The sequence below is a fragment of the Amycolatopsis sp. NPDC054798 genome (assembly GCF_053611505.1).
This window is the reverse complement of the sequence record NZ_JBSHAM010000028.1, coordinates 16684-74354: the sequence shown is the minus strand read 5'-3', so window position 1 is coordinate 74354 and position 57671 is coordinate 16684. Positions and strand designations below refer to the sequence as shown.

The 57671-nt window shown below is 69.5% G+C and carries 46 protein-coding genes and 1 pseudogene (1 of these 47 running past the window's edge); 18 read left to right on the top strand and 29 right to left on the bottom strand.

Features of this window, described 5'->3' with window-relative positions:
* The 4 genes from ACWGIC_RS19245 to ACWGIC_RS19230 all read left to right on the top strand — a co-directional run.
* A protein-coding gene (locus tag ACWGIC_RS19245) for a methyltransferase (RefSeq protein WP_452077294.1) crosses the window boundary here: on the top strand, positions 1 to 1009 show its 3' portion. 92 nt of this gene lie to the left of the window's left edge; the window shows 1009 of its 1101 coding nt (coding positions 93-1101); its start codon lies off the left edge, out of view; it ends in the stop codon at positions 1007 to 1009.
* Between the two features lie 63 nt (positions 1010 to 1072).
* Complete coding sequence (locus ACWGIC_RS19240) at positions 1073 to 2341, top strand: sensor histidine kinase (RefSeq protein ID WP_452077293.1); 1269 nt, start codon at positions 1073 to 1075, stop codon at positions 2339 to 2341.
* A 225-nt stretch (positions 2342 to 2566) separates the two neighbouring features.
* Positions 2567 to 2941 (top strand): helix-turn-helix domain-containing protein, encoded by a 375-nt coding sequence (locus ACWGIC_RS19235; RefSeq protein WP_452077292.1) that lies wholly within the window; start codon positions 2567 to 2569, stop codon positions 2939 to 2941.
* 110 nt (positions 2942 to 3051) lie between these two features.
* Positions 3052 to 4998, top strand: coding sequence for an NB-ARC domain-containing protein (locus ACWGIC_RS19230; RefSeq protein ID WP_452077291.1), 1947 nt, complete (start codon positions 3052 to 3054; stop codon positions 4996 to 4998).
* Positions 4999 to 5219: 221 nt separating this feature from the next.
* On the opposite strand, the gene ACWGIC_RS19225 is transcribed toward ACWGIC_RS19230, so the two are convergent.
* On the bottom strand, positions 5220 to 6434 hold the full coding sequence (locus ACWGIC_RS19225) for a hypothetical protein (protein ID WP_452077290.1): 1215 nt from the start codon (positions 6432 to 6434) through the stop codon (positions 5220 to 5222).
* A gap of 193 nt (positions 6435 to 6627) precedes the next feature.
* On the opposite strand from ACWGIC_RS19225, the gene ACWGIC_RS19220 reads away from it, so the two are divergent.
* A complete protein-coding gene (locus ACWGIC_RS19220) occupies positions 6628 to 9624 on the top strand; it encodes an AfsR/SARP family transcriptional regulator (RefSeq protein WP_452077289.1) in 2997 nt (998 codons plus the stop codon).
* Between the two features lie 311 nt (positions 9625 to 9935).
* On the opposite strand, the gene ACWGIC_RS19215 is transcribed toward ACWGIC_RS19220, so the two are convergent.
* The 5 genes from ACWGIC_RS19215 to ACWGIC_RS19195 are packed head-to-tail and all read right to left on the bottom strand — an operon-like array spanning position 9936 to position 13007.
* Complete coding sequence (locus ACWGIC_RS19215; protein WP_452077288.1) at positions 9936 to 10133, bottom strand: ferredoxin; 198 nt, start codon at positions 10131 to 10133, stop codon at positions 9936 to 9938.
* The gene (locus ACWGIC_RS19210) at positions 10130 to 11245 is read right to left on the bottom strand and encodes an NADH-ubiquinone oxidoreductase-F iron-sulfur binding region domain-containing protein (protein ID WP_452077287.1); all 1116 of its coding nucleotides are present in this window, start codon (positions 11243 to 11245) and stop codon (positions 10130 to 10132) included. Before ACWGIC_RS19210 ends, ACWGIC_RS19215 begins: the two co-directional genes overlap by 4 nt.
* 3 nt (positions 11246 to 11248) lie before the next feature.
* Positions 11249 to 11812 (bottom strand): ferric reductase-like transmembrane domain-containing protein, encoded by a 564-nt coding sequence (locus ACWGIC_RS19205; protein WP_452077286.1) that lies wholly within the window; start codon positions 11810 to 11812, stop codon positions 11249 to 11251.
* Complete coding sequence (locus tag ACWGIC_RS19200; RefSeq protein WP_452077285.1) at positions 11809 to 12735, bottom strand: FAD:protein FMN transferase; 927 nt, start codon at positions 12733 to 12735, stop codon at positions 11809 to 11811. Before ACWGIC_RS19200 ends, ACWGIC_RS19205 begins: the two co-directional genes overlap by 4 nt.
* Positions 12732 to 13007 (bottom strand): hypothetical protein, encoded by a 276-nt coding sequence (locus ACWGIC_RS19195; RefSeq protein WP_452077284.1) that lies wholly within the window; start codon positions 13005 to 13007, stop codon positions 12732 to 12734. The genes ACWGIC_RS19200 and ACWGIC_RS19195 overlap by 4 nt, the downstream gene beginning before the upstream one ends.
* A gap of 103 nt (positions 13008 to 13110) precedes the next feature.
* On the opposite strand from ACWGIC_RS19195, the gene ACWGIC_RS19190 reads away from it, so the two are divergent.
* The 4 genes from ACWGIC_RS19190 (at position 13111) to ACWGIC_RS19175 (ending at position 17969) form a co-directional block, all read left to right on the top strand.
* Positions 13111 to 14199 (top strand): glycosyltransferase, encoded by a 1089-nt coding sequence (locus ACWGIC_RS19190; RefSeq protein ID WP_452077283.1) that lies wholly within the window; start codon positions 13111 to 13113, stop codon positions 14197 to 14199.
* Between the two features lie 105 nt (positions 14200 to 14304).
* Complete coding sequence (locus tag ACWGIC_RS19185; protein ID WP_452077282.1) at positions 14305 to 14706, top strand: hypothetical protein; 402 nt, start codon at positions 14305 to 14307, stop codon at positions 14704 to 14706.
* Positions 14707 to 14799: 93 nt separating this feature from the next.
* Positions 14800 to 16248: an argininosuccinate synthase gene (gene argG / locus ACWGIC_RS19180; protein WP_452077281.1), complete on the top strand. Its 1449-nt coding sequence runs from the start codon at positions 14800 to 14802 to the stop codon at positions 16246 to 16248.
* Between the two features lie 119 nt (positions 16249 to 16367).
* Complete coding sequence (locus ACWGIC_RS19175; RefSeq protein ID WP_452077280.1) at positions 16368 to 17969, top strand: DUF885 domain-containing protein; 1602 nt, start codon at positions 16368 to 16370, stop codon at positions 17967 to 17969.
* Here the strand turns inward: ACWGIC_RS19175 and ACWGIC_RS19170 are convergent.
* On the bottom strand, positions 17966 to 18418 hold the full coding sequence (locus tag ACWGIC_RS19170) for a Fur family transcriptional regulator (RefSeq protein ID WP_452077279.1): 453 nt from the start codon (positions 18416 to 18418) through the stop codon (positions 17966 to 17968). The two genes, ACWGIC_RS19175 and ACWGIC_RS19170, sit on opposite strands and share 4 nt — an antisense overlap.
* Before the next feature lie 118 nt (positions 18419 to 18536).
* Here ACWGIC_RS19170 and ACWGIC_RS19165 point away from each other — a divergent pair, with 118 nt between their 5' ends.
* Complete coding sequence (locus ACWGIC_RS19165) at positions 18537 to 18935, top strand: Fur family transcriptional regulator (protein WP_452077278.1); 399 nt, start codon at positions 18537 to 18539, stop codon at positions 18933 to 18935.
* Positions 18936 to 18938: 3 nt separating this feature from the next.
* Here ACWGIC_RS19165 and ACWGIC_RS19160 read toward each other — a convergent pair whose 3' ends face one another.
* Positions 18939 to 19778 (bottom strand): SDR family oxidoreductase, encoded by an 840-nt coding sequence (locus ACWGIC_RS19160; RefSeq protein ID WP_452077277.1) that lies wholly within the window; start codon positions 19776 to 19778, stop codon positions 18939 to 18941.
* Positions 19779 to 19860: 82 nt separating this feature from the next.
* Here ACWGIC_RS19160 and ACWGIC_RS19155 point away from each other — a divergent pair, with 82 nt between their 5' ends.
* The 3 genes from ACWGIC_RS19155 to ACWGIC_RS19145 all read left to right on the top strand — a co-directional run bounded on the left by ACWGIC_RS19155 (position 19861) and on the right by ACWGIC_RS19145 (position 21764).
* On the top strand, positions 19861 to 20223 hold the full coding sequence (locus ACWGIC_RS19155; RefSeq protein ID WP_452077276.1) for a winged helix-turn-helix transcriptional regulator: 363 nt from the start codon (positions 19861 to 19863) through the stop codon (positions 20221 to 20223).
* Positions 20224 to 20302: 79 nt separating this feature from the next.
* Positions 20303 to 21169 (top strand): alpha/beta fold hydrolase, encoded by an 867-nt coding sequence (locus ACWGIC_RS19150; protein WP_452077275.1) that lies wholly within the window; start codon positions 20303 to 20305, stop codon positions 21167 to 21169.
* Between the two features lie 4 nt (positions 21170 to 21173).
* Positions 21174 to 21764: a TetR/AcrR family transcriptional regulator gene (locus tag ACWGIC_RS19145; protein ID WP_452077274.1), complete on the top strand. Its 591-nt coding sequence runs from the start codon at positions 21174 to 21176 to the stop codon at positions 21762 to 21764.
* Here ACWGIC_RS19145 and ACWGIC_RS19140 read toward each other — a convergent pair.
* Positions 21761 to 22426, bottom strand: a complete 666-nt coding sequence (locus tag ACWGIC_RS19140; protein ID WP_452077273.1) for a YdcF family protein — start codon at positions 22424 to 22426, stop codon at positions 21761 to 21763. The genes ACWGIC_RS19145 and ACWGIC_RS19140 overlap by 4 nt on opposite strands.
* A 1339-nt stretch (positions 22427 to 23765) precedes the next feature.
* Between ACWGIC_RS19140 and ACWGIC_RS19135 the strand changes: the two genes are divergently transcribed.
* Positions 23766 to 24479, top strand: a complete 714-nt coding sequence (locus tag ACWGIC_RS19135; RefSeq protein ID WP_452077272.1) for a PD-(D/E)XK nuclease domain-containing protein — start codon at positions 23766 to 23768, stop codon at positions 24477 to 24479.
* Between the two features lie 111 nt (positions 24480 to 24590).
* On the opposite strand, the gene ACWGIC_RS19130 is transcribed toward ACWGIC_RS19135, so the two are convergent.
* Both ACWGIC_RS19130 and ACWGIC_RS19125 read right to left on the bottom strand, forming a co-directional pair.
* Complete coding sequence (locus ACWGIC_RS19130) at positions 24591 to 24740, bottom strand: hypothetical protein (RefSeq protein ID WP_452077315.1); 150 nt, start codon at positions 24738 to 24740, stop codon at positions 24591 to 24593.
* 7 nt (positions 24741 to 24747) lie between these two features.
* Positions 24748 to 25059, bottom strand: a complete 312-nt coding sequence (locus tag ACWGIC_RS19125) for an aldehyde dehydrogenase family protein (protein ID WP_452077271.1) — start codon at positions 25057 to 25059, stop codon at positions 24748 to 24750.
* Between the two features lie 213 nt (positions 25060 to 25272).
* Here ACWGIC_RS19125 and ACWGIC_RS19120 point away from each other — a divergent pair, with 213 nt between their 5' ends.
* Entirely contained in the window at positions 25273 to 25788 is a 516-nt protein-coding gene (locus ACWGIC_RS19120; protein ID WP_452077270.1) for a lytic polysaccharide monooxygenase auxiliary activity family 9 protein, read from the top strand.
* 92 nt (positions 25789 to 25880) lie between these two features.
* On the opposite strand, the gene ACWGIC_RS19115 is transcribed toward ACWGIC_RS19120, so the two are convergent.
* The 5 genes from ACWGIC_RS19115 to ACWGIC_RS19095 all read right to left on the bottom strand — a co-directional run bounded on the left by ACWGIC_RS19115 (position 25881) and on the right by ACWGIC_RS19095 (position 34100).
* Positions 25881 to 26096 (bottom strand): hypothetical protein, encoded by a 216-nt coding sequence (locus tag ACWGIC_RS19115; protein WP_452077269.1) that lies wholly within the window; start codon positions 26094 to 26096, stop codon positions 25881 to 25883.
* A 198-nt stretch (positions 26097 to 26294) separates the two neighbouring features.
* Entirely contained in the window at positions 26295 to 26537 is a 243-nt protein-coding gene (locus tag ACWGIC_RS19110; protein ID WP_452077268.1) for a PLD nuclease N-terminal domain-containing protein, read from the bottom strand.
* A gap of 130 nt (positions 26538 to 26667) precedes the next feature.
* On the bottom strand, positions 26668 to 27789 hold the full coding sequence (locus ACWGIC_RS19105) for an FAD-dependent oxidoreductase (RefSeq protein WP_452077267.1): 1122 nt from the start codon (positions 27787 to 27789) through the stop codon (positions 26668 to 26670).
* A gap of 1562 nt (positions 27790 to 29351) precedes the next feature.
* A complete protein-coding gene (locus ACWGIC_RS19100) occupies positions 29352 to 32702 on the bottom strand; it encodes a TM0106 family RecB-like putative nuclease (protein WP_452077266.1) in 3351 nt (1116 codons plus the stop codon).
* 438 nt (positions 32703 to 33140) lie between these two features.
* The gene (locus tag ACWGIC_RS19095; protein ID WP_452077314.1) at positions 33141 to 34100 is read right to left on the bottom strand and encodes an alpha/beta hydrolase; all 960 of its coding nucleotides are present in this window, start codon (positions 34098 to 34100) and stop codon (positions 33141 to 33143) included.
* 319 nt (positions 34101 to 34419) lie between these two features.
* On the opposite strand from ACWGIC_RS19095, the gene ACWGIC_RS19090 reads away from it, so the two are divergent.
* Complete coding sequence (locus tag ACWGIC_RS19090; RefSeq protein WP_452077265.1) at positions 34420 to 34959, top strand: GNAT family N-acetyltransferase; 540 nt, start codon at positions 34420 to 34422, stop codon at positions 34957 to 34959.
* 377 nt (positions 34960 to 35336) lie between these two features.
* Here ACWGIC_RS19090 and ACWGIC_RS19085 read toward each other — a convergent pair whose 3' ends face one another.
* The 7 genes from ACWGIC_RS19085 to ACWGIC_RS19055 form a co-directional block, all read right to left on the bottom strand.
* Positions 35337 to 36557, bottom strand: a complete 1221-nt coding sequence (locus tag ACWGIC_RS19085) for an RNA polymerase sigma factor (protein WP_452077313.1) — start codon at positions 36555 to 36557, stop codon at positions 35337 to 35339.
* A 2-nt stretch (positions 36558 to 36559) separates the two neighbouring features.
* Positions 36560 to 36889: a YciI family protein gene (locus ACWGIC_RS19080; protein WP_452077264.1), complete on the bottom strand. Its 330-nt coding sequence runs from the start codon at positions 36887 to 36889 to the stop codon at positions 36560 to 36562.
* Positions 36890 to 36917: 28 nt separating this feature from the next.
* Positions 36918 to 37538: a dihydrofolate reductase family protein gene (locus ACWGIC_RS19075; RefSeq protein WP_452077263.1), complete on the bottom strand. Its 621-nt coding sequence runs from the start codon at positions 37536 to 37538 to the stop codon at positions 36918 to 36920.
* Positions 37539 to 37654: 116 nt separating this feature from the next.
* Complete coding sequence (locus ACWGIC_RS19070) at positions 37655 to 38494, bottom strand: phosphotransferase (RefSeq protein ID WP_452077262.1); 840 nt, start codon at positions 38492 to 38494, stop codon at positions 37655 to 37657.
* Positions 38495 to 38514: 20 nt separating this feature from the next.
* Positions 38515 to 39423 (bottom strand): ribonuclease Z, encoded by a 909-nt coding sequence (locus tag ACWGIC_RS19065; RefSeq protein WP_452077261.1) that lies wholly within the window; start codon positions 39421 to 39423, stop codon positions 38515 to 38517.
* Between the two features lie 147 nt (positions 39424 to 39570).
* Positions 39571 to 40536 (bottom strand): NAD-dependent epimerase/dehydratase family protein, encoded by a 966-nt coding sequence (locus ACWGIC_RS19060; RefSeq protein WP_452077260.1) that lies wholly within the window; start codon positions 40534 to 40536, stop codon positions 39571 to 39573.
* Complete coding sequence (locus ACWGIC_RS19055; RefSeq protein WP_452077259.1) at positions 40533 to 41459, bottom strand: ScbA/BarX family gamma-butyrolactone biosynthesis protein; 927 nt, start codon at positions 41457 to 41459, stop codon at positions 40533 to 40535. The genes ACWGIC_RS19060 and ACWGIC_RS19055 overlap by 4 nt, the downstream gene beginning before the upstream one ends.
* 222 nt (positions 41460 to 41681) lie before the next feature.
* On the opposite strand from ACWGIC_RS19055, the gene ACWGIC_RS19050 reads away from it, so the two are divergent.
* Complete coding sequence (locus ACWGIC_RS19050; RefSeq protein ID WP_452077258.1) at positions 41682 to 42305, top strand: ScbR family autoregulator-binding transcription factor; 624 nt, start codon at positions 41682 to 41684, stop codon at positions 42303 to 42305.
* 496 nt (positions 42306 to 42801) lie between these two features.
* Here the strand turns inward: ACWGIC_RS19050 and ACWGIC_RS19045 are convergent, their stop codons facing one another.
* Entirely contained in the window at positions 42802 to 43419 is a 618-nt protein-coding gene (locus ACWGIC_RS19045) for a ScbR family autoregulator-binding transcription factor (RefSeq protein ID WP_452077257.1), read from the bottom strand.
* A gap of 273 nt (positions 43420 to 43692) precedes the next feature.
* On the opposite strand from ACWGIC_RS19045, the gene ACWGIC_RS19040 reads away from it, so the two are divergent.
* Complete coding sequence (locus ACWGIC_RS19040) at positions 43693 to 44460, top strand: AfsR/SARP family transcriptional regulator (protein WP_452077256.1); 768 nt, start codon at positions 43693 to 43695, stop codon at positions 44458 to 44460.
* A 131-nt stretch (positions 44461 to 44591) separates the two neighbouring features.
* Here ACWGIC_RS19040 and ACWGIC_RS19035 read toward each other — a convergent pair whose 3' ends face one another.
* The 5 genes and pseudogenes from ACWGIC_RS19035 to ACWGIC_RS19015 all read right to left on the bottom strand — a co-directional run.
* Positions 44592 to 45164, bottom strand: coding sequence for a hypothetical protein (locus tag ACWGIC_RS19035; protein WP_452077255.1), 573 nt, complete (start codon positions 45162 to 45164; stop codon positions 44592 to 44594).
* Positions 45165 to 45314: 150 nt separating this feature from the next.
* Positions 45315 to 46142, bottom strand: a complete 828-nt coding sequence (locus ACWGIC_RS19030) for an ABC transporter permease (protein WP_452077254.1) — start codon at positions 46140 to 46142, stop codon at positions 45315 to 45317.
* A complete protein-coding gene (locus ACWGIC_RS19025; RefSeq protein ID WP_452077253.1) occupies positions 46142 to 47065 on the bottom strand; it encodes an ATP-binding cassette domain-containing protein in 924 nt (307 codons plus the stop codon). The genes ACWGIC_RS19030 and ACWGIC_RS19025 overlap by 1 nt, the downstream gene beginning before the upstream one ends.
* A 104-nt stretch (positions 47066 to 47169) precedes the next feature.
* Positions 47170 to 57480, bottom strand: coding sequence for an SDR family NAD(P)-dependent oxidoreductase (locus tag ACWGIC_RS19020; protein ID WP_452077312.1), 10311 nt, complete (start codon positions 57478 to 57480; stop codon positions 47170 to 47172).
* Positions 57454 to 57546, bottom strand: a pseudogene (locus ACWGIC_RS19015) (polyketide synthase docking domain-containing protein); the annotation flags it as partial. The gene ACWGIC_RS19020 and the pseudogene ACWGIC_RS19015, both read right to left, overlap by 27 nt.
* Between the last annotated feature and the right edge of the window lie 125 nt (positions 57547 to 57671).

The following is a 57671-nucleotide window of genomic DNA, read 5'->3' as shown; positions in this document are numbered from 1 at the left end:
CGTCGACGACCGGCTGACCGCGGCGGCGGCGCTGCGCTTCGCCCGCGCTGGCACCGGAATGCTGTGGCGCGGCGACTTTCCCAACGCACGACAGCTCGTGCGCGCGATGGACCGGCGGCTGCCGCAGCGCTCGGGGTCCTTCGCGCAGATGCGTTCCGCACGCTCGAAACGCGCGGCACTGCTGGGGAAAGTCCTGGTCGCAGTGGAGGAAGACCATTCACTGCACCTCCGCCGGGCCCCCGACATCCACGCTGCCTGCGAGCACGCGTTCGGCGGTTTGCCCGGCACAGTGCTTTCGCTGCGTGAGCTGCTCGGCGCCCTCAGCGCTTATCAATGGCATCAGAAAGGCATCCACATCAACGCTTTAGCCGCTCGGATTTATCCGGCGTACAGCGTGTTCACGCCGACACGGAGCGAATACCTCGATCTTGTCGCGCAGGAACCTTTGCCGGGCAAGGGTTCCCCGGTCGCTTTCGATCTCGGCACCGGCACCGGCGTGCTCGCCGCCATCCTCGCCCGGCGCGGAGCCGCGAAAGTGCTGGCCACCGACCTGAATCCGCGCGCGGTGCGCTGCGCGCGGGACAACCTGAGGCGGCTCGGGCTGTCCGGGAAGGTCCGTGTCCTCGAAGCCGATCTCTGGCCCTCCGAACGGCGTGCCGACCTGGTCGTCTGCAATCCGCCCTGGCTGCCGGGAAAACCGTCCTCGGCGCTGGAACTCGGGATCTACGACGCCTCGTCCGCCATGCTGAACCGCTTCCTGGACGGCCTGCGCGACCATCTGACGCCGCACGGCGAAGGCTGGCTGATCCTGTCCGACCTCGCCGAACACCTCGGCCTGCGCACCCGGGCCGACCTGCTCGCCCGGATCTCCGCCGCCGGACTGGAGGTCGCCGGACGGCGCGAAACCACGCCAAGGCACCGGCGCGCCACGGACAGTGCCGATCCGCTGCACGACCAGCGCTCGCGGGAGCGGACGATCCTGTGGCGGCTAACCATGTCCAGAGCGTGACCCGGCGTTTCCACACTGGACTACACCAATCGAATATCCTCGCCGAAGACACGGGGAGGGACGATGCCCGGACCGGGTTTTGCCGTACCACGCCGGGAATTCGTGCGGACGCTGCTGCACCGCGGCAGCCCGCCGGAGCGGCCGGACTCCGGCGAGGACCTCGCCGCGGTCAGCGACGCGACGCTGGCGCGTGCCGCGCGGTACTGGGTGGTCGTGCCGGTCGCCTACCGGATCGCCGCGTTCGTCAAGGTGTTCATCGGCTTCGCCGCGGCCAACGGCAGCGCCGGACTGTTTCCGGTGCTGCCCGCGGCCGCGCTGGGCGTCGCCGCGAACGCCGGGTTCCTGTGGTGGCTGCTGCGTTCGGGCGGCCTGCCCGCCCGGCGCACGCGGCGGGTGCTCACCGCGGACCTCTGCGCCGGGTTCGCGCTGAACCTGGCGGTCGCGGTGCTCGCGCCGGACGCGGTGCAGCCGTTCGCGATCGACGTCACCTGGACGTGGCTGGTCGGCTCGGTCGCGATGTGGGCCGGGACGTCCGGGCTGCCCGCGGCGCTGCTGCTGCTCGCCGCGGCCGTCCCGGTGCGCGTCCTGCTGACCGTGGCGGGCGGGCTGCGGCCGGACAATCCGCTCGCGCTCAACCGGTCGCTCGGCTGCCTGGTCGCGCTGGCCGTGGCGATCGTGGTGGCGTGCGGGATACTGGTGCTGCTGGGCGTCGGCACCCGGTTCGCGCTCGACATCGGCCTGCGCCGCGGCCAGGAAGCCGAACGCAAGCGCACCCAGCGGCTGCTGCACGACAGTGTGCTGCAGACGCTGGAGGCGCTCGCGATCTCCCCGTCCGACGACGCCGACCACGCCGCCGAACGGCTCGCCCAATTGCGTTCGGTCGCGCACGCCGAGGCGGCCGAACTCCGCCGGAGCATCACCGAGCCGATCGAACCGCGCAACGGACGCGGTTTCGTGGTCGAACTGGCCGACGTCGCCGCCGAAATGGCCCGCGAGGGCCTGCGCACCCAGCTGGTGGCCGCCGACTTCGCCGACGACGACCGCCTTTCCGCCGACCGGCGCACCGCGATGTGCGAGGCGGTGCGGGAAGCGCTGCGCAACACGGTGAAACACGCCGGGACGAGCCGGGTCGTGCTCCGGGTGGAGGAACGCGACGGCGGGACCGCGGTCGTCGCCAGGGACCAGGGCCGCGGCTTCGACGTGCGCGAACGCGGCCCGGGGTTCGGCATCCGGCAGTCGATCGAAGCGCGGCTGGCGGAGGTGGGCGGCCGGGGGCAGGTGGAATCGACGCCGGGGCACGGCACCCGGGTGACACTGTGGGTGCCGCACTGATCCACCGGGCAGCGGATTCTTCTCTCGACTGGATGAATTGATACGTTTTCAGGATATTTACACCTGCCTGAGTAATTAATTCAACGCGCCTGGCGCACACTTGTGTTACCAGTTGCGGACAAACAATGTCCGAGCATGCGCCCCGTTCGTAGGTTCACAGTCCGGCTCCGCGAGGCTGATAATGGAGGGTCGAGCACGTCAAATCCCAGCAGTGGGAGCGCTTGCATGGACACGCCTGACGAGGCGCGAACACATCGGGCCGAGCGGAATCGCCGGATGCTCGAATCCTGGCGGGCCGGCGCGTCGATCACCGAGATCGCCCGGGAACACGGGCTGTCGCTCAGCTGGACCGGACGGCTGCTGCGGCAGGAAGGCGCGGTTCTGCCGGAAATCCGGCAAGGCGTGCGCCGTGAACTCGACGTGCCGAGAATAGTCCGCGAGTACGAATCCGGCTCGACTATCCAGAGCATCGCGGACGCGCATCAGGCGTCCTATGGAACCATCCGCCGCTTGCTGCTGCGGGAAAAAGTCACTATCCGCCCGCACGGCGGGCAGAACGCACTCGAACGGCGCAAGTCCGGCGAGAGCCCGCGGCATTGATCACCCGTAGAGGGTGGGTGATTCCGGACTCGTTCCGTTCCTTTTGACGCCCAGAGCCGGTAAGGAGGAATAATCGGGGGTGTGGAATGAGTGAAACGCGGCCAGGAGCAGTGACGTCCCACAGACCAGTGCGGGCGCCGGTCCAGCTTCCGCCCGCGCCGCCCGTGCTGCTCGGCCGCACCGCGGAACTCGCCCGGCTGGACGAAATCCGGCTCCGCTCCGACCCGGCCCCGTCGGTCGTCGTGCTCACCGGTGTCGGCGGCATCGGCAAAACGGCACTCGCCCTGCACTGGCTGCACACCCACCGCGCCCGCTTCCCGGACGGCATCCTCTGCGCCAGATTTTCCGCCGAGGGAACCGAAACCGCGGAATCCGCGAGCGGCGTCCTGCACGGTTTCCTCGCCGCGCTGGGCGTTCCGGCCGACGACATTCCCGCTGCGCTCGCCCAGCGGGCCGCCGAATTCCGTGCGGTGACGGCAGATCGCCGGTTCGCCGTGCTGCTCGACGACGTCGTGCACAGCGCCGACGCCCGCGCCGTGCTGCCGTCCAGCGCGAGCGCGTTCGTGCTCGTCACCAGCCGGTCCCAGCTGACCAGCCTCGCGCTGGACGGCGCGGAAATCCTTCCGCTGGAACCGCTTCCGGACAAACCGGCCCGCGAAGTGCTCGTCCGCCGTTCCGGGCAGCGGCAGATCAGCCAAGAGGACGCGGAAAATCTGCTGACCGCGTGCGCCGGCCTCCCGCTGGCGCTCACCATCACCGGAGCGAGACTGCGCGTCCGGCCGCGCCGCAACCCGCATCAGGAAGCCCGCCGCGGACGCACCCGGCGCTTCGGCGCTTTCACCGACCTGGCAACGGTTTTCGACGCCTCCTACGCCGCCCTCGACGATTCGGCGGCCCGGCTCTACCGCACGTGCGGCATCCTGCCCGGCCCGCACCACCCCGTCGACGCGCTCGCGGACACCCTGCAGAGTTCGCCCGCCCATCTGGACGACGCCGTCGACGAACTGATCGAAGCCAACCTCCTTCACGAACTGGAGGACGAAACCGTGGCACAGCACGATGTCGTCCGCCACGACGCCCGCGTGCGCGCGGAACGCCAAGACGCCGAAGCGGACCGGAACTATCTCGTCCACCGGTACACCCGCTGGTACCGCGACCAGACCGTCACCGCGAGCGCGCTCATCCACCCGTTCCGGCCGACCTTCGCGGCAGAAACCGTTGCGGCGACAGGATCTTTCGCCGACCGCGACCACGCGGTGAACTGGTGGCGCCGGGACCGGCCGGTGATCAACGCCGTCGCGAAAGCCGCCTCGGCGCACGGCTGGGACGAGGAACTGTGGCAGCTCGCCGAGGCGTCGTGGGGATTTTTCCTGCACCACCGGGATTACGACCAGTTCTTGGAGCTGTGCACGGCGGGGATCGAGGCGGCCCGGCGATGCGATCAGCCGTTGGTGGAAGCCCGCTTGCACAGCCAAGTCGGCTACGTCTACGACCGATTGAAACAGTTCGAGAAAGCTGCCGTCCACCATACCGCGGCACTCGAGATCGGCGACCGGGAAAACCATGGCCCGACGCAGGCCACGGCACTGTCGCGAATGGCCCGGGACGCCCGGGGCCGCGGCGACCTCGAAGGAGCGCTGGCACTGTACGAGCGCAGTGCGGAGAAACACGCCGAAATCGGGCTTCCGCGCGGGGTCGGCATGGCCCGGCGCCGCCGCGGCGAACTGCTGATCAAACTGGGCCGGGAGGACGAAGCGGTACGGGAGCTGACCGAAGCCGCCGCCATCATGGCCGAGGCGGACGACGCCGGCCAGCACGCGCGCGCGGCCATCCCGCTCGCCGCGATCCACGCCCGGCGGGGCGATTACGCCCGGGCGCGTGCCGAACTCCTGCACGCGCTCGAAGGCGTCGAACGCCTCCAGTCACCGCATTTCCAGGCCGAGGTCCTCACCGCGCTCGCCGATCTCGAACGCGGCCACGGCGATGAGGCAAGCGCCCAGCGCCATCTCGACGCGGCCCGCCGCCTCAGCGGGGACTCCGCCGAGCCGCCGCACTGACCACACGGCCCCGCCGGGCCAGCACACCGCCGCGGCGATCGCGCCCGGCCACTCCGCTCTCAGTTCGTCGGCCTCGCACCTCGCGACGGCTCGCGTGCTGCGCCGGACCACGACGTCGGCACTGGCTGAGCACCGAGATCCGGCCCGGTCCACGTCGGCGACCAGCACCGGCACCGCGCGACCTCCGGGCAGCGCGAGCGCGACCCGGACGACCCCGGTGCTCACGCGTCCCACCCAGCCAGCGGCCGGGGCACCGCCGGCGACGGCGGGTACGCCAGGGCAGGCGGTTCGGGCAACTCCAGCAGCTGGTACATCGCCGACCGCAAAATCCCCGCCGAACAGTCGATCCTCGAGCTGACGACCGGCAGCACCTCCGCGGCGAGCCGCGGGGCCGCGGCGATCGCGGCTTCCTCCTGCTCCTCGAACGGCTGCTCCTCGTCCAACGGTTTCGTCCGCGCCCGCACGATGTCCGCGACGCTTCCGGCCCGCGCTTGCCCGTCCGGCAGCGCGGCGAGCGTCACCGGCCTCCCCATCGCCGCCGCGTAGCCCGTGGTCGAGCCGTGGTCGCCGATCACCCAGTCAGCCGCAATCATGGTCGCCTGCCATCCCTGTTCGGGCGGGATCACGCGCAGCCCCCGGCACCCGCCTAGCCAGGCGGTGACCTGCCGCCGTCCGTGCACCGCCCAGATGTTCGGATGCAGCACGGCCGCCACCGCGTAACAGTCTTTCGGCAGCGCGTTCACGAGCACTTCGTACATCTTCGGGACACGGCCGAACGCCGAGTCAGTGAACCAGGTCGAGCTGAGCACCACCAGCCGCCGCGAGCCGACGCCCAGAGCTCGCCGGTATCGCTCCCGCCGTCCGCCCGCCGCGCGCAGCACGTCCAAACACAGGTCACCGGCCACGACTGCCGAGGGCACCGCCTCCGGGCACCGCTCCCGCAGCACGTCGACTTCCGATTCGGTCGCGAGGCCGAGCACCGCCGGAAGCACCCGCCCGCGGAAGGTGATCAGCTCCCGGTCCAGTCCAGTCGTCTCGACCGTCGCCCCTCCCGCCTTGCGGCTGAACCGGCGCGGCCGAGCGCCTCCGATTCCGTGCCCGATCAGCAGCAGCGGCCCGCGCACCTGGTCGAGATGCCGATGACTGGCCGCCAAGACGAGATCGAACCGGTGCGCCACCGCCTGCTCCCAAGGCAGCAACAGCCCGTCCTGCGCCCCCACGTACTCCTCGACCCCCGCCCACCGATCGGTGCTGTGCGGCACGGTGAACATCACCTGCACCCGAAGATCCCGTTCGAGCAGCGAGATCAGCTCGACCAGCCGCGTCCCCGCCGTCACCGTCGGAACGACCGCCAGCACGGTGCGGCAGCCCGGCCGCGTCACCCGCGAAGCGGCGTCGAGACCGATCGGGCCGCGGACCCATACGTCGTGCGCCATCCTCATCCCCTCCGTCCAGAACCAAGCCGACGAGCCGAGGCTGCGGCGCGGTCCTGACCGGACGCTTCCCGCCGCCGGACACAAAGCGGACCGAAACCGGACAAGACAATTCCCCGGATGATCGTTGTCCCGAACCGGTCGCCGATTCACCGGATAGATGCGAAACTGGGCAATCGACGAGGGAGGACGTCGAATGGACTTCGCCTACGGAATTCTCGGGCAGACTGCGGTGCGGATGCACGGGAAGATGAATGAGCAGTGGGGCCGGCGGCAAACCCGGAATATTCTCGCGATCCTGCTCACCCGGCCGGGCCAGCGCTTTTCCCAGGACACCCTCATCTCGTGGCTCTGGGACGACGATCTGCCGGGCAACCCGCAAGAAGCCCTGCACAAGGCGGTTCACCGGCTGCGCGAAGCCCTTCCCGAAGCGGACGTGCCCGCCTCGGTCGCCCGGTCCGGCGACGGCTATCTGGCCGATCTCGACGAGGGATTGGTGGACGTCTCCGTTTTCCGGGAAATAATGCGAAATGCGCACGCCGCGGCCCGTTCCGGCGATCATGAAACGGCGTACGAATCAGCTGTTTCCGCGCTTTCCTTGTGGCGCGACGAGCCGCTGGCGGAGCTGCGCACCGAACGCGCGGGCAATTGGCGCGAGGACAAAGTCAAATCCATGTTGCTTCCCGCGCGAGAATTCCTGACGAGCCAGTTGCTGACGCTCGACCGTGCCGACGAGGCCGCGGGCTGGCTGCAGGAACTGGCCCCCGAGCACGCCTCCCGGCTGGCCTTCGTGAAGCTCCAGCTCCAGGTCTACTACGCGCTCGGGCAGTCCCAACAGGCCATGACCTACTACCTCGACGCGCACCGGCGATTCCGCGACGCCGCCGACGACACCGCTGCGGCCGTGCTGCGTGCCTTCCACGCCGAGGTCCAGGACCGCTACGAGAACCCGCCCGCGCCGCCCGCCGTCACGCCGGTGCGCCGGACCGCGCCGCCGTCCCATCCGCTCCCCCGCGATCTGCGCGGGTTCATCAGCCGCGCCGGCGCGATGGAAACGCTGGACCAGTGGCTCCGGCCCGGCTCGCCGGCCCGGGCACCCGCTGTCGTGCTCAGCGGCCCGCCCGGAATCGGCAAGACGAGCCTCGCGGTCCACTGGGCGCACCGGGCCGCGGACTGGTTCCCGGACGGGACGATCTACCTCGACCTGCACGGTTTCGGCCCCGCCCCGCGCCTTGAGCCGTCCGACATCGTCGACCGGCTGCTCCAGGAACTCGGCTATCCCGTCGACCACGTCGTGGACGCGACGGCCCGCGCCGCGGTGCTGCGCAAGCAGGTGGCCGGCCGTTCCGTCCTGGTCATCCTCGACGACGCGGAGAACTCCGAGCACGTCGACCGGCTGCTGGACGTCCTGTCCGAATGCGCGGTGATCGTCACCTCGCGCCGCAGGCTCGGCGCGCTGACCCGGCGGCACGAACTCTCCGCCCTCAGCCTCGACCGCCTCGACGACCGCGATTCGCTGGACCTGTTCGTCCGGCGCCTGCGCGGCCGCGGCGAGCGGGAACCCGACGCGGCCCGCCGGATCGCGCACCTCTGCGACGGCCTGCCGCTCGCGCTCACGCTCATCGCCGAGAGCGCCGTGCGCCGCCCGGGGCTGAGCCTCAGCACCATGCTCGACCAGTTGCGCGACCCGGAAATGCTCTTGAGCATCGGCGACGACGGCGACGACCAAAGCCTGCGCGCCGCGTTTTCCTCGTCGTACCAGATGCTCGAACCGCCGAGCCAGGCCGTTTTCCGGCTCTTCGGCCACCACCCCGGCGCGGAGATCCACGTCGACACCCTGCTGTCCGCGGCCGGCCGGCCCGCCGCGGAAACCCGGCGGGCACTGGAAACCCTGGTCGCCTTGCACTTGATCGACCAGCCCGGCGACACGGACCGGTACCGGATCGTCTCGATCTTCCACCGCTACGCGCAGACGCTGAGCACTCAGGACTACGACCCGCAACCGTTGCGCCGCTTGCTGTCGCACTACTGTTGCACCGCGGACAACGCGCACCGGATGGCGCACCCGCACCGCGACCGACCGCCGCGGCTCGCCCCGGAACCGGGAATCTGCCCGACGCGGTTCGAGACCTCGGCCGCCGCCCATCGCTGGTTCCTCCGCGAACGCACCAACCTCACCGCGCTGGCGGCGATCGCCGAGAAACATCGGCTCTTCGACTACGCCTGCACCCTTCCGCATCTCATGCACGACACCTTCGTCGTCTACGGCTTCTACGACGAGATGATCACCGGCCTGGCCGTCGCCGCCCGGGCCGCGCGAGCGAACAAGGACTCTCACGCGGAAGGGTCGACCCTCAACGATCTGGGGGAACTGCATCTCACGCTCAGCAACCACAAAGCGGCCGAGGACGCGCTGGCCCGGGCCCTCGAACTGGCCATCGACGACGAGTCTCCGATAGCGAAGCTCACGATCAACGTCAACCGCGCCCGCCTGCACCGGGCCACCGGCCGCCACGCGGAAGCGATCGCGCTCCTCCGCCGCTGCATCACGCACGCGCAACGCAACGGCGACCGGGTCCGCGAGGCGAAGGCGGAACAGTATCTGGGCGAAACGCTCGCCGAACTCGACCAGTACGAAAAGGCGCTGCCGCACTACCACCGCGCCCTGCACCTGCGAACGCTCACCGGCGACGCGTCCGGCCAAGCAGCCACCTACATCACGCTGGCCGAACTCCATCTCGGCCAGGAGGAATTCGCCGTCGCGCACCGGCATTGCCAACTGGCGCAGGCCCAGATCGCCGGCGATCTCACCGCCGGGATGCGGCTGCGCACCGTGCAGGCCCGGCTCGCCGCGGCCGAACGGGACGACCGGGCCGCGCTGAGGTTGTCGCAGGAAGCGGTCGAGCTGGCCGCGCGGGCGCACAACGCGACGGGACAGGCCCGGGCACTGGAAGCGTTCGCCGAGATCCTTTACTCGCGGGGAAATCGCGAGGACGCCGTCGACGCCTGGACTCGCGCCGCCGCCTTCTACCGGGGCCGCGGCCGGGACGCCAAGGCCGACCGCGTCGAGGAGCGGCTGGCGGCGGCCCGGGACCCGCACCCGATTCCGCAGGCCAGGGACGGCGAGACCGACCAGGAAAGCACCGTGGCCATGCCTGCGCCCCGGCGTTCCGTAATCCGCCAGAGCCGATAAGCGGGGGCGCCGAAACAGTTCACCCGTCCTTGCGGCAGGATCATCACACCGAGGTTGCCTGCAATTGCCGACACCCACTCTGGGTAGACCCCCGGAGGTGTGTCCGCAGAAAAATCCTGGCGGCCTGGTCGCAACTGATATCCACGTTGCGAAACATGAAAAGCGTACATGATCCTCGCAAGGAGTTCCGTTGGCTTCGTTCGCATCAACACTGCTTGCCCTCGCGCCCTTGGCCGCGCTGGCAATAGGAGCCATCCAGGATTGGTGGCGTTGCTGAATAGCCACTGAATCCGGCGTTGGCGTTGCCGTTTCTACGTTTTTCGTAGCCGCAACGCCAACGCCGGACAGGCCGCAGCCGCCTTTCGAGCCTCGGCCAGCAGCGATTCGGGCACCGTTTCCCCGCGTACCAACGGGTAACCCCATTCGTCCACAGTGATCAGTTCCGGCAGGACGTCCGCACACAAACCGTGTGCCCGGCAGGCGATCGGGTCGACCCTCAACTGGTTCATGCCGCACCCGCCGTGATCCGGCACGAGCCAGCCGTCAGATGAGCCCGAAAGTCGGCCGCAAAAACACGCAGCGCGCTCGCAGCGAGGCGAACCGCTCCGTCCGGATGAGCGCACGCGCCCCGTCCACTGAGGAGCGGAAGACGGCGCGCCAGGCGACCGGTCGCGTCCCGACCGGCCAGCAAGTCGGTGAAATCCGCAGCGATGGCGGGAAGTCCGAACATGCACGGTCCACATTGGCGGGCCGATTCAGCGGCCAGCCGGGAAAGAATATTCCGGGTCACCTCGATACCGCAGTTCGGTTCGGGAAGCAGATGCACCGAAGACAGCCCCGGTTCCCGCCCCAGGGGCAGAGGGTCGGCCAGGGAGCGCGGCATCCAGGTTCCGCCATACCCGCCGATCAGAACCGCTTGCGCGGCAATGGATCCGCCAGCGCGGGCGAGGATTCCGGAAATCGGGGTATCGGCCGGGACTTCCAGCACACCGGGGCGAGCGACCGCTCCGGTGACGGTGACCAGGTCAGTGTGGACAGAGCGATAGCGGTCCGCACCGATTCGGGCGACAAGCGCGAACCGGGCCAAGGTCTCGACATTCTGGACTAGTGTCGGACGACCGCGCAGGCCGCGTTCGGCCGGGCGCGGGAATTTTCCGGTCGGGCGGACGTCGCCAGTGCCCAGGAAATGCACCAGCGCGGTTTCCTCGCTGGCGACGTAGCGGGGCTGGACCGCGACCAGCTTCACCGGCACCGGGTCGCGGCGTTCCGCCAAAGCGGCCAGTACACTCCGATTCCCTTCGTGCAGGCAGAGGAAAGCCTCGGTGGCGCCGACTGCGCGAGCCGCGACCTGGATTCCGTCCAGCACCAGGTGCGGCGCAAGCTCCAGCAGAGCACGATCCTTACTGCTGAAGGGATCGCTCTCGCAACCATTGGCAACCACAATGGACCGTCCAGGTGCGACAGAGCGCAGCTTTGCCGCGGCAGGGAAGCCACCTCCGCCTCGACCGCGGATACCGGCGGCGTCGATTTCGTGGATCACTGCGTTGCGATCCAGGTTGCCGGGAAGACCACCGTGGACGGACAGATGGGCGGAAAGGTTGTTCCGGTGCAAGGGAAGCACGTGTCACCTCCGAAGTGGCGAGAGGCGACGCGCCTCGGTGTCGGGACTGGTACTGCCGAACCGCACGCTCGCCGCGGCCAGCACGGCGACCAGGCACGCGATGTCGAGCGCGATCAGCAACGGACGTGCGCTGTCGGACGCGAGGAGGCCGACACTGTGCGCGAGCGCGACCGGCCAGCACAAGTAGGCGAGCCAGTGCACCGCGCGCCACAGCTGCGGCGGAATGCGGGTCCGCAGCAGGCTCGTCACGACGATGGCGAGCAGCAAATCCACCGCTACCGCACCGATTCCGATCCAGAACGGCTCGTAGCCCGAGACGAACGGGACGACGGCAGCGAGCCAGCCGAGGTCCACATAGCCGTCGACGATCGCGAAGATGATGTGTGCGCCCAAGAAAACGAGGCTGGTCAGGGCGAGGTTCCGGTGCAGGTCCGCGAGGGCGATGCGCGGCCACCGCCGGGTCGCGAACCGTCCGGAGTTGAGGAATCCGAGCACCACGACGGCCGTCGAGAACACCAGCGAGACGATTCCGGTGGCACGGCTGAAGTACCAGAGCGCGGAACTCACGATGCACGCTCCCGGCGGTCCCCCGGCCAGCCCGCTGTAGTCCGAATCGCGCCGCGCGAACTCACCAGCCGCGCGGGCAATCTCCGCGCCCCCAGCCATTCCAATGCCGCCACGCCGAGCACCACGGAAGCCGTGCTGGCCGTGTTGGCGTCCACACAGGACTTCGCCGCCACGGACACCGTCCGCCAGCACGGATCCGCCGATTCGCCCGTCCGCGGATCGACAATGTGGTGCACCACGCGACCGCCGCGCCGCCAGGTCCGCCTGGCGACCCCCGACGTCGCCAGGCCGCCGCTGGTGAGCGTGATCGTCGTACCGGCGTGGGCGACCGCGTCGCTGTGGTCGTCGCCGATCGCCACTTGCCAGCCGCCTGCCGGAGCCGGACCCGCGACAGCGAGGTCGCCTCCGAGGTTCACCAGCACGCCGCAGCCGTAGCGGCGGGCAATCTCAGCGGAAGTCTGGTCCGCCGCAAAGGCTTTCGCGGTCGCGCCGAGATCCAGCGTGACGCCGCGCGGCAGCACGACAATGCGCCGGGCCGGTTCGAACAACACCCAATGCGAGCCCGGCGCGGGAACTGGCGTCGCTGCGGGCCCGTCGGTGATCTGGGCGAAGTCCCGGTCGTAGCCGAGCGCCGCCAGCGACCCGCCGACCGTCGGATCGACCAGACCGCCGCTCAGCCACGAAGCCCGCAACGCCGCCGACAGCGCGTCGGCCAGCAGCGGGCTCACCTCCACTTCCCGGCCCGCGGCCCGGTGGAGTGCCGAAATCTCCGAATCAGTCCGGAATCGGCTGCATGCCCGATCCAGTTCGGCGAGCCGCGTCCGCAGCAGCGCGGTCGCCGGACCGAGCGCGGTCTCCTCGGTGACGAGCACCCGCGCGGTCGTGCCGAGCGCCGGGAACGCCGCCGAATACGGCCCGGTCACGACGCGCCCGATCCGGTGTGCGCGTGCCCGGTGCCGGATCCGGGCTCCTGCGCGGGCGCCTGCAGCTGGTCCTGAGTGCTCGTTCCAGTACCGGTGGAGGCGGTGCTGTCACCGGTCGAAGTGGTCCCTCTGGCCGACCCAGCCGCGGTCAGTCCGTAGCCGATGCCTCCGGCCGCCGCGACTCCGAGCACTGCCGCGACCGCCGTGACGAACGCGGTCCGATGCCGGACGCGTGCCCGTTCTTCTTGCCGTTTCCTGATGTCCGGGTCCATGCCGGGGTCCTCTCCGGTGGTGGGAACACCCAGTCTCAGCCGCGTTTCTATGAGTCCGCTGGGAGCGACCTGTCAGTTTGCTTCCAGTCACTACACTCCGCGCATGAGCACGGTCCTCGCGTGGGCGACGCTGGCGGTGTGGGCCGGGCTCGCGTTCTGCCACGGCTGGTTCTGGCGCACCGAGCAACGCCTGCCCAAGTTGGTCCGTCCGGACGTCTGGCCGTCCGTCGCCATCGTGGTGCCCGCCCGCGACGAGGCCGAACTGCTTCCGGAAACCCTGCCCACCCTGCTCCGCCAGACCTATCCAGGCGACGCGCGAGTCATCCTCGTAGACGACGGCAGCACCGACGACACCGCGGAAGTTGCCCGCTCGCTGACTGTCCCGAATGGACTCCCGCTCGCTGTCACGAGCCCCGGCGAACCACCGGACGGCTGGACTGGCAAGCTCTGGGCCGTAGCGCACGGCGTCCGCGAAGCCGGAGACGTCGACTTCCTCCTCTTGACCGACGCTGACATCTCACACGGCCCCGATTCGCTGGAAACCCTCGTCGCCGCTTCCACCAGCGGACGGGACCTGGTATCTCAAATGGCCGTTCTGCGCACCGCAACGTTCTGGGAACGGCTGATCGTGCCCGCGTTCGTGTACTTCTTCGCGATGCTCTACCCCTTCTGCCGCGTGAACTCCGCCCGCTGGCGCACCGCCGCCGCGGCCGGCGGATGCGTCCTCGTCCGCCGCTCCGCGCTCGAACGCGCTGGCGGGATCGAGGCGATCCGCGGTGCGGTCATCGACGACGTCGCACTCGCCCGGGCGGTCGCGTCGGCGGGTGGCCGGATTTGGCTGGGTTACGCCTCGAAAGTCTGGAGCGTCCGGCCGTATCCGCGGCTCGCCGACCTGTGGCAGATGGTGGCCCGCAGCGCCTACACCCAGCTCCGGCACTCGCCATTGCTGCTGGCCGGAACCGTGGTCGGCATGATCGTCGTTTTCCTGGCCCCGCCAGTGCTGGCGCTGACCGGCGCGTGGCAAGCCGCCGTGGCCTGGTTCCTGATGGCGGCGACGTTCGTGCCGGTGGCCCGGTATTACCGGCAGCCCCTGATCGCGGGGGTGTGGCTGCCGTTCACCGCCGCGTTGTACACGCTGATGACGCTGGATTCGGCTCGCCGCCGGACTGGCTGGAAGGGCCGTACGTACTGAGACCCCTGCAGCTGGCCGAGTTGGATGACGGCACTCGGCCGATGTGGCATCCTGCCGACATGACGTCGTCCCGAGGGGGCAATGCCTCGTAAGAGGCCTGGCGCGGTGCGCGCCGATCGACCCCAGACCCGCGATCGCCGATCGACAGTCCCGATTCCCGGTGTCAGCAGAAGAACGCAGCTCGCGATCGAAGCCGCGGAGACTCGCCAGCTGTGGCCGGAAAGCTTTTCCCGAGCGTTTGACCGATACCGCCGCTTCCTGCGTCAGCCCGGCCGCTGGCTGTACCTGCCGTGGCCTGACTGTCCGTGCTGCGATCCGGTCGATGCCCGGGACGAGCTGGAAGCCACCCTGCGAACGCTGCCTCGCGGCGCCCGCGCCGAACTGCGCCGAGTCCTCGCTCCTCTCGACGACGAGTTCCGGCGAAGGACCCTGCCCGACCCCACAGCCAGTTCGATCAGTCCCTGGCATGCCGCCGCGTGGTGGCGTCAGCGCCTGCACGAGCGGTGAAAGGCCGCCTGGACGTCGGGTCCCCGCCCCGGGAGAGCGAGTTCACACCACCCGGGGATGCACGTTCATACATCGTCGTGCATAATCATTCCTATGTCCAAGGTGCTCACTTCCCTTCCCGTCGGCGAGCGGGTCGGCATCGCGTTCTCCGGCGGCCTCGACACGTCCGTGGCGGTGGCGTGGATGCGCGACAAGGGTGCGGTTCCGTGCACCTACACCGCCGACATCGGCCAGTACGACGAACCCGACATCGCGTCCGTCCCCGGCCGCGCGCACGCCTACGGGGCGGAGCTCGCGCGGCTGGTCGACTGCAAGGAAGCGCTGGTCGAGGAGGGGCTCGCGGCGCTGACCTGCGGCGCGTTCCACATCCGCACCGGCGGCCGGGCCTACTTCAACACCACCCCGCTCGGCCGCGCGGTCACCGGCACCCTGCTGGTGCGCGCGATGCTGGAGGACGACGTCCAGATCTGGGGCGACGGCTCCACCTACAAGGGCAACGACATCGAGCGGTTCTACCGCTACGGCCTGCTGGCCAACCCGGGCCTGCGGATCTACAAGCCGTGGCTCGACGCGGCGTTCGTCGGCGAGCTCGGCGGCCGCAAGGAGATGTCCGAGTGGCTGCAGGCGCACGACCTGCCCTACCGCGACAGCACCGAGAAGGCCTACTCCACCGACGCCAACATCTGGGGCGCCACGCACGAGGCGAAGTCGCTGGAGCACCTCGACACCGGCATCGAGATCGTCGAGCCGATCATGGGCGTGCGGTTCTGGGACCCGGCGGTCGAGATCGCGCCCGAGGACGTCACGATCGGCTTCGAACAGGGCCGTCCGGTGAGCATCAACGGCAAGGAGTTCGGCACCTCGGTCGAGCTGGTGCTGGAGGCCAACGCGATCGGCGGGCGGCACGGGCTCGGCATGTCCGACCAGATCGAGAACCGGATCATCGAGGCCAAGAGCCGCGGCATCTACGAGGCCCCGGGCATGGCGCTGCTGCACGCGGCGTACGAGCGGCTGGTCAACGCGGTGCACAACGAGGACACCATCGCCAGCTACCACAACGAGGGCCGTCGTCTCGGCAGGCTGATGTACGAGGGCCGCTGGCTGGACCCGCAGGCGATGATGCTGCGCGAATCGCTGCAGCGCTGGGTCGGCACCGCGATCACCGGCGAGGTCACGCTGCGGCTGCGGCGCGGCGAGGACTACTCGATCCTCGACACGTCCGGCCCGGCGTTCAGCTACCACCCGGACAAGCTGTCGATGGAGCGCACCGAGGACTCCGCGTTCGGCCCGGTCGACCGGATCGGCCAGCTGACCATGCGGAACCTCGACATCGCCGATTCGCGCGCCAAGCTGGAGCAGTACGCGAGCCTCGGCATGGTCGGCGGCAACTCGCACCCGAAGCTGATCGGAGCCGCGCAGGCGGCCTCGACCGGCCTGATCGGCGCGATGCCCGAGGGCGGGGCCGAGACGATCGCGTCCCGCGGCCGGGCCGACGACGTCGAGCTGCTCGACCGCGCCGCGATGGAATCCGGCACCGACTGAGGCTTTTCTCCCGCGGATGCCCGCGCCGGTCCACCGGCGCGGGCATCCTCTCTATACCAGCGTCCGGACCCCGCTAACGTCTCTATATTCGGGCCGCCGCTCCCGGATACCGTGGCGGCGTGACCCCGATCTTCCAGCTGTCCGCCGACCACGTCACGGCTGAAGCAGCGCTCGACCCGATCGCCGCGACCCTGGACGGCGTGACCACCGACGCGACCGCGCTCACCGACCTCACCCCGGACGGTTTCGCGGCCCGCGCCGACCTCGCCCGGCGCACGCTCGCCTCGCTCTCGGCGCTGACCCCCGAGTCCCGCGCGGACCGGATCGCGTCCGCGCACCTGCGCGACAGCCTCGAAGCCGAACTGGCCTGGCACGAGCTGAACGAGCCGTTCCGCCACGTCCAGGCCCATTTCGGCACGCTGAACTCGATCGCCGATTCGGTCCGGCTGCTGCCGCGCCGCGACGCGGACGACTGGCACGTCGTCGCGGTCCGGATGGCCGGGGTCGAAACGATGCTCGGCGGCTGGCAGAAAACGCTGCAGGCCGGTCTCGACCGCGGCCTGCGCGCGGCGCGACGGCAAGCGCTGGAGACTGCGGTCCAGGCCGAGCGTTACGCCGGTGTCCACAATGCACTCGTCGAGGAGTACGGCGACGGGCCGCAGGCCGGCGAACTGCGCGCCGGCGCCGACGCCGCCCACCGCGGTTACGCGGCGCTCGCCCGGTTCCTGCGCGAGGATTACGCCCAGCACGCAACGGAAACCGACGGCGTCGGCGCGGAACGCTACTCCGTCGCGGCCCGGCTTTCCCTCGGCGCGGACCTCGACCTCGCCGAGGCCTACGAATGGGGCTGGGCGGAACTTCAGCGCATCGAAACGGAAATCGCCGCGGAGGTCGCGAAAATCCAGCCCGGCGCGAGCGTGGCGGAAGTACTGGCGCGACTGGACGAAGAGTGCGCGGTGACCGGCGAAGAGTCCTATTTGGACTGGCTGCGGACCGCGCACGACCGCGCGATGGAAGCGGCGAGCGAGCACTTCGACATCCCGGAACCGTTGCGGGCCTTGGATGTTGTGCTCGCGTACGGTTCCGCGTCGGGTTCGCCGTACTACACCGGCCCCGCCGAGGACGGCACCCGACCAGGCCGTACCTGGTGGCCGCTCGGCGGACGGGAACGCTTCGCGACCTGGTCCGAGCTGACGACGGTGTTCCACGAAGGCGTTCCCGGACACCATCTGCAGATCGGCGTCGCGGGCCTGGCCGGGGACTCGGTAAGCCGCTACGCGCGCGTCCATTCAGTGAGCGGCCACGCGGAAGGCTGGGCGCTGTACGCCGAACGCCTCGCGGACGAACTGGGCTGGTTCTCCGAGCGCGGCACCCGGCTCGGCATGCTCGCCGGTTCCGCGCTGCGGGCCGCGCGCGTGGTGATCGACCTCGGCTCGCACCTCGATCTGCCACTGCCGGACGGTTCCCGCTGGGATTTCGACACCGCCTGCCGCTTCCTGCACGAGCGCGGACTGGCCGCGGAACATCGCGTGCACGCCGAGATCGTGCGGTACCTCGGCTGGCCAGGCCAGGCGATCTCGTACAAGATCGGCGAACGCGCGTGGCTGCAGGCGCGCGCCGAAGCCGCCGCCAAACCCGGGTTCACGCTCCGCCAGTGGCACCACGACGCGCTGGCCGTCGGTCCGGTCGGGCTCGCGGCGCTGCAGGAGGCGCTGCGCTAGGCCTTGGCTTCTGAAGCCTTGGCCGCTAAATCCTTGGCCTCGCACTCCGCGCACATCCCCCACCACGTGACCTCGGCCTGGTCCACCCGGAAACCGGGCACCGGACCGGGTTCGAGGCACGGTGCCGCTCCGATCGCGCACGGCACGTCCTGGATCCGGCCGCAGCCGCGGCAGACCAGGTGGTGGTGGTTGTCATGGGTTTCCAGTTCGAACCGCGCCGGCGAGCCCGCCGGTTCGAGCGGACGCAGCAGGCGGGCGCCGACGAGGTCGTCGAGCACGTTGTAAAGGCCCTGCCTGGACAACGCGCCGACGGCCCCGTCGGCGTCGAGCACCGTCGCGATTTCCGCGGCCGTGACGTGCGGGGTCCGCGCGACCGCGGCCAGCACCGCACGCCGCTGCGGCGTGTTGCGCAGGCCCTTGTCGCGCAGGCGCGCCCCGAACTCGTCCATGGCCCGGATGGTACCCGCAGACTTGACCGAATCAATTCTGGCGTGCAACGGGTCACAGTCCTAGAGTTGACCCGTTCTTACATTTGACTGGATCAACTGTGCGGACTACAAAGGAGGCGTGCTCACGACCTCCGCACCCACCCCGTCCAGCGCCGACGCCGGGACCCGGCTCCGGCGAGCCGGCCTGCGCGTGACGACCGCCCGGCGGGTCGTGCTGGAAGTGCTGGCCGAAAACCCGCATGTGACCGTCGCGGAACTGCTGCCGCTGGTCCGCGAACGGCTGTCGATGGCGTCCACGAGGGCGGTCCACGACGTGCTGACCACCGGCGTCACCGCCGGTCTCGTCCACCGCTTCGACCACGTCGGCGTCGCGCAACGCTACGAGCTTGCCGGTTTCGACCACTCCCACCTGCTGTGCCGCCAATGCGGCCGGCTGGAGGCGATCGACGGCGCGCCAACGGAATCCTCGGTGGAAGCGGTATCCGGCCTGTGCTCCCGGTGCACCGCCGCCGAGTGACACTCAGCGGAACGCGGCGATAGTGCGGGCCGCCCAGTCGGCGAAGGAACGCGGCGGGCGGCCGAGAATCCGCTCGACGTCCGGGCTGACGCGCAGTTCGGCCGGCGTCGGCGAGCTGAGGATGTCCAGGGTGTCGTCGGCGAGTTCGCCCGGCATGCTTTGGGTCATGCCCGCCTTGGCCTCGGCGCGGGTCAGCTCGCGGAACTGCACCGGCGTCCCCAGCGCAGCGGCCAGCGCCGCCGTTTGCTGACGCGGCGTGATCACCTCCGGCCCGGTCAGCTCGTACACGCCGCCGATGTGCCGGTCGTCCAGCAGGCAGGCGGCCGCGACCTCGGCGATGTCCGCCGGATCGATGATCGGCACCCCGGTGTCGCCGAACGGCGCGGCGACAACTCCTTGTGCGCGGACGGATTCCGCCCACCACAGCGCGTTGGAGTCGAACCCGCCCGGCCGCAGGATGGCCCAGTCCAAACCGGACTCGCGCAGCACGTCCTCCAACGCGCGCATCGCGATCCGCGTCGTGCCGAACGGTCTGGTCGCCACACCCAGCGTCGACAGCAAAACCACCCGCCGGACCCCGGCGTCCGCGGCCTTCACGATGAGGTCGGCCGGATCGGCTCCGACCGCGTGCAGGTCGCCGGACAGCAGCAGGAACAACGCTTCCGCCCCGGTCAGGGCGGGTTCGAGACTGGCCGGATCAGCCAGGTCCGCCGCCACGTGCCGGACGCCTTCCGGCACCTCCGCGACGCGCCGCGACACCGCCGTCACCTGCTCGCCCGCGTCGATCAGCGCCTGTACCAGCGGCCGTCCGATGTTTCCGGTCGCCCCGGTCACCACGATCATGAACAGCTCCCTTCGTAGGACGCCGACGCTAGGCCGGTTCGCTTACTCTTCGTAAGGACATACCTTTGGGTAAGCTCGACACGTGACAGGAAGCGCGCAGTTCACCCCGGCCGCCGCCGAGCCGCGTTATGAGGTGTTTCACACCGACTGCCCCGCGCGGAACGTGATCGACCACGTGACCAGCAGGTGGGGAATCTGGATCCTCATCTCGTTGCGGGACAAGGAACTCCGGTTCTACGAACTGCGCGACAGCATCCGGGGCATCAGCGAGAAAATGCTCGCCCAGTCCCTGCGCGCGCTGGTCGAGGACGGCCTTGTCTGGCGGCACGTCGAGCCGACCAGCCCGCCCCAGGTCAGCTACGGGCTGACCGAATTCGGCCGTGACCTCCGCGAACCGCTGGACGACCTCTTCACCCGGATCACCCGGAAGCTGGGCTCGCGGTAACCCACGTCCGCCCTGGCCAGACCGGCCATTACCTCAGACGTAATTTACATACAGACTGCATGTATGTATCTTCGGCTGCATGACCGCATACGAGGAACTCGGCACTGCCCGGCACGTCAACCTCCCGCAAGGCGAGATCCGGTATTTCGAGCGCGGACGCGGCCGTCCGGTCGTCTTCGTGCACGGCGTGCTCACCAACGCGCTCCTCTGGCGCAAAGTCGCCCCGGCCGTCGCGGACGCCGGATTCCGTTGCCTGGCCCCGGATCTGCCGCTGGGCGCGCATCCGGTCCCGATGCGCTCGGACGCCGACCTCAGCGCCGGCGGACTCGCCACCCTCCTCGGCGACTTCCTCGCCGCACTCGACCTGGAGGACGTCATCCTGGTCGCCAACGACACCGGCGGCGCCATCACGCAACTGCTGCTCGCGCGGTACCCGGAACGAGTCGGGCGGGTCGTGCTGACGCCGTCGGACAGCTTCGAGTACTTCTTCCCGCCGATCTTCCAGCCGCTGCCGGCCCTCGCCCGCGTCCCGGGTTCGATGGCCGTGCTCGGCCAGCTGCTGCGAATCAAGGCGCTGTACCGGCTGCCGCTGCTGTTCGGCTGGGTCACGAAGCGCCCGCTGCCGCCGGACATCGCCGAGGAGTACCTGGGCAAACTGCGGAAATCCCCTGGCCTGCGCAGGGATCTGCGCAAGTTCCTGCGCACCGTCGACTCCCGCCACACCCTGGCCGCGGCGGAAAAACTGCGCCAGTTCAAGCGTCCGGTGCTGCTGGTGTGGCCGCCGGAGGAGAAACTGTTCCCGATCAGCCTGGCGCACCGCCTCGCGGAGATCCTGCCGGACGCGGAGATCGTCGAGGTGCCGGACTCGTACACCTTCGTCTCGGAGGATCAGCCCGACGCACTGGCCGGGCACATCACGCGCTTCGCCGCCGCCATGGCAGATTAGGTGCGTGCGACGTACCCAGCAAGAACGCTCCGACGCGACACGAGCCGCACTGATCAAGGCCGCCCGAGACCTCTTCGGCGAACGCGGCTACCACGACGTGCCCGCCGAAGAAATCACCCGCACCGCAGGCGTCACGCGGGGCGCGCTGTACCACCACTTCGGCGACAAACAGGGCCTGTTCCGGGCCGTGGTCGAAGTGCTGGAACGGGAACTGACCGTCGAGGTCTCGGAGGCCCTTGACGCCGCACCGGACCCGCTTTCGGGCCTTTCCGGAGCACTGGGGGTGTTCCTGGACGCTTGCCTGCGACCGGACGTCCGGCGGATCTCGCTGACCGACGCCCCGGCCGTACTGGGCTGGGACGCCTGGCGGGAACTGGAAGCCGAGTACGGCCTGGGGCTGGTCGCGGAGAATCTGACAGCGGCGCGGGACGCCGGGTTGATTGTGGACACTCCGGTGGATGCGTTGGCACAACTGGTGCTGGCGACGGTGATGGAGGCGGCGCGGATGATCGCGCACGCGGACGATCCGGACCGGGTGCGGGGGGATGTGCAGCAGGTGTTCGCGGGGTGGTTGAGCGGGTTGCTTGTTTCCTAGTGCAGGAGTCTTGCGGTGTAGCCGTGGGATATCAGGTTCGCTAGTGCGCGTTCGACTTGGCTTGGCATCTCTTGCGGTATCGCAAATCCTCGGCGGGCGTAGACGCTTATCCGCTGGGTGTCGCCGACCAGCATGTTGATGACCCGGTTTACGTCGCCGATGCCGCGGATGTACTCGTCCAGCGGCAATGGCTGGGAGGCGCAGAGGACGTCTGCCTCGGGCCAGAGTTTCTTGCACGTCGCGTAGGCCCGCCGCTGTTGGTAGGGACGCGAGATCAACACGACTGACTCGATCTCGATTCCCCGCGCTTCCAGCAGCTGTCGGCTGAACGTGATGTTGTCGCCGGTGTTCCGCGCCTTCGGCTCGACCAGGATCGCGTTGTCTGGAACGCCCAGCTCCAAAGCGTGCTCGCGGTAGTGAACGGCTTCGCCTCGCGGGAATCTGTCCACGGTTGTCGGCGCGTTGGCTCCGGTGAAGACGATTCTCGGGAAGCAGCCCTGTTGGTATAGCTCTGCCGCGTAGGCGGCGACGCCGAGATCGTGGCTTCCCAATCCGATCCCGACATCCGCGGGCCGGAGTTGGTGATGGAGGTGGTGGTAGTCCCAGAGCGTTTGGACGTCGGCGCGGAGGTGGTCCGCCACGGTGGTCGAGTGCTCGGCCATGCATCGGCTCCGGAGTCAGTCGGGGATTTTGACTGTAGCTGGCTACGTGAACCGAGAGCTGAAGCCTCAAGGTCAAAGTCTGGTTCATGAACTATCCAGGCGGTCAGCGGCCCTGGGGGCGTTCCTGGGCGCATCGCCTCTGACCTGCTCTTTTGAGTCCGTTGGGTCCGGTCGCGTCCGAGCCTGTCTGGACGCCTGACGGCCTGCAGACGGCCTGCCCCCCTGCCCCTGTGCCCGTCTGGCCTGGTGGCAACTCTCCCCCGTCTTCCTCGTCCCCGCTGCCGTTAGCGCCGGAGGGCCGGTGTCAAGGGTGGGCGCGCGCAGCGACGCCGGAGACCTCCTTGATGGCGGCCGGCCGGTGTTAAACGATCGCCGACGAGGGAGCGGTCACCTGATCGTGGCCCGATCCGGCGTAACACTGATCGACTCGGCGACGTCTCTGGGCGTATGGGGACGAGTGGATCAACCAGCTCGCGGCGGCGCGCATACGCGGGCGGCCCTCCGGCGGGCCGCCCGGCGACCGGCGGCCGGAGCGGAGCGGCAGGCCGTCCGTGTCGCATGAGGGCGAGCCAGCCGCACGGGTGGTGACGAGCGCGCCGCCGCCGGCGGCAAGACGCGTGTGGTGCCGCTCGGGCAAGGCGTGCTCGATGACATCGACGACTACATGGCCACCTTCGAGCCGGTCACGCTGACACTCCCTTGGCTCGAACCGGGTGGCCGGCCGGAGACCGTGCGCGTGATGGTCGGCCGGACGACCAAGCGCAGCGTCTACGCAGGGCAGCCGATCAGGAACGTGATCAAGGGTGCCAACTTCACCTACCACTTCTGGCGACCGCCTTCGCGGGCGCTGGCCTGCAGTACGTCGAACGCCGAGACGGCATGCACGCCATGCGGCACTTCTTCGCGTCGACGATGCTCGCCAGCGGCGTGTCGATCAAGGAGGTCGCCGAGTACCTCGGCCACCACGACCCCGGGGTACACGCTCCGGATCTACCCCCACCTGGTCCGGTCGAGCCACAAGCGGGCTCGCGCGGCGACCAACCGCGTGTTCAAGCCCCGCCGTCCGCCGCAGACGGCCCAGGATCCCGAGACGGCATGACACGCGTCAACAGACAGGGAAAGGGTGCCGCGGGATCCATTTCGTAGGATGACAGCCTGACCTGGCCGGACGAGAGGATTCAAGATGGCTCGTGACCGCTTATCTAAGCTGCGAGAACTCCTCAGCCGTCGAGGCGAGTTTGAAGACAAGGCTCGCCAGCTGCAAAGTGGCACACCAGGCCAGACCCATCCGATGTCAAGATCCTTCCAAGAAGAGTACAGGACCTGGTACAACCAGGGGGTGGCACTCTTGGAAGGGGAAGACAAAGCAACCTTCAACAAACTATACGACGGGTCAACATTTTCGCCAGCAGCGAAAGCTTTCACAGAAGCCCCGACCCAAGCTTCGATATTTGCCAATCAGAGCCAAGAGGGTTCCCCATTTCAGGTTAGCGCCTGGCAATGGGAGGTTGAACGATACTTCGTGTCAAACTTCAACCGACAGTGCGACATCCTAGAGCAGCAGATCTACCGGTCGGACGACTCCAGCGTGGGTACAACCCAAGCACTAGAGCAACTGGAAGCCACCTTTAGGCGGTTCCCGAGTGTCGCGAACTTCCTCGGCAAGGCAAACAAAAATAGTGTCGGCCTCAGCATCACCGACGAGTACGATCTTCAGCGAATAGTCGGCGGAGTACTCTTCGCAATGTTCGACGACGTAAGGCCAGAAGATCCAACCGAGCAGTTCGCCGGAGGTTCTTCACGAATCGATTTCGTACTGAAGCGTGAGAAGGTAGCAATTGAGGTCAAGTGCACCAGGCCGTCGATGACACTCAGGAAACTTCGAGAAGAACTTCTCAGCGACCTCAGCGCGTATCCACATCACAGCGGCGCCGAGGGAGTTTTTATCCTCGTTTACGACAAGGAACACATAGTAGCTAACGCTGTCGGCTTCGAGGACGACTTGGCTCAGACGAGAGCGGACATGAAGGTCGCCGTCGTGGTTACACGCTGAGCACATGAGTACACCGTGCGATCGCGTTCGACATGGTCAGCCCGCCAGCCGCCGCAGACGGCCCAAGATTCGGAGACGGCCTGACGGGGCCAAACACAACAAAACAGCAGTTCAGAGGCGAATCGGCGTCTGGTTCATGAACTCCTCAATCCCCGACTGCCCCAGCTCCCGCCCCTCCGACGGATCGCCCGGCACGTGATAGTCCGTGACCCGCTCGGTAAAACGGTCGGCAAATTCCCCATAAAGGTCATACTGGACAATGATCCGTTCACGCGCATTGCAGGACTGCCCGCAGTTGCGCCTCGAGGCGTTCCAGTGCGCATCGTTTCAGGCTCCAGCCCGCTTCGGCTTGCTCGCTGCCCGTCAGCGAAACGCCGTGAATACGCGGATCGGCAAGAAGGGACAGGACCTGACGCCTGGACGCGAAGACGTTCACGTAGGCGTCGTCCGGCACACCCGCTTCGCGCAGAACCTTCTCGATCGCCGGCGCTGAACGCGGGCAGATCGACGCGCGCTTGAGCAGGATTGTGTTGCCGCGTTCTCGATTTTCTCGATCAGCCGACCCGCTCACCGTGCACATCGCGGCCCCCCACCGTCGGCATGCAGCATCCCGCATATAAATGACGCAGGGTAGCCAATCCTTGACCGAGCGCGGACAGCCAGGTATGGTCTAGACCACAAATCTCCCCACCCCTCCGCCCGCGTACCACCCCACCGCGGGCTCGTCGGTCGTGCCGTGGCTCGGCCGGCCGCCCTCCGGCGCGGGAGCGGGCCCGGCTTCGAAGGAGCCACCATGCCCCGCAAACGCACAATGCTCGCCGCTCTCGGCGGCGCGATTCTCGCTCCGGTGCTGATGCTGATCGGCCCCGGCATCGCCAGCGCGCACGGCTACGTCAGCTCCCCGCCGAGCAGGCAGGCCCAGTGTGCGGACGGAACAGTGTCCTGCGGCGACATCAAATGGGAACCGCAGAGCGTGGAGGGTCCGAAGGGGCTGCGCAGCTGTAGCGGCGGCAACGATCGCTTCGCCGACCTCGACGACGACAGCAAGGGCTGGAAGGTCACCCAGGTCGGCAGCCAGGTCACCTTCAACTGGGTGTTCACCGCGCGGCACGCCACTCTCGACTACGAGTACTTCGTCGGGGACACGATGGTCGCGAGCTTCGACGGCGGCGGCCACGCACCGGGGGAAACCGTGTCGCACCAGGTCGATCTGAGCGGCTACACCGGACAGCAGAAGGTGCTCGCGGTGTGGAACATCGCGGACACCGGCAACGCGTTCTACGCCTGTATCGACCTGAACGTTTCCTGACCGCGCGAGAGCGCCGGGCAGCCGGGACGGAATCCCCGGCTGCCCGGCGGCTTCCGCTAGGCGACCGCCTCGGCGACCGCGAGGCTGTCTTCTTATACGTGGTACCGCGTGATCAAGCCGCCGCCGACGGTCGAGCGGACCGCGAAGCTGGTCGTGAAACGCTTGCCGGTCTGTTTGACCGTTGGGGAACCCGCCCCGTCGGTCAGGATCTGGCCGACCCGGATTTCCCCTGCGGCGCAAGCGCTTCCGAGCACCTGGAAGTGGTCCGCGACGTCTGCCCAGGAGGAGCGGGGGCGAATCCAGGGCACCGCGCGATGCTGCGGTTCCCGGCCAGCTCACCCGCCAGTCGACCGGGCCCGCGAAAAGCTCGGCGATCCGGTCCGGGTCGTCCTGCCTGAGGCGGCGCAAGAATTCGTCCGCCGTTGCCCGGGCGTCCGGGACCTCGGTGCGCGGAAGCGGCGGTTCGGCGAACTGACAGTCACGCCGGATGCGGCCGCCCTACAGTGTCAGCGAAACGAGGTTTCCGCGCTCCGCTTGCCGACCAGGAACCACAGCAATGGCCCGAGGAACGGCGCGCAGAACGCGAAGACCACCCACACGAACTTCATCCCGGCGCCAAGCGGGCTGCCGAGCACGCTCACCAGCGCGCAGAGGAACAGCAAGACCGGAAACGCCACCAGCGCGACCATCCCGGCGACGGCGGCGAACTGCAGGCCTTGATGGACAGTGTCGGCCAAGACGGCAGTCATCGGAGGATTCCTTTCTCACAGCGGGCTGAAGCCCATTGTGCGAGAGGAACCGCCCGGCCCGGATCGGCTTGACGGCTCGATCCGGATACCGCTTAAGTCGTACCCACGTCCACTATGGACACTGTGGGCATCAGGCGCCGAACAGCTCGAGCAACGCCGCCGGTGCGTCAGCGCGGAAACAGCTGTCCAGGCTTTGCGCCGACTCCGCCGCAGATTTCGCGCTGCGCGGGAACAGCGCGGCCTCGTATTCGGCCAGCGCGCGTTCGACGTCGCCCGGGTGCCGGGCAAGTGCGAGCCCCAGTTCCGCACCGTCGAGCATGGCGAGGTTCGCGCCCTCTCCGGCGAACGGCGACATCAGGTGCGCGGCGTCGCCGAGCAGCGTGACCCCGGGCGTCCGCGCCCATGAATGCCCGACGGGGAGCGCGTGGATCAGCCTCGGGATCAGGTCGCCGTCCGCGTCCGCGACCAGGGCGCGGAGCCGGTCCGACCAGCCGTCGAAGTGGCTCAGCACGGCAGTCTTGGCGGCGTCGCGATCGGTGAAGTCGATGGACTCGGTCCAGCTTTCCGGAACACGCGCGGCGACGTAGACGTGCAGGCTGCCGTCCGGTTCGCGGTGCGCGAGAAAGCCTTTGCCCTCGCCGAGCGCGAAACTCATGCCGCCGCCGAGGAGAGCTGCCGCGTCCGGGTGCCGCGAGTCGGCTTCGTGCAGGTCGATCTCGACGAAGGAGATCCCGGTGTAGGCCGGTTTTTCCGGCGAGACCAGCGGGCGGATCCGCGACCAGGCGCCATCGGCTCCGATGAGCACGTCGGTGGTGAGCGACGTGCCGTCGGCGAGGGTGAGGCGATGCCGCCCGCCGGACAGGGGTTCCGCGGCGGTGACCTTCGTGCCCCAGCGGACGGTGCCCTCCGGCAGTGAATTGAGGAGGAGGTCGCGCAGGACCCCGCGGTCGATCTCCGGCCGTCCGCCGCTGCCGTCGTCCGCCTCGGAGAACAGGAGGGCGGCGGTGCGGTCGTAGACGCGGGTTTCCTGGCCGCCGGAGTGGATCAGGGCCTGGAATTCGGTGTGCAGACCGGCGGCTTGGAGGGCGACCTGGCCGGAGTCGTCGTGGATGTCGAGCATGCCGCCCTGCGCTCGGGCGGAGGGGGAGGCGTCGAGGTCGAGGACGGTGGCTTCGATGCCGTGGACGTGCAGGACGCGGGCGAGGCTGAGACCGCCGAGGCCGGCGCCGACGATGGTGATGGTGATGGTCATGAGGTGCTCCGTTTCTTCGCGGGTGATACCGCCAAGCTTAACGAACATGTTCGTTACGAACAAGTTCGTTGAGGAGTGACGCCGGTCAACCGCGTCCTGGGTCCGGCGAGGCGACGGTTCGGTCAAGGAGCGGCGGCCCTCGCCCGGGGCCGCAGCGAATGGGCAACGATTCACCGGACGGAGCAACCTGATCGGGACTCGACCGCCGGGCGGCCGTTGGCGGCTACCCGGGCCGACGAAACGGTCACTCGATTGGCGGCGACCCAGATCACCTTATGGGACCGGAACATTCGCGCAGCTCGCGCGTTGTACAGGGTGTCGGTACGGAGGTGCCCCCGGGCCTCACCTTCTGCCTTCCAGGAATACCGGTCCGGCCGGAGCCTGGTTGTGCCACTCGCCGCGAGGCGGCCCCCGTACCGGCGCAGAACTACCCGCTCCGCACGACTGCTCCCCCCAGGTGCGGAACGGGATCCGGTGCTCCTGCTCCCGCCGGCCGGTAACCCCCAGCCGGTCCGGACGGAGAGCGGGAGCACACCCCCGGCCGCGGGAATGTTCTTGGCCCGCAACGAGTTGTACTGAACAACGGCAAAGTTCGCGAACCGGATGGGCCGAGTTTCCCGCCAGTCTCGCCTCCGATCGTCATCGGCGGCAGGGCAGTCCAGGCGGGAATGTCCGCACCGGACATGTCTCGCAGAACACGCCGGTTCACCCCAGCCACCCCGTCCGCTGCGGCATCTCTCCCCAGTGCCCCGCGCGGACGGGGATCCCGCGCCCCCGCTCCGGCACCCGCAAGCCGGACGCGCGGGGCGCCCCGACCACCTCGCTCGCCGCGCCACCCCTCCCCCACGGTCGCGCGAGCGGGGACATGCGCCCGCCCGGCCGCCCGGCTCCCGACCGGAACGGCCGGGTGGGTGCGCCCGCCGGGTGGGTGCGCCCGCTGCATCGGCGCGCTCGCCGGACGGGTGTGCCCGCCGGATGGGTCCGGTCGGCAGATCGGGCTGATTGGCCCGCGCAGTCGACCCGCTGGGCCGGTATGGCGCAGGCGGTGCGGCGATCACTCCATGCGGTCGTTCTGCTCAGCCGGTCCACCGAGCCGAGCCAGCGCAGGCGAACCACGCAGCCGGTCCACGGCGATCCACGCGGTCGCTTCACCGAGCCAGTCACTCCATCCACATGGTCGATCCGCTGAGCCGATCCACGCAGCCCACCCGCTCAGCCGATCGGCTAAGCCGAACCACGCAGTCCGTCCGCGCAGCCGATCGGCTTAGCCGAACCACGTAGGCGGTCCACCGAGCGATCCACTGAGCCGGGGCCCAGCCCACCCACGCGGTCGATCCGCTGAGCCGTTCTATGCAGTCGCCACCCCAAGCCGCACCGCTCAACCCACCCACTCAGTCGGTCCACCAAACCGAGCCAGCGCAGGCGAGCCACCGAGCCGATCCACTCAGCTCATCTGCTCAGCCGAGCCGTCCCCGCAATCAAGCCACGCAGCCAAGCCGCTCACGCAGTCAATTCCCGCAGTCAATCCACGCAGCCGAGTCGCTCACCCGCACTCGATCCGCTCAGTCGATCCACTCCCGGGCGTCCCGCAGCAACCCGAGCATTCCGGAAACCAGCCGCATCTGGTCCACCGTTCTGATGTCCGCTTCGAGCAGCTTCGGGGAGCACACCAGGACAGCGACAGACTGCGCGCGAGAAAGAGCCACATTCAACCGGTTGCGGGACAACAAGAAATCCAGGCCTCGTGGCAAGTCTACCGCCGACGAGGACGTCATGGTCGTCACCACAACGGGTGCTTCTTGGCCCTGGAACCGGTCCACTGTGCCGACCCGGACATCACCGAACCCAGCGTCGGAGAGCGCACGCGTCACCACGCGCGCCTGCAGGTTGTACGGGGCTACGACAAGGAAATCGGCGTCCGTGAGCGGTCGGCCTTCCCACGATCGGCCGTGCAGCGACTTGATCACCGAGACCACTTGCGCGGCTTCTTCCACCGAACGCGTGGTGTTCCCGCGATGTTCGACCGATGCCAGATAGAGACCAGAGGGGAAACCGTCGATCGAACGTTCCGCGGTGGGATGCGAGTGCAGCAAGCCCGCGTACGACAGGTTCGAGACCGGTTCGCACACGGCGGGATGCATGCGGCGCGTCAGGTCGAGGAAATATCCCAGTTCCGGCGGGATGATGTCGGCCTCGCCGATCAAGTGACCCAGCGCTGAGGCCTCCGCGCCCGCCGGATGGGTGCCCTGCACCACCTGCGGCAGCTGCTGCGGATCCCCCAGCAACACCAGGTTTTTCGCGCACATCGACACCGCCAGCGCGTCAGCGAGGGCGAACTGCCCGGCCTCGTCGATCACGAGGACGTCGAACGGTTCCTCGCGCACGGCGGCGTTGGCGAAGGTCCAGGCCGTGCCGCCGACCAGGTGACCGGTGTCGTGTTCTTCGCGCCAACGCACCAGTGCCGTGTTGCTTTTCGGCTGTTCCCAAGGCAATGACGGGTCCGGCGTCCGCTTCGCGCGTTTGGCGCAGGCCATCTCCGGTGCGTTCTCCATGGCCGCCGAAAGGACGTTCTCGACCGCTTTGTGGCTGTTCGAGGTGACGCCGACGGTCCGGCCCGACCGCACCAGATGCGCGATGAGTTTTCCGGCGAGGTAAGTCTTTCCGGCTCCGGGCGGGCCCTGGACGGCGAGCACGGAACCGTCGAGCTGGTCGACCGCGGTGATCACCGTGGCGACCAGGTCCTCCCTCGGTTCGGGCAAACCGCCGCGCAGCCGGGGGATGCGGCGCAGCAGGTCGACGCCGGGGTGCGACGGCAGCGCAGGCAAGGTTTCCCCGGCCAGACGGGCGAGATCGGCCACCGCCTCGTCCTTCGGCGACGGACGGACGGGGCTGCCCGGCAGGACCGCCGCGGGAAGGTCGCTGGACGTCCGGTCTGGCGCGCTGCTTTCTTCCAGGGTCACTTCGACGGCTGTCGCGGACACGACTTTCGCGTCGCGAGCGTCGGCGCCGTAGCGCAGTCGCACGTCGTCGCCGGGCGCGAACGGGTGCGGGCGGTCCGGGTCGCATTTCACGGCCAGGGTGCGTTTCGCGGTGCGCAACCGGCCGGACGGCGGCACCCACTCGCCCGCGGTCACCGACACCGGGACCGCGCAGGTCGTGTCCACTTCGAGGTCGGTGAGCGGGGCGGCCAGCTGCCGGAAGAACTCCCACCACGCCGGGTTCGTCTCGCGCCGGTGGTAACCGACGGACGCGGCGAGCAATGCGCGGGCGTGGTCGTCGGGGGTGAAGTCCGCGGGGTCCTCGGGAAGACCGTCCAGGAGCGGGTCGACCAGCGCTGCCATCGCGGCGGCGCGTTCGGCTCGGCGCTGGGCCGCTTCCTCTTCTTCGGTGCGCCGGAGCAGAGCGTCCACTTCGGACTCTGGCTCCGGCTCGGCAAGGTCGATCCCGGCTTCGGCGCGCACACGGTGGAGGAATTCGTGCAGGCGCAAGGTGGAGACGCAGTCGTACTCGTTGTAGTCCGCGATGCCGCGCAGGATTTCTTCGGCCTGTTCGGAGTTTCCGGCGGACGAGAGCGTCAGGTAGTCCTCGTACGCCTCGATGCTCGACACTGCCGTTTTTACCTCGCCAGCGCGGGCTTCCGGCATGTACAGTGGTTCTAAATACTTGATCGAATACGACCGCTGTCCTACCCGCAAAGCCTTGCGTACCACGGCATACAGGTCGATCATCGCGCCGCTGCGCACCAGCTCGTCCACGGCTTCCTCGCGCGTGCCGTGGACGGCGGCGAGCCGCTTGATCGCCGTGACCTCGTACGGCGCGTAGTGGTAGACGTGCGCGTCGGGGTGTTCAGTGAGCCGTGCGGTGGCGAAGTCGATGAACTCCTCGAACGCTCGTTTCTCCTGCGCGCGCGAGTGCGCCCAGAACGGGGTGAAGCGCCCGTCCGGGGTGACCGCGCCGAAGAGGTACTCCAGGCCGGTGCCGGCCAGCGCGTACGGGTCGCCTTCCATGTCGAAGAAGACGTCACCGGGGCTGGCTTCGGGCAGTTCGGCGAGCGCGTCCGGGCCGATGATTTCGTAGGCCAGCTCACCGGTTTCGTCCTGCCGGACCTGGATCGCGGCCTGGGCGCGCAGTGAGGCGAACGTGCCCTCGGACATGTCGCGCGGCCGGTCGGCGGGCTCGGCTCCGGCGAGCGCGTCGATGGTGCCGAGCCCGGCGGTCACCAGCTTGCGCCGCTGCTCGCTGCGCATCCCGGCGACCAGCGACAGATCCCGGTCGGCCTCGCGCGCGGACGCACAGTGGTCGGCGAACGCACATCCGGTGCATGCCGGACGCTCATCGGCCCAGATCCGGTCTGGCAACTGCGGCGGACGGTCCTGCAGCCGGTCGCGGAGCCGGTCCACGAGCGGGAGGAAGTCGTCGACGCGGAGGCTGCGCGTACTGCCGTCGCCCAGCAGCAAGTGCATCTCCGGGCCGGTGGGCCAGCCGCCGCGGCGCAGAGCGTCGGCGTACGCGGTGAGCTGCACGACCGCGGAGGGCTTGGCGTGCCGGGCGAGCTTCGTGTCGTAGACCTCGTAGCGGCCCTGGTCGTCGCGCAGGAGGAAATCGGCGCGGCCGGAGAACTCGCCGTCGTGGAACACCGCCTGGTAGATCACCGGCGCACCCGCGCGCAAGGCTTCCTCGGTGGCTTTCGCCGCGACGACCGGATCGTGCTCCTCGATCTCGACGACCTGCGTCCGCTCGCTGCGCAACCGGCCGAGCGTGGCCGCCTCGTGCTCGCGCCCGTGCTTCACCGCCAGCCGATCGGGTGCGGAACTGGGCCGCGGCGCGCCGGGTATCCCCGCCGCCAGCGCCTGCTTGAGGATGCTCCGGTGCTCGCATTCGAGCAGGTCAGCGAGATCAGACGGCGTGTACATCGCCCGGCAGTCTGTCACGGGTCTCGATGGGCTCTGGCGAGGTGGGTGCCGACACGCCGCCCGGAATTGTCGGTGGCGGGTGGGATGATCTTGGGGTGGTGGGGAGCGGGTGTTCGGCGAGGGTGGAGGTGAGTGCGGTTGGCGACGCTGGTGGCAAGGCGAGTGTGAGAGGCGAGGCTGTCTGTAAGAGGCGGGTGACTGACGGTGCGTTCCGTCAGGTGAGTGTGGACTGGTGGCGCTGGTGGCCGGAGACAGCTCCGGTCTGAAGGTTGTGCTGGGCAGCGGTCGGTAATCGGCAGGCTGGCGGGGTTGTCGACCATGTTGTTCGGCGGGGTGCGCGCCACCGGGCGATCTCCGTATGGCAGCGCGCCGCCCCGGCGGCCTCGGCAAGGCAGCGCGTCGCCCCGGCGGTCGCCGCCAGGGCAACACGCCACCCCGCTATGTCGTCGAGCGGCTCAGCAATCGCTCAAGCCAGGACTCGCGCGCCGCGACACACGCTTTAGCCAGCGCGGACTCAGGTGCGAGGTCGTAGAAGCCGTGGAACGCACCGCCCCAGACGTGTAGTTCGGCTTCGCCTCCGGAGGACCAGATTGCGCTCGCGAAGGCGACGTCCTCGTCTCGGAAGACCTCCGCCGCGCCGACGTCGATGAAGGTGGGTGGGAGGCCGCTCAGGTCGGTGGCTCGGGCGGCTGCCGCGTACGGCGAGACGGCGGCGGTTCCCCGGCGGGCGCCGAGGACTGCTGTCCACGCGGTCCGGTTGCTTGTCCGGTCCCAGACGCCGGTGCCGTCGTATTGGCGGGACGACGCCGTCTCGTCACGGTCGTCGATCATCGGGCATTGCAGCAGCAGGCCGAGCAGCGCTGGGCCGCCGCGATCGCGGGCCAGCAAAGCGGTTCCGGCGGCGAGTCCTCCGCCGCCGCTGCCGCCGAACAGCACCAAGCGGTCGGGGGCGAAGCGCAGGGCGGCCGCGTTGGCGGCTGTCCAGCGCAAACCTGCGTAGCAGTCTTCTACCGGCACGGGGTCGGGGTGCTCCGGGGCCAGCCGGTATTCGGCGGTGACGGCGACTGCGTCGTACTTCAGCACCCAGTCGATCAGCGGGCCCGCTCCGGCGAACCGGTCTCCCATGACCATTCCGCCGCCGTGGAGGTGGTAGATGCCTGGGCCGGGAGTTTCGTGGTCCACGCGAGAAAGGACGGAGACGTCGATCTCCGCGCCGTCGTAACCGGCGATGGTGTGGTGTGCGCAGTGGACCGGGCGGTCGCCGATTTGTTCTTCGATACTGGGAAAAGGGAGGGTGCGGTAGTGCTGCAGCTGGTCCGCGGTCATGCCGACTGGCACGTGGCCGTCGAGTGTCGGCAGCACGGCGGCGAGTTCCGGATCGAAGGGTGGGCGCGGCATTTCCTGTGGCATGGAGTGCTCCTGGACGTCATCGTTTCCGTCGCCTGCAACCGGCCCGCGACTGGCGCGCAGCTGAGCGCGCGCAGGCGGGAACGCGTGAGGCGAAAGGGAAATTCGGTGGGCAAGAGTCGTTGCCAGGGCACCGTCGGCCGGTAAGCCGTCGAGAACCTGGCGGCTAGCCTCTGTCCACCTCGATGAGCATGGGCCGAGAATACCCTACCGGCGGGGAATCCGTGCCGACTTTTCGGAGGCCGCGCCCGAAACCGCTGTCCGGTAAGGACTTTGCGGATCGTGGTCGAGGCCAGCAGAATCGACGGTCGTGACGGTCATCCTCGCCATACCCCGAACTGAATCCGCGCCTGCCTTGCAGCTGCGCCCGTGGCGGCTGGAGGATCGGCGGGCGCTGGTCGCCGCGCATCGCGATCCGTTGCTGCGCCGCCGGTTGACGACTTCCCTGACTGATGACGCCGACGCCCGGCGATGGCTGGACGCCCAGGCCACCGGCTGGGAGTCCGCGGCACAGTTCAGCTTCGCGGTGGTGACCGACGACGACGCTCCCCTCGGCCACGTCGTCGTGAAGGTGCGGGACGATGGTGGCGCTGAGGTCGGCTATTGGACGGCCGCCCAGGCTCGGGGGCGCGGCATCGCGGCGCGGGCGCTGGAAACTGCCTCGCGGTGGGCGCTCGGCACGCAGCAGATCGTCCCGGTGCGTCGTCTGGACTTGCTGCACGCTGAGGACAATCCGGCTTCCTGCCGGGTCGCGGAGAAATGCGGCTACGTCCTCGATGAACTGCTGCCACCCGCGCCGCCGGACTTCCCGGTCAGCGGACACCGGCACGTGCGCACCTCGGGAGGCTGAGGCGTTCGCGGGTCGATGGAGCGGGCATCGGTCACAACCACGGACGCGGACATGACCGGTTAATGGGATCGGCCGCGACCTGCAGGACCCTACGACAACTCGTCACGCCGACGGATCAGGCAGCCCGTCTCAGCAGCATTGCGTAGAGCCGCACTCGTCCGGTTCTACGGCAGCTCAGCCCGGCGACGGACCGGGCAGTCAGTCTCAGCCGCGTTGCGATAAACCGCGCCTATCCGACGCTACGGCAGCTCGACTGGTCGACGGATCAAGTAGCCAACAGCGGCACCGTAAACCGCACAAGCCCGGCGCTACCGCAGCTCGACCAGGCGACGGACCAGCCAGCCAGCAGCGTCGCCGTAAACCCCACTCGCCCGACGCTACGACAACTCAGCCCGGCGACGAGCCAGCGAAGCAGTCTCCGCAGTATTGCCAGCCAACTCGATCGCCCTGTCGTAAGCCACACGCGACTCCTCGTTACGGCCCAGCCGCCGCAGCAGGTCAGCGCGAGTGGCGTGGTACGGGTGGTACCCGGCCAGTCTGTCGGCGAGCTGGTCGACCACCGTCAGCGCGGTCTCCGCTCCGTCCAGTTCGGCGACCGCGATCGCGCGGTTCAGGGCGACGATCGGCGAGGAGTCGACGCGGACCAACTGGTCGTAGAGGGCGAGGATCTGCGACCAGTCGGTCTCGCGCATGTCGCGGGCGGACGTGTGCACGGCGTTGATCGCGGCCAGGATCTGGTACCGGCCTGGCGCGACCCCGGCGGCGAGGCGTTCGCGCACCAAGCGGTGGCCTTCGGCGATGAGCGACGCGTCCCAGGCGGCACGGTCTTGCTCGTCCAGCGCGACGAGTTCGCCGGAGGACGAGACTCGTGCAGGACGGCGAGCTTCGGTGAGGAGCATGAGCGCCAGCAGGCCGGTCGCCTCGCCGTCGCCGGGGAGGAGGGCGCGGATCAGGCGGGTCAGCCGGATCGCTTCGGCGGTCAGGTCCTGGCGCACCGGGTCGGTGTCGGGGCCGGTGGCGAGGTAACCCTCGTTGAAGGCGAGGAAAAGGACCGTGAGGACGCCGGAGACCCGGGCCGGGAGGTCTTCGGCGGAGGGCACTCGGTACGGGATGCGGGCGGCCTTGATCTTGGCTTTCGCCCGCGTGATCCGTTGTCCCATAGTGCTTTCGGCGACCAGGAAGGCGCGGGCGATCTCGGGCACGGTCAGGCCGCCGACCATGCGCAGGGTCAGCGCGACCCTGGCTTCGGCCGCCAGTGCCGGGTGGCAGCAGGTGAAGATCAGCCGCAACCGGTCGTCGTCGATGGGGCCGGGAGGCTCGGGCGGGTCGTGCACGGTCTGAGCCTCCTTGTGCTTGTCGTCGCGTTTGTTTTCGCGGCGGAGGCGGTCGATGGCTTTGCGGGCGGCGGTGGTGGTCAGCCACGCGCCGGGGTTGGGCGGCACGCCGTCGGACGGCCAGCGCTCGACCGCGGTCGCGAACGACTCGGCGGCGGCTTCCTCGGCGATGTCCAGGTCGCCGAAGCGTTTGGTCAAGCCGGCGACCACCCGGGCCCATTCCTCGCGGTGGGCCTGGGCGATCGCCTCGCGGACGTCGCTCATGCTCATCCGGCCAGGAACGGCCGCACCTCGACCTTCCGGTGGCACGATTTCGACCCCTCGGCGGCGAGTTTGAGCGCCGCGTCGAGGTCGGGAGCCTCGACGACCCAGAAACCGGCCAGGTACTCCTTGGACTCCAGGAACGGCCCGTCGGTGACCATCGTCTCCGCGCCCCGGTTGTCGACGACCGTCGCGGTGTCGGGCAAGGCGAGGCCGCCGGCGAAAACCCAGTGGCCGTCGGACTGGAGCCGGTCGTTGAACACGTCCACGGCGGCGCGCTCTTCGGCGGTGCCGAGGCTCGGCTGGTCGTGCACGACGGAAAGCAGATATTGCATCCGAAGGATCCTCTCGCGGGTTGTCGAGTCAGCGGCCCACGTACTGCGGACGTCCGGCCGGGCGCCAGACCTGGGTCGTCACGCCCTTCGTGTCCACTCGCGACTCAACCAGATCGAGCGCCAGGTCGGGGCCGTTCTCCGGGAACAGCCGGACGCCCTGTCCGACGATCACCGGGATCACGATCAGGATCATCTCGTCTACCAGGCCCTGTTCCAGCAGCCACCGGACCAGGGTGCCGCTGCCGTGCACCTGCAGTTCGCCGCCCGGTGCGGCCTTGAGGTCCGCGACGGCGGCCGCCAGATCGCCGGACAGAACCGCGGTGCCCGCCCACGCCGGATCGGCGAGCGTCGCCGAGGCCACGTACTTCGGCCGCTCGTTCAGCGCCCGCAGGGTGCGCTCCCAGCCGGGGGCGTCCTCGGCCGTCATGGCTCCCCACGAGCTGGCGAACAGGTCGTACGTCCGCCGGCCGAACAGGAAAGCGTCGGCGCGCTGGTAGGTCTCGTTGATGAACGCCACGGTGTCTTGGTCGCCCTTCCCCAAAGCCCATCCGCCGCGTTCGAACCCGTTGCGGCGGTCCTCGTCCGACGCTCCGCCGTTGCCCTGCACGACCCCGTCAATGGTCAACTGCGTCACGGTCGTCAGCTTCATGGTCGCGGTTCCTTCTCCTCGTCGCCGCCCCTCGCGGGCGGCCTCACCCCTGCTACGAAGACCGCCGACCCGATCCGACACCGCGTCCCGAACTTTCTCGGAAAAATTTTCGAGCGCTAGCCGCGTGCCTCCAGCCAGGCGACCACGGCACGGACGAAGCCGTCGACGCTCGACAGGGGTTTGCCTGCGAAGACCGCGTGGAGGTGCTCGACGCCGATCGGGTCGTTCCAGGCCCGGGCGCGGCGGAAGGTCTCATCGTCGGCGGCTGCGCGAAGGACGTCCCAGCCGTGCCAGGTGGCGACGAGTGCGGCGTCGATCGCCGGGTCCGCGAGGGTGGCCAGGTCCCAGTCGAGGACACCGGTCAGCTTGCCGTCCGCGCCGAAGTGGACGTTGCCGCCGCCGAGGTCGCCGTGGACGAGTCTGGCCGGGGCCTCTTCGAGAGCGAGCAGGGTGTCGAACCGTCGCTGGACTCCCTCCTGCCACTTCTCCGGCAGGCGCGGGACGACGTCGGCCAAGATCTCCGCCCAGCCCAGGCCGTTGGCATATCTGCGCGGCCGGTGGAGAACCGCTTCCAGGGCCGGTGAGATCTCAACCTCGCGCAGTGCTGTCAGGAGCGGGCCGAACGCCGCCGGGTCTCCGACGCCTTCCGGCAACCCCTCGCCGTCGATCCACGAAACCGCGACGGCCGCGCGGTCGCCGAACATGGTCACCGGAGTCAGCGGCTCCGGTACGGCGAAGGGCAGACCGGCGGCTGCGACGGCGCGAAGGATTTCGACCCGGCGCGGCAGTTCGGCGGCGGCGTCGGGGCGTTTGCTGATCCGCACCGCGGCGACGCCGGGCAGCAGCACCACGTGGTGCATATTCCCTTGCGCGGCAAGGCGAGCAGAGCCAACAGGAGCGTCCGGGAGGAGTGTTTCGGCGACTTCCAGGAGGTCAGCGGGGACCGGTTGAGCCATCCCCCGATGATGTCGCACCGCTACCGGCGCGGTGGCAATGGCACCACGTCCAGATCCCGCGCCACGTGGATCTCCCCGTCGAACACTTTCGCGGCTTCGTCGCGGAACCGGTCCGCCTCCTCGTACGGGTAGCGCTGCGAAAAGTGCGTCAGCAGCAGTTCCCGGGCCCCCGACTCGGCGGCGAGCCGGCCGGCGTCGGTGCTGGTCAGGTGACCGTAGCGGTACGCCAGCTCGGCATCGTCGGCGCGGAAGGTCGATTCGGCGATCAGCAGGTCCGCCTCGCGCGCGCAGGCGAACGCGCCCGCGCACAGGCGCGTGTCCATCACGAACGCGACCACCTGACCCCGGCGCGGCACGCTCACGTCCTCCAGCCGGACCACGCCGTCGGCGGTCTCGAGCACGCCGTCGGCCTGGAGCTTTCGTATCGCCGGGCCTTGGACGCCCGCGGCGGCGAGCGCGTCCGGCAGCATCCGGACTCCGTCCGGTTCGGCGTAGCGGTAGCCGAAGCAGTCGATGCGGTGTTCCAGCGGGTACGCCGACAGCGCGCCGCCCAGCGGACCCGGCGCGGAGACCGGCAGCGGGACCAGCTCGGCACGTTCGTGGAACGACGTCGAGTGCCGCAGCCGGTCGAAGTACTCCTGGCCGGACGCCGGGTAGTGGCAGCGCACCGGATGCGCGACGCCGTCCAGCGACAGCCGCTGGACGATGCCGGCGAGGCCGAGGCTGTGGTCGCCGTGGAAGTGGGTCACGCACAGGTGGGTGAGTTCGCTCGCCGTCGCGCCGGCGTACATCATCTGCCGCTGGGTGCCCTCGCCCGGATCGAAGAGGACACCGTCGGTGTCGAAGCGCAGCAGGTAGCCGTTGTGGTTGCGGTGCCGGGTCGGCGTCTGGCTCGCCGAACCCAGCACGACTAGCTCGCGTCGGGACATGACGATCATCTTCGCGCCGATCCCGCACCCGCCGCCACCGAAATGAACTCCGCGGAAACAGCGGCGGCCGTCCGGGATGAATTGTCCCGGACGGCCGCGCACAATTGCCGAATGAATTCGATCGGTCACTTTCCGCGAATTCGATCTTCACCCGCTCCCGGGAATTGCGAGCGTTTCCCGGTACCAGTTCCGGGCCTGCGCCATTCGGACGCCGAGCCCTGGTCCGGGGGACACGCCGGTGACATCCCAGACCTTTCCGCTGGCGTACCAATGGTCCCGGGTGAGCAGCGACCACTGGTGCCCGCTGAGCCACGGCGCACGCGCCCGGTGCTCGGCGAGCGGCCGGTCGCGATCGGGAACCGGCAGGTCAAGCAAGGTGCAGACGGCTTCGAGCAGCTCGCGCATCCGCACCGGCTCCGGGTCGGCCACGTGGAACACCTCGCCGGGCAGGCCCAGTGCCGGGTCCAGCGCAAAGGCGCTGAGCACAGCAGCGAGATCCCACGACGACACCACTGATGTCCGCGAGGCGCCGCCGTCTGCCCACGCCGGCACCGCCCGCAGCCACTTCACCAGCGCGGGGACCACGTGCCGGTCACCGTCGCCGTACACCAGATGCGGCCGCAGAACGATCCCGCCCGCGGCGCGCACCTGCTGTTCCCCGGCCAGCCTGGTGCGGCTGGTGACCGAGGCGGGCCCGAGGTCGAGCGTGTCCTCGAGCGCGCCCCGATGCTCGCCGTCGCGGTAGACCGCGCAGGTGCTGAGGCAGACGATGCGGCGCGTGCCCGCGCGGTGCGCCTCCGCGAGGAGCCGGGCCGTGCCGCGATCGTTGACCTCAGCGCATTCTTCTTCGGTGCCGCCGATCCGGGACGCGGCGTGCACAAGCGTCGTGACGCCCGTGCACGCCCCGGCCAGCCCGGCGGCGTCGGTGAGGTCGCCTCGGTGGATCCGCGCGCCGGATCGCGTGATCCACTCCGGCACCGCACCGCGCGCCAGCACCCGCACCGCGGCGCCGCGGGCGAGCAACGCCCGCAGCACCGCCGAGCCGATGAACCCGGTCGCTCCGGTGACGAGGATTTCCCCGGTCGTACTGTCCGCCCCCAGGCCGGCAGTCATGACCTGCGCATCGCCAGGGTGCCGGACGCCACGGGACGGCCCTTCTGCTCCGCGACCACGCGCACCAGGCTGGACCCGTCCTCGTCGGTGCCGATCTCTTCGGCCGTCAGCAGGCATTCGGAGTCGAACTCGATGTAGACGGAGAACTCGAAGTCCGAACGCAACGGCAGCGCGTACGGGTCGCCGAGCGTCAGCAGCGCCGCCTGCCGCGCGCCTTCCAGCAGCACCATGCCCGGGACGTGGTCCACCGAGTGGTCGAACAGGACCGGGTGGTCCGGATCGAACTGCAGGGACCAGGAACCGGGCTTCGCGGTCTCCGCGATCAGCACGTCTTCCTTGCGTTCCCGGCCGACGAGGCCCGGGTCCACGGTGGGCAGCGCGATGGCCTGGAACGGCGTCGCCGCGAAGTGGTCGCCGCGCAACCGGCGGTAAACCGCCGGGGACACACAGCGAATGGTTTCCGTTGCGGTGCCGATCAATTCGCTGCCGCGGAAGCAGCCGAACTCGAACCGCATGCCGCCGATGGCACCGCCCCGGCGGAGCACGTCCTGCACGCTCGCCCGGAGCACCACGTCGATCGGCCTGCCCTCGGTGACCAGCCCTTCGGGGGTGATAGAGCTGGTCTTGCGGCCGGAGACGAACGCGGTGCCGAGCGAGACGCCGTACGCGCGGTGCGCGACCAGCATGATCGCCTGGCGGAACGTTTCCAGGTACAGCATGGGATCGTGCGATCCCGGAGTGCGCGGGCCGAAGAACCCGTGCCGGCGCGGCCACTGCGCGCCGACCTCGAACCGGTCCTCGCCCACGATGTTCAGATCAGTGACGAACACTTCCGAGACGGCCGCGCGATGCACGAGATTGCGCGGGATCGTCTGCTGGAAGTCGATCGGGCTTCCGCCCGGCGAACTCTCGCCGTCGATCATGAAGGTTCTTCTGACAGACTCCTCTAACAATGTACCGACCATGTCGGTCCTCCCAGAAAAAAAGAACTTCCCCAGTACCCCCACAACATTTCTAGCGGAAACGAGCGGACAAAACCATACCTACCTACCGGTTTTTTTCTCTGGCTCCGGGGCTGGCGCGGGGGTAGACTGAAGAGTCAGCATGGCCCGAGATGGGCCCGCAATCCCCCGAAAGGAGTCACAGTGGCTCGCCAGGAACGCGCGGAGCAGACCCGCAATGCCATCCTCGACGCGGCCGCGTCCAGGTTCGACGCGGTCGGCTTTCTCGGTGCGAGCCTGTCGGACATCCTCGCCGAGGCCGGAGTCACCAAGGGCGCGCTGTACTTCCACTTCAAGTCCAAGGAAGAACTGGCGGACGCTCTGATCAACGAGCAGTTCACCGTGTGGGACCCGCTGGCCGACATCGAGAGCCCGGGGCTGCAGACGGTCATCGACCTCACCCAGAACATGGGGCACAGCCTGCGCAAAGACGTGCGCGTGCGCGCCAGCATCCGGCTGGTCATCGAGCAGGGCTCGTTCGTCACGCCCGCCGCGGGCGCGTACAAACAGTGGACCGACACCATCCACGGCTGCCTGCTCGCCGCGAAAGCGGCGGGCGACGTGCGCAAAGACGTCAACGCGCACGATCTCGCGCAGTATGTGGTCGCGTCGTTCACCGGGAGCCAGCTCAGCTCGCAGGTGCTGACCGGGCGGACCGACCTGCACGAGCGGGTCACGTTCATGTGGCAGACCATTCTGAACGCGGTGGTCCCGCCCCGGCGGCTGCACAAGTTCGATCCGGCCGGGACTTTTCCGCCTGACGCCTAGTGAGGCCGGGCTCGCGGGCTGAAAACCGGACGGTCGGTTCGTGGGTCCCGCTGAATGCGGCGGTGAAGCCGGGAATCCCGTCAGGCGTTGCGACGGGCAGACCGCTCAGGCACCGGTCGCCTCGGCAGGCGAAACGATCGGCTCGCGACTCCGCCGAAGGCGACACCGACAACCAGAACGCCGGACCGAGAACGTCCGGCGAGCCCACCGCGTCTAGCGGATCGTCGTCCGTGCCGGAGCGGCTGTCCTCGGCGGCACCCAGCTCCGCGCCGTCGTCGCCCGCGTCGTCGGCTCCGGCGGCGAGCCAGCCCGGGCAGCCCGGCGGTCAGCCAGGGCAGCACGGTCTGGGTGCGAGAACTCTGGGAAACCGCCAGGTCTTGCGGCAGGCAAACCGCTCAGGCACCAGCCGCGTCGGCGGGCGAACCGATCGGCTCGCGACCCCGCCAACACCAACACAGCGCGAGAACCCCTTCCGGTCTCGCGACAGGCAAGCCGCTCAGGAGCCAGTCGCCTCCGCAGCAGACGAATCCGCCGGCTGCGCCGCCTCGATCACCCGCCACAGCTCGGAAAGCGTGCTCGCCAAATCCGTACCGGCCGGGATCGTCCCGCTCGCCGCGGCCGATTCCAGGCCCACGCAGGTCACCACGACCAGCAGCGCCGCCATGTCCGGCCGGACGTGCGGGCTCAGCTCCCCCGCTCCGTGCGCCGCGGCGATGTGCGCGCGCACCTGGCCCAGCCAGGCCCGGACGAAAGCCACGAACCGCGGGTCGTTGGAGCCCATTTCGCGGGCCAGCCGGAAACTCGCGCCCACCTTCGCGTCCTCGGCCAGCCAGCCCATCAGCGCCCGGCTCAGATCGGCCAGCCTGCGCAGGTGCGGGCGGCGTCCGCGCGCTCGCGCGACGTGCTGATGCAGGACCGCGACGGCCGCCGATTGCACCTCGTCGCAGATCTCGTCCTTGGACGAAAAGTGGAAGTACAGGCCGCCCTTGGTCACGCCCGCCTCGCGCGCGATGTCCACCATGCTCGTGGCCGCGTAGCCGTCGCGGTGCAGCAGTGCCGCCGCCGCGTCCAGCAGCAGGAGCCTGGTCAGCTCCGCACGGGCCTGTTTAGTCACCGTCTTCCCCATCGTCTCGCGCCGGCAACGGCACGGCGTGCGTTCCGACCGCTCCAGCATGACATACCGACCGCCCGGTTTACCAGAGATCCCGCCCGATTACCTGGCCGCGGTCGCACATTCAAGATCAAAACAGACCAACCTCCCGGTTTTGTCTTGAAAACCGACCTCCCGGTTTGCTATGGTTCGGTGGTGGACCCGGCTCGGACCGGCAGGCAGCGGCGCTGGGGGCGCCGCCGGACGGGTCCGGCGCGAGAGACACCGGAGGCAGTCATGCTGAACTACGAAATTCTCGGACAGATCAGAGTGAGCGGCCGGCCCGGCGTCTGCGCCCCGCGAGCCCGCAAGATCGAGACCCTGCTGGCCGTGCTGCTGGCGAAGAACAACCAGGTGGTGACCGCCGAGCACCTGATCGGCGAGATCTGGGGCGAGCACCCGCCGGCGCGGGCGAGCGCGGCGCTGTACGTCTACGTGTCGCAACTGCGGAAACTGTTGCGCGGCACCAGCAAAGATGCGGAAGAGAGCCCAGTAGTCACCAGTCCGCGCGGGTATTCGCTGCACGTCGGCATCGACGAACTCGACGCCGACCGCTTCACCCGGCTTTACGAGCAGGGCCGCACGCTGCACTGGGACCGCGGCTACGGCCAGGCCGCGAAGGTGCTGCGCGAGGCCACGAACTTGTGGCGCGGCGCGGCTTTCGGCGGTTTCACCGACTCCCCTGACGTGCAGGCGTACGCCACCCTGCTCGAGGAGAGCCGGCTCGGCTGCCTCGAACTGCTGATGGAAACCGAACTGCTCATCGGACGCCACCGCGAGGTCGTGGGCCAGCTGTCCGCGCTCGCGAAGGAGCACACTCTCCGCGAGACCTTCACCGAATACCTGATGACCGCGCTCGCGCGGTCGAACCGGCGGGCCGAGGCGCTGGAGACGTTCGCGTCGGCGCGCCAGAATCTGGTGCAGCAGCTGGGCATCGAGCCGGGGAGTTCGCTGCGGAAGCTGCATCACAGCATCCTGGTCGGGGAGATGTCGGACGCGGTCTGATCCTGTTCCGCGCCCTTCCGGCCCGGTCTTCCGCCACAAGCGGGGGCCGGGCCGTTTTTCTTGCCTGCCAAGCATTTCACGGGAGGGCCTCCCCAGGGGTGCACCACCCTCGGGGAGGCCCTCCCGACCCCTCAGCTGCGATAAACCGAAACGACGAATCCCCCGCAGGTAACGGGTTCTCCGTACCAACCGCCCCACCGGCTGTCGAGAGCGAGACCGGCCAGTTCGGCCATCAGGTCCAGCTCCGCGGGCCACACGTACCGCAACGGCAGCGCGGCGTCGGTCAGGTGCACGATCTGCCGCACGTCGTCCACCGCCTGTACGCGGGCGTCGGCGACCCAGCAGGCCGGGTCCGGATGCCGTCCCTGGACCACGAGAGCGCCGCCGGGGCGCAGGAGTCGGCTGTAGCGGCCGATCGCGCGCAGCTGGTCTCGCTGGTCGGGCAGGCGGGAGAGCACGTCCGCGCCGAGGTATCCGGCGTCGAAGCGCGGGCCGGGTTCCAGGTGGACCTCGTAGCCCTCTCCGGCCAGCGCGTCCGCGACCGGGCCGCCGCCGGGGACCAGCACGCGGCCGGCGCCGTGGCGCGGGGACACGCGGTCGGTCACTTCGGAGAGGAACGCGACCGCGCCCGCTGGGTCGTCCGCGAGCGGAGCCAGCCACGCGGTCACGGGATCGACCGGCGTTTCCATCACCCGGGTCGGCATTGCCGCCACCTCACTTCACGCAGTGGTCCTCTCTACTCCACAGAGAGTGCCGGAGCGACCTAAAGCCGACCTAGCGGAGTCGGGGGCCCCTAGGCACGGCGAAAGGGCGACCCGCTCGAAGCGGGTCGCCCTTTACCTGAAGAAAGAAGCTCAGCCCTTGGTGCGCCGGTTGAACTTGCGCACCGCGAGGAACGAGGCCAGCGCGGTGATCGCGCCCCACCAGACGAGCGCGAGCCACGGGGTGGCGCCGGCGGGGGTGCCGTTCATCAGCGCCCGCACGGCGTCCATCAGGACGGTGAACGGCTGGTTGTCCACGATCGCCCGCAGCACGCCGGGCATCGCCTGGGTCGGCACGAGCGCGCTGGAGGCGTACGGCACGAACACGAGGATCATGCCGAGCCCGCCGGCGCCTTCGACCGTCTTGGAGATCGAGCCGAGCAGCACCGCCAGCCAGAAAACGCCGGCCGCGAACAGCACCAGCAGCCCGATCGCGGCGAGCCAGCCGAGTGCGCTGCCGCCGGGGCGGAAGCCGACCGCGAAGCCGATCGCCACCATGATCACGAACGACACGAGGCTGCGCAGCATCCCGGCGGCCACGTGGCCGACCAGCACGGCCGGGCCGAACATCGGCATCGAGCGGAAGCGTTCCACGAGGCCCTGGGTGAGGTCCGCGGCGACGCCGACCACGGTGGTCGTCGAGTTGAAGCCGATGCTGATCGCGAGCAGGCCCGGCACGAGGTAGTCGACGTAGGCCATGCCGGGCACGTTGATCGCGGGCCCGAACATGAAGCGGAACAGCAGCAGCAGCACGATCGGCAGCGACACCGCCTGCAGCAGCATCTCCGGGTTCCGCGTGATGTGCTTGACGTTGCGCCCGATCAGCACGCGGAAGTCGGACAGCACCGAGGCCAGCCCGGAGCTTTCGGGCGCCGCGGGGATCTGCGCCCCCTCGGTTTCCCTGGACAAGGTCTGGGTCATCACTTCGCTCCCGCGGTTGAGGTGAGGGTGTGGAACACGTCGTCGAGGGTCGGTTCGGACAGCTCGATCCCGCCGGGCTCGAGCCCGGCGTCGGCGACCCGGTTGAGCGTCGCGCGCACCTGGCCGGGGTGGTCGATCGGGACGCTGACCGTCTCGTCCAGCAGCACGCCGCCGGTGACCTGCTGCGCGCGGCCCGCTTCGGCGACCGAGGCGAAGGTCAGCTTGAGCCGTTCGGTGCCGACCCGGCGCTTCAGTTCGGTGGCGGTGCCCTCGGCGACGACGCGGCCCTTGTCGATGACCGCGATCCGGTCGGCGAGCTGGTCGGCCTCGTCGAGGTACTGCGTGGTGAGCAGGACCGTGGTGCCGCCGTCGAGCAGTTTGCGGATCGCGTCCCACATCGCCGCGCGGCTGCGCGGGTCGAGGCCCGTGGTGGGCTCGTCGAGGAACAGCACCGGCGGCGAGGTGATCAGGCTGATCGCGAGATCCAGCCTGCGGCGCATGCCGCCGGAGTACGTCTTGACCGGACGCTCCCCCGCTTCCACGAGGTCGAACTGCGCGAGCAGTTCGGTGGCCCGCTGCTTCGCCTTCGGGGTCGGCAGGTGGAACAGCCGTCCCATCATTTCCAGGTTTTCGCGGCCGGTGAGCAGGTCGTCGACCGCGGTGTTCTGTCCGGTGAGGCCGATCTGCTCGCGGACCTTGCGGGTGCGCTTGGCGACGTCGTGCCCGTTCACTGTCACAGTGCCGCCGTCGGCCTCCAGGAGGGTGCTGAGGATCCGCACCGTCGTGGTCTTGCCGGCGCCGTTGGGGCCCAGCAGTGCGAACATCGTGCCCCGCTCGACGCTGAGGTCGACGCTTTCCAGGACGTCGACATCGCCGTAGGACTTGCGCAGCCCCCGTGCTTCGATTGCGTAGCCGGTGACCATCGGGTTACCTCTCCTCGGTTCGGTCAAGCGGGGAAACTGTCGGGATCAAGTGGGCCACAGCGGCCGCGAGAGCGGCAATACCGCGCGGGCCCGATAGGGGTGGGCTAATCGTCGTCCCCACCCCCGATTGCCATGCTGATCAACGCGTCGGTGTCCAGCTCGTCGATCGTGTCCTCGTCCACCGCGGACAGTTCCGGCTCGTCCTCGGCGGCGGCCTGCTCCGGGATCTGGAGTCCGGCCAGTTCGAGCAGGCCGTCCAGCAGGCCCGCCGAACGCAGCCGCTCCAGCGGGATCGCGGCCAGCGCGTCCCGGATTCCCTGGTCCGACAACGGTTCCGGCGCGGCGTCGGCCGGGGCCAGCTCGGAGACCAGGTGCTCGGCGAGGATCCGCGGCGTCGGGTAGTCGAAGATCAGGCTGACCGGGAGCTTCAGGCCGGTGACGAGGCTGAGCTTGTTGCGGAACCCGGTGGCGGACAAGGAATCGAAGCCGACCTCGTTGAACGAGCGGTCCGCTTCCACCGCCTCCGGACCGGCGTGCCCGAGCAGCGTCGCCGCGTGCGTGCGCACCAGGGTGAGCACGGTCGGCACCCGCTTGCCCGGCGGGAGCGCGCCGAGTTTCTGCGCCAGCGATTCGGTGTCCTCCACCGCGTCCTGAGCCGCGCGACGGCCGCGAGTGCCGGCGAGTTCGCGCAGGACGGCCGGGAGGTCGTCGTCGCCGGACGACGCCAGTACGCGAGTGTCCAGCGCGATCGGCACGAGCAGCGGTTCGGGAGAACCCGCTGCCGCGTCCAGCAGCCGCAGACCGTCCTCTGTGGACAGCGCGGTGATGCCGGTTTCGCCGATGCGGTGGGCATCCGCGTCCTCCAGCGCCGCGCCCATGCCGCCGCCCCAGAGGCCCCAGGCGAGCGAGGAGCCCGCGAGACCTTCGCGCCGGCGACGGACCGCCAGTGCGTCGAGGTAGGCGTTCGCGGCGGCGTAGCTGCCCTGCCCCGGTGCGCCGAGGACTCCGGCGGCCGAGGAGAACAGGACGAACGCGGTCAGGTTGCGGTCGCGGGTCAACTCGTCGAGCGTTGCCGCGGCGTCGACCTTCGGACGCAGGACGTTGTCGAGACGGTCCGGGGTAAGAGAAGTCAGTACCCCGTCGTCCAGGACACCGGCCGCGTGCACGACTCCGCGCAGGTCGATTCCTTCCAGCAGCGCGGAAACCGCGGCGCGGTCGGCCACGTCGCAGGCGGCGAGCGTGACTTCGGCGCCGAGTCCGGTCAGTTCGTCCCGCAGCTCGGTCGCGCCCGGTGCGTCCGCACCGCGACGGCTGACCAGCAGCAGGTTCTCCACGCCGTGTTCGGTCACCAGGTGCCGGGCGACGGAACCGCCGAGCGCTCCGGTCGCGCCGGTGATCAGCACCGTGCCGTTGGGATCCCAGACCGGGGCGGCTGCCGCGTCAGCGGCCCGTTGCAGGCGTGGCACCAGCACCGCTCCGGCGCGCAGAGCGACCTGTGGTTCGTCCGACGCGGACACCGCGGCAAGGGTGCGGCCGCTAGGGGTTCCGGTGCCGAGGTCGACCAGGGTGATCCGGTCCGGATGCTCGGCTTGCGCCGAACGGACCAGTCCGGCCACCGCGGCTCCGACCGGGTCGGGGCTTTCCTCCGCGCCGGCCGCGACCGCGCCTCGGGTGACCACCAGCAGGGAGCCTTCCGGACGGGCGAGGAACGTCTGCAGTTCGCCGAGAACCCGGTGCAGTTCCGTGTGGACGTCATCGCCTGCCGAGGGCAGCACCACCAGGCCGGAGGCGTCGCCGATGCTGGTCGCAACGGTGGCGCCAAGGGCTTCGGTGAGGCCGAACGAGTCGTCGCCGACCACGGTCCAGTCGGTGACCTCGGCGACCGCGTCGAGGTCGGTCTGCTCCCACGCGAGGCGGAACAGCGACTCCATGCCACCGGTTTCGGCGGCCTGCGGCTGCGCGGACATCGGGCGCAGCAGCAGCGAATCCACCGAAGCGACCGGCGCGCCGGTACCGTCGGCGATCTTCAGTGTTGCTGCACCGGAGCCGATCTGCTTCACGTGCACCCGCAGGGTCGTCGCGCCGACTGCGTGCAGCCGGACGCCTTCCCACGCGAACGGAAGCGCCGGTTCGTCGCCGACCGCTCCGGAGACGCCAATGGTGTGCAAAGCGGCGTCCAGAACAGCCGGGTGGATACCGTATCGGTCCACATCGGACACTGAAGCGGGAAGCTGGATCTCCGCGAACGCTTCCCTGTCGCCCTTCCACGCAGCGACGAGACCGCGGAACGCCGGACCGTACGCGAGACCGTCGGCGGCAAGTTCCTCGTAGGTGCCTTCGAGCTGGACCTGCTCGGCGGCGGGCGGCCAGGCGGAGAGGTCGAACTTCTCCGACTTGCTTGCCTTGGCCAGACGTCCAGTGGCGTGCCGGGTCCACGGGACACCGTCCGCCGCGCCTTCCGGTCGAGAGTGGACGGTGAAGGTACGGCTGCCGTTTTCCGCGGCGTCGAGCGCGAACTGGACGCGCACGCCGGTCCGTTCCGGCACCACCAGCGGGTACTCCAGCGTCAGCTCTTCCAGACGCGGGCACCCGGCCTCGTCACCAGCGCGGATCGCCATCTCGACGAAACCAGTGCCGGGGAACAGGATCGAGCCGCCGACGACGTGGTCAGCCAGCCACGGGTGGGTTCCGACGGACAGCCGTCCGGCGAACAGGAGACCATCCGCACCGGCCAACTCTGTCGCGGTGCCGAGCAACGGGTGATCCTCCTGGCCCGGCGCGGTGGCCGTGCTCTCCAGCCAGTAACGCTGGCGCTGGAACGGATACGTCGGCACCGGTACCGAGTGCGCACCGGTCGGTGCGTAGATCGCCGCCCAGTCGACATCGACGCCGCTGACGTGCAGCTGAGCGACACCGGTCAGCGCAGCGACCGCTTCGTCCTGCCCCTTGTGCAGCAACGAGGCGAGCACGAGACCGTCCGGACGCTCGTCCAGGCAGGCGTCGGCCATCGCGGTGAGCGTGGTGTCCGGACCCAGTTCCAGGAACCGGGTCACGCCGTCCGCAGCGGCGCGAGTGACCGCGTCGCGGAACTGCACGCCTGCGCGGACCTGGTTGACCCAGTACTCCGGCGAAGTCAGGTCGTCAGCGGGTTCGCCGGTGACCGTGGAGATGATCGGGATCCTCGGCTCCGCATAGGACAGTCCTTCCGCGACAGTGCGGAATTCGGCGAGCATCGGGTCCATCAGTCGTGAGTGGAACGCGTGCGAGACGCGAAGTGGCTTGGTGCGCTCGAACTTCGCCGCCACATCAGCGACCGCTTCCGCGGCACCGGAAATCACGACTGCGGTCGGGCCGTTCACCGCGGCAATGTCCACAGTGTCCCCAGCGGCTCCGCGCACCGCCTCGGGCGTCCCGTCGACCGCCACCATCGCGCCGCCGGTCGGCAATGCCTGCATCAACTTGCCGCGAGCGACCACGAGTTTCGCGGCGTCGGCCAGCGAGAACACGCCAGCGCAGTGCGCGGCGGCGAGTTCACCGATGGAGTGCCCCGCCAGCAGATCCGGCTTCACGCCCCAGGCCCGGACCGTACGGAACAGCGCGACTTCCAGCGCGAACAGCGCCGGTTGCGTCCAGCGGGTCTCGTCCAGGCCGTCGCCGCTTTCGATTACTTCACGCAGCGGACGATCGAGGTGCTTGTCGAGTTCGGCGCACACCTCGTTGTAAGCCTCCGCGAAGGCCGGGTACCGCGCCGCCAGCTGCGTGCCCATCTGAGCCCGCTGCGAACCCTGGCCCGCGAACAGGAACGCAGTACGACCGCTGCCGGTGGCAATGCCGCGCACGACGCCGCGCGCGTCCTCCTCGTCCACCAAGGCCGCCAGCCCGCGCACGAACTGCGGTGAACGGCTGCCGATCAGGACTGCCCGGCGGTCGAACGCACTGCGCGTGGTCGCCAGGGAGAGACCGATGTCGGCGAGGCTGCCTTCCGGCTCTTCGTCCACATAGGACATCAGTTGCTCCGCCTTGGCCCGCAACGCAGCCGCGCCGCGTCCCGAGACCGGCCAGGCGACCGGGCCGTCATACTCCGGACCGGTCGAGGCGGTGACCTCACGACGGTCGCCTTCCTCCAGGATGACGTGCGCGTTCGTGCCGCTCACACCGAAGGACGAGACGCCGACGCGGCGGGTGTGGCCGTTCGGCAGCCACTTCACCGGCTCGGCGAGCACCCGCACCGCGCCCGTGGACCAGTCGATCTCGCTGGACGGCTTGCCCACGTGCAGCGTCGCGGGGAGTTCACCGTGCCGCATCGCTTCGATCATCTTGATCACGCCAGCTGCGCCCGCAGCGGCCTGGGTGTGCCCGATGTTCGACTTCACCGAACCGATCCACAACGGACGGTCCGCTGACGTCTGCGTGCCGTAAGTCGCCAGCAGCGCCTGGACTTCGATCGGGTCGCCGAGCTTCGTGCCGGTTCCGTGCGCTTCGACAGCGTCCACATCGGACGGCTCCAGTCCAGCGTCGGCTAGCGCGGCGCGGATCACCCGCTGCTGCGCCGGACCGTTCGGCGCGGTCAGGCCGTTCGAGGTGCCGTCCTGGTTCACCGCACTGCCCTTGAGGATCGCGAGCACCGGGTGACCGTTGGCGCGGGCGTCGGAAAGGCGCTCCAGCACCAGCACGCCGACGCCTTCCGACCAGGTCGTACCGTCGGCGTCGTCGGAGAACACCTTGCACCGGCCGTCAGCCGCGAGACCTTGCTGACGACTGAATTCCACAAAGGTCTCCGGCGTGGCCATCACCGTGACACCGCCCGCCAACGCGAGCGAGCAGTCGCCGCCGCGCAGCGCCTGCGCCGCCATGTGCATCGCGACCAGCGAAGACGAGCACGCGGTGTCGACGGAGACGGCCGGTCCTTCAAGGCCGAGGGTGTAGGAAACCCGGCCGGTGACGATCGATCCGGCACTGTTCGCGCCCACGTAGTCGTGGTACTGGACGCCCGCGTACACGCCGGTCGGGCTGCCCTTGAGCGAGACCGGGTCGATCCCGGACCGCTCCAGAGCCTCCCAGGACGCTTCGAGCAGCAACCGCTGCTGCGGGTCGATCATCGGCGCTTCCTTCGGCGAGACGCCGAAGAACGTCGGGTCGAAATCGCCCGCGTCGTAGACGAATCCGCCGCGTGCGACGTACGTGGTGCCCGGGCGGCGGCCGGTCGGGTCGAGCAGGCCGTCGATGTCCCAGCCGCGGTCGGCCGGGAAGTCCCCGATCGCGTCGCGGCCCTCGGCGACCAGTTCCCACAGCTGTTCCGGCGAGGTGACGCCACCGGGCAGCCGGCAGGCCATGCCGACGACCGCGATCGGTTCCTCCGAGTTGTCCTTAATGGACACCGTCTTGACCTCGACCGCCGTGCCAGCCAGCTCGTCCAGCAGGTGCGAGGCAAGCGCGGTCGGCGTCGGGTGGTCGAAGATCAGCGTGGCGGGCAGCCGCTGGCCGGTGGCCGCGGTGAGGCCGTTGCGAAGCTCGATCGCGGTCAGCGAGTCGAAGCCGAACGACTGGAACTGCGCCGACGGCTCGATCTCGTGCGCCGCACGGTAACCGAGCACGGTGGCGGCGTGGCTCCGCACCAGTTCCAGCACCGCGTCGCGGCGATCTTCTTCCGGAAGACCGAGCAGCCGTGCACCGAACGAGTCCACTGAGGACTCGGCAGCGGCGGCGACCCGACGCGTCGTGCGGCCGACAAGCTGCTCCAGCGTGCGCGGGAGCCGGTCGAGTTTGCGCAGCACCGGCAGGTCGAACTTGGCCGGGACGGCGGTCGGCTTGCGGACGGCGATGGCGCGGTCGAACATCGCCAGACCCTCCGCGGTGGACAGTGGCACGATGCCGCTTGCCGCGAGCCGCTGCACTTCCTCCTCGGTGAGCGTGCCGCCCATGCCGCCGACCTCGCCCCACAGGCCCCAGTCCAGCGACAGACCCGGCAAACCGTGCGCGACGCGGTGCGACGCGAGGGCGTCCAGGTACGCGTTGGCGGCGGCGTAGCTGCCCTGGCCGGGCGCGCCGAGTACGCCGGAGACCGACGAGAACAGCACGAACGCGGACAACGCGATTTCGCGGGTGAGTTCGTGCAGGTTCAGCGCGCCGTCGACCTTCGGGGCGAGCACGGCGTCGACCCGCTCCGGGGTGAGCGCGGTGACCACGCCGTCGTCGAGAACGCCGGCGGCGTGCACGACCGCGGTGAGCGGATTTTCCGCGGGCAGCGAAGCCAGGACGCCGGCCAGTGCCTCACGGTCGGCGACGTCGCAGCGCTCCAGCCGGACGTCGACCTCGCTTTCGCGCAGTTCGGCGGCCAGCTGGTCGAGAGCCGGGGTGATCCGGCGGCTCAGCAGCAGCAACCGGCGGACGCCGTGCTCGGCGACCAGGTGGCGGGCGAGTTTTCCGCCCAGCGCGCCGGACGCGCCGGTGACCAGCACCGTGCCGTGCGGGCAGAAGTACGGCCGCTCCAGCTCCGGCGTCGTGCGGACCAGCCGGGGCACGAGGACCGCGCCGAGCCGGACCGCCGCCTGCGCCTCGCCCGAGGCCAGGACCTGCGGCAACACTGTTTCCGGGGTGGTCTCGGCGTCGAGGTCGAGCAGGACGAAGGCGTCCGGGTTCTCCTCCTGTGCGGAGCGGACCAGGCCCCAGACCGCCGAAGCGGCGAGGTCGGTGACGTCCCCGGCGGCCGGGACCGCGCCGCGCGTGACCACGACGAGCCGGGCTTGCGCGGGGTGGTCCTCGGCCAGCCATGACTGAAGCCCAGCCAGTACGCGGTGGGTCAGTTCGTGCGTCTCCGCAGCGGTGCCGGATTCGCCGACGCACTCCAGGATCTGGGCATCGGCAGTGTCCACAGTGGTCTCGACTTCCGCCGACCGCTGCCATTCGATCCGGTAGAGCGGAGCGGCCTGTTCGGCGACCGGAGCGGAGAACGCGCGGAATACCGTCTCGGCGACCGTGGCGACCGGAGCCCCGGTCGGGTCGGCGAGGGCGATCTCGAAACCGTCCTCTGTGGTCGGCGTGAACCGCACCCGCAGCGCGGACGCACCGGTGGCGTGCAGCTCAACCCCGGTCCAGCAGAACGGAACCCGGCCGACACCGCCGTCACCGCCACCGGCGACGCGCAGCGCGTGCGTGCACGCGTCGAGTGCGGCCGGGTGCAGACCGAAGCGTTCGGCGTCGCTGTCTTCCGGCAAAGCAACCTCGGCGAAGATCTCACCGTCGCGCTGCCAGACCGCTTGCAGCGAACGGAAAAGCGGGCCGTAGGTCAGGCCAGTGTCGGAGAAATCGTCGTACAGACCGTCGATGGCAACCGGCTCCGCACCTGCGGGCGGCCATTCGGTCAGCTCGGTACCGCCGCGAGCCGACTGAGGAGCGACGCTGCCGCTTGCGTGCAGAGTCCAGTCCGCGTCCTCGTCTTCGGGTCGCGAGTGGACAGTCACCGTGCGGAGGTCGCGCTCCCCCGCCGCACCCACGGTGACCTGCACCTGGATGCCGCCGCGGGCGGGCAGGACGAGCGGGCTGCCCAGCGTCAGTTCCTCGATCCGGCCGGAGCCGACCTGGTCCCCGGCACGGACGACCAGTTCCAGGAACGCCGTACCGGGCACGGTGACCGCATTGCCGAGCTGGTGTTCGGCCAGCCACGGGTGCGTCTCGACGGACAGCCGGCCAGTGAGCACGACGCCGTCGGTGTCGGCGAGCGCGACGGCTGCGCCGAGCAGCGGGTGCCCGGCGGACGTCAGCCCGGCCGCGGTGACCTCGTCGCGGTTGGCGCGGGCGTCGAGCCAGTAACGCTTGCGCTGGAAGGCGTATGGCGGCAGGTCGACTCGCCGGGCACCGCGGTCGGCGAAGACCGCGGCCCAGTCCGGGGTCAGGCCGCTGACGAAAAGTTCGGCCAGCGCGGTGAGTGCGGCGGCCGGTTCTTCGCGGTCCTTGCGGAGCACCGGAACCACGAAGGCGTCGGAGGTCTGGCGGACCAGCGCGGACAGCACACCGTCCGGGCCGACCTCGACAAACCGTCCGGCACCTTGTTTGGCAAGGGTTGTGACGCCGTCGTGGAACCGGACCGCGGCGCGGACCTGGCGCACCCAGTAGTCCGGAGTGGACATGTCGACGTCCGGGCCGACCGTGGAGACCAGCGGGATTTCCGGCTGGCGGTAGGTCAGGCCCCGGGCCACGGCGGCGAACTCGGCGAGCATCGGTTCCATCAGCGGCGAGTGGAACGCGTGCGACACCTTGAGCTTCGAAGACTTCCGTCCCTCGAACTGCGCCACCACAGCCGCGACGGCTTCCTCCGTGCCGGAAAGCACCACGGAGTCCGGGCCGTTGATCGCGGCGATGCTGACCTGATCGTTCAGCTGCGGCGTGACCTCTTCCTCGGTCGCCTGCAGAGCCACCATCGAACCGCCGGACGGCAGCGCCTGCATCAGGCTCGCCCGCGCGGCCACCAAGGCAGCGGCGTCGGCGAGCGAGAAGACACCGGCGACGTGCGCGGCGGCGAGTTCGCCGATCGAGTGGCCGAGCAGGAAGTCCGGCTTGATCCCCCACGACTCCAGCAGCCGGAACAGCGCTACCTCGATCGCGAAGAGCGCGGGCTGGGTGTAGCCGGTTTGGTTGATCAGGCGTGGTTTCTCGAACAAGACTGTCTTGAGTGGACGGTCGAGGTGCTGGTCCAGTTCGGCGCAGACCTCGTCCAGTGCCGCGCGGAAGACCGGGAAGGCAGCGGCCAGCGCAGCGCCCATTCCGGCCCGCTGCGCGCCCTGGCCGGAGAACAGGAACGCGGTCAGCCCTTCCACCTGCGTGCCGATGACGACGTCCGGAGTGGCGACGCCGTCCGCGAGTGCGGCGATGGCCTGCTGCGGGTCCTCGGCCAGCACCACCGCGCGGTGCGCCAGCGGCGACCGCGAGGTGGCGAGCGAGAATCCCAGGTCAAGGGGGGTCGCTGAGGAGCCCACCAGCTGAGCCGCCTGCGCCCGCAGCGCCGAGCTGCCGTGGCCAGCCAGCGGCAGCGGAACCGCGACACCCTCAGGCCAGCTCGGCGGCACCGGCTCAACGGCCTCGACCGGAGGCGCTTCCTCCAGGATTATGTGCGCGTTCGTGCCGCTCACGCCGAACGAGGAGACACCCGCGCGACGCGGCCGGTCCCCGGCGTCCCACGGACGTTCGGTGCGCAGCAGCTCCACCGCGCCGGAGGTCCAATCGACCTCTGTGGACGGTTCGGTGACGTGCAGTGTGCGAGGCAGCAGACCGTGGCGCATCGCCTGCACCATCTTGATCACGCCGCTGACCCCGGCCGCCGCCTGCGCGTGGCCGATGTTCGACTTGATCGACCCCAGCCACAACGGCTCGGTGCGGTCCTGGCCGTAAGTGGCCAGCAAGGCTTGCGCCTCAATGGGATCGCCGAGCGTGGTGCCAGTGCCGTGGCCCTCGACAGCGTCCACATCGGACGCCGACAGCCGGGCGTTGGCCAGCGCCTGCCGGATCACCCGCTGCTGCGAGGGACCGTTCGGCGCGGTGAGGCCGTTGGACGCGCCGTCGGAGTTCACCGCGGAGCCGCGCACGACCGCGAGCACCGGGTGTCCGTTGCGCTGCGCGTCGGAAAGCCTTTCCAGCAGCAGCGTTCCCGCGCCCTCAGCCCAGCCGGTGCCGTCCGCGCTGTCCGAGAACGCCTTGCAGCGACCGTCTGCGGCCAAGCCGCGCTGACGGCTGAACGCGAGGAACGGGCCGGGGCGCGACATGATCATGACGCCGCCCGCCAGCGCGAGCGAGCAGTCCCGCTGCCGCAGCGACTGCACCGCCAAGTGCAGCGCGACCAGCGAGGACGAGCACGCGGAGTCGATCGTGACGGCCGGGCCCTCCAGCCCGAGCGCGTAGGCGATCCGGCCGGAGATGACCGAGCCGGCGTTGCCGGTGCTCAGGTAGTCCTCGACCTCGCCCGCGAGCACCGACGGCGGCAGCTCGTCGTAGTAGTCCTGCCCGCCGCTGCCGACGAACACTCCGACCTGCTGTTTCGCCAGCGAGTGCGGCGCGATGCCGGCCCGTTCGAAGGTCTCCCACGCCAGCTCCAGCACGATCCGCTGCTGCGGGTCCATCGCCAGCGCCTCGCGGGGCGAGATGCCGAAGAACGGCGCGTCGAACTCGCCCGCGTCGTGCACGAACCCGCCTTCGGAGACGTAGCTCGTGCCGGGGCTGTCCGGGTCGGCGTCGAACAGCCGGTCCAGCGCCCAGCCGCGGTCGGAGGGGAACTCCCCGATCGCGTCGCGGCCCTCGGCGACCAGCTCCCACAGGTCGTCGGCGGACCGGACGCCGCCGGGATAGCGGCAGCCCATCGCCACGATCGCGATCGGCTCGGACTCGGCGGCCTCGACCGCACGCAGCCGCGCCCGCGTCTCCTGCAGGTTGGCGGTGACCCGCTTCAGGTAGTCGACCAGCTTGGTTTCGTCGGTCCTGGCTTCGTCAGACATCTGGAGAACCTCTTGTCGCGGTTTCGGGATGTCCGTGAAGGGCTCCTTGAGGGAATCTGATTCCCGGAAGGAGCCCTTCACCGCGAACGGGGGTCAGGCGCCGAGCGGCTCGTCGAAGTGGGCGA

Excerpts from the sequence above, each read along its gene's own strand:
- ACWGIC_RS19240 (WP_452077293.1), top strand. The coding sequence starts at position 1,073 with ATGCCCGGACCGGGTTTTGCCGTACCACGCCGGGAATTCGTGCGGACG.
- ACWGIC_RS19235 (WP_452077292.1), top strand. The coding sequence starts at position 2,567 with ATGGACACGCCTGACGAGGCGCGAACACATCGGGCCGAGCGGAATCGC.
- ACWGIC_RS19225 (WP_452077290.1), bottom strand. The coding sequence starts at position 6,434 with ATGGCGCACGACGTATGGGTCCGCGGCCCGATCGGTCTCGACGCCGCT.
- ACWGIC_RS19220 (WP_452077289.1), top strand. The coding sequence starts at position 6,628 with ATGGACTTCGCCTACGGAATTCTCGGGCAGACTGCGGTGCGGATGCAC.
- ACWGIC_RS19215 (WP_452077288.1), bottom strand. The coding sequence starts at position 10,133 with ATGAACCAGTTGAGGGTCGACCCGATCGCCTGCCGGGCACACGGTTTG.
- ACWGIC_RS19195 (WP_452077284.1), bottom strand. The coding sequence starts at position 13,007 with ATGGACCCGGACATCAGGAAACGGCAAGAAGAACGGGCACGCGTCCGG.
- ACWGIC_RS19190 (WP_452077283.1), top strand. The coding sequence starts at position 13,111 with ATGAGCACGGTCCTCGCGTGGGCGACGCTGGCGGTGTGGGCCGGGCTC.
- argG (WP_452077281.1), top strand. The coding sequence starts at position 14,800 with ATGTCCAAGGTGCTCACTTCCCTTCCCGTCGGCGAGCGGGTCGGCATC.
- ACWGIC_RS19170 (WP_452077279.1), bottom strand. The coding sequence starts at position 18,418 with ATGGACGAGTTCGGGGCGCGCCTGCGCGACAAGGGCCTGCGCAACACG.
- ACWGIC_RS19160 (WP_452077277.1), bottom strand. The coding sequence starts at position 19,778 with ATGATCGTGGTGACCGGGGCGACCGGAAACATCGGACGGCCGCTGGTA.
- ACWGIC_RS19150 (WP_452077275.1), top strand. The coding sequence starts at position 20,303 with ATGACCGCATACGAGGAACTCGGCACTGCCCGGCACGTCAACCTCCCG.
- ACWGIC_RS19140 (WP_452077273.1), bottom strand. The coding sequence starts at position 22,426 with ATGGCCGAGCACTCGACCACCGTGGCGGACCACCTCCGCGCCGACGTC.
- ACWGIC_RS19125 (WP_452077271.1), bottom strand. The coding sequence starts at position 25,059 with ATGTGCACGGTGAGCGGGTCGGCTGATCGAGAAAATCGAGAACGCGGC.
- ACWGIC_RS19120 (WP_452077270.1), top strand. The coding sequence starts at position 25,273 with ATGCCCCGCAAACGCACAATGCTCGCCGCTCTCGGCGGCGCGATTCTC.
- ACWGIC_RS19110 (WP_452077268.1), bottom strand. The coding sequence starts at position 26,537 with ATGACTGCCGTCTTGGCCGACACTGTCCATCAAGGCCTGCAGTTCGCC.
- ACWGIC_RS19105 (WP_452077267.1), bottom strand. The coding sequence starts at position 27,789 with ATGACCATCACCATCACCATCGTCGGCGCCGGCCTCGGCGGTCTCAGC.
- ACWGIC_RS19100 (WP_452077266.1), bottom strand. The coding sequence starts at position 32,702 with ATGTACACGCCGTCTGATCTCGCTGACCTGCTCGAATGCGAGCACCGG.
- ACWGIC_RS19095 (WP_452077314.1), bottom strand. The coding sequence starts at position 34,100 with ATGCCGCGCCCACCCTTCGATCCGGAACTCGCCGCCGTGCTGCCGACA.
- ACWGIC_RS19085 (WP_452077313.1), bottom strand. The coding sequence starts at position 36,557 with ATGAGCGACGTCCGCGAGGCGATCGCCCAGGCCCACCGCGAGGAATGG.
- ACWGIC_RS19080 (WP_452077264.1), bottom strand. The coding sequence starts at position 36,889 with ATGCAATATCTGCTTTCCGTCGTGCACGACCAGCCGAGCCTCGGCACC.
- ACWGIC_RS19075 (WP_452077263.1), bottom strand. The coding sequence starts at position 37,538 with ATGAAGCTGACGACCGTGACGCAGTTGACCATTGACGGGGTCGTGCAG.
- ACWGIC_RS19070 (WP_452077262.1), bottom strand. The coding sequence starts at position 38,494 with ATGGCTCAACCGGTCCCCGCTGACCTCCTGGAAGTCGCCGAAACACTC.
- ACWGIC_RS19065 (WP_452077261.1), bottom strand. The coding sequence starts at position 39,423 with ATGTCCCGACGCGAGCTAGTCGTGCTGGGTTCGGCGAGCCAGACGCCG.
- ACWGIC_RS19060 (WP_452077260.1), bottom strand. The coding sequence starts at position 40,536 with ATGACTGCCGGCCTGGGGGCGGACAGTACGACCGGGGAAATCCTCGTC.
- ACWGIC_RS19055 (WP_452077259.1), bottom strand. The coding sequence starts at position 41,459 with ATGATCGACGGCGAGAGTTCGCCGGGCGGAAGCCCGATCGACTTCCAG.
- ACWGIC_RS19040 (WP_452077256.1), top strand. The coding sequence starts at position 43,693 with ATGCTGAACTACGAAATTCTCGGACAGATCAGAGTGAGCGGCCGGCCC.
- ACWGIC_RS19035 (WP_452077255.1), bottom strand. The coding sequence starts at position 45,164 with ATGCCGACCCGGGTGATGGAAACGCCGGTCGATCCCGTGACCGCGTGG.
- ACWGIC_RS19030 (WP_452077254.1), bottom strand. The coding sequence starts at position 46,142 with ATGACCCAGACCTTGTCCAGGGAAACCGAGGGGGCGCAGATCCCCGCG.
- ACWGIC_RS19025 (WP_452077253.1), bottom strand. The coding sequence starts at position 47,065 with ATGGTCACCGGCTACGCAATCGAAGCACGGGGGCTGCGCAAGTCCTAC.